Here is a 55,544-nt window from a genome sequence, read left to right as displayed (position 1 = left end):
GATATTGCGCAGCCTCTTCCACCCAAGGCCCCGGTCATACCAACCACCTCCGTCACCCTGCCCCTTTCTGCACCGATTGCCGAACCGCCAACTTCGCGCTTGCCTCTTGGCTCTGACAACTGGCAACCAATTGCTTCAATCGAGCCACCAGTCGCGCCGAGTGATCGACCGCGCCCGGTAAATGAACAACCGGTGCCTCTTCGCTCTGAAAGCAGGCAACCAACCGCATCAATCGAGCCACCAGTCGCGACAATTGACCGACCACTCCCGTCCAATGAACAACGGCCTGCCCGTGGGTCTGACCATCGCGCGCGCGCCATCCCATCAACATTTGGCGTTGAGTCTCGCTTGCAGGCAGACATGTCCCCTGTTGATCCTGGCAACAGCAAACCAACAGCGCCGGTCGATACCCAATTCGTTGACCGCAGATCAGTGCATCAGCCTGTCGCCCCCCACGCCCAACACGCAACAGCGCCACTGCCCACCAAAGCGGCGGCGCACAGCATACCGCTGGTTCCGGCAAGAGAAGACCCTGCCACTCACAGTCCAGCACCGACCGCCAATATCCCTCCCCGCACTGCCCCATCACCGGCAGAACCCGAACCGAAGGTCACGCGATCAGATCAGACGACCGACAGGATGCAAGCACCCGCAGCGGGCCAAACCAGAGGGGAGACAATCCCCATGACCCCGACGCGCGATGGTGCGCCTACCGCGCCTTTGGCACCCCGCGCGTCACCGCCGGACAGGGCCAATGAGCCAACGGTTTTGCCAATCGCCCGGACCGAAAAGATCTCTCGTCCAATTGCCTCGGCGCGCCAGAATGCCCAAGTGCCCCAGATTGACCAGGTTCCCCAAGCCTCAGCGAAATTGCCCCGGCCATCCGTTCCGGACATGCCCCACCCCGCCGAGCCGCCAAGGCGATCCACGACCGAGGCAGCTCAACCGGCGAACACACCCTTCCAATCCCCGCTGGACCCGGCCTTGTCCCGGCCGCAGCCACAGCCGCAAGCTGCCCCTACGATGTCCCAGATAGAACCTGAAACCGGGATTGCCCTGGATTTTGCGTCGCAGGTTCAGCGCGTGGACAGCCCAGGTGCGGTCCCGGCTCCGGCGGATCTGCGATCCTCTGATGCCCTACCAATGGCGCAGTCTTCGCGCCCCGATCCGGTCACAACTCAACTGGTCCATCGCATCGCGTCCCTGCCGACCATGACCGAACGTGACGCCCCGCTGGAACTGACGCTCGATCCGCCAGAGCTTGGGTCGATCAGGGTTTCCGTCAGCAGGGGGCCAGAGGGGATGATCCTGCATCTTCAGGCCGAGCAGCCCGAATCGCTGGAGCTTTTGCGCCGTCATGGCAACGCCCTGATGCAAGAGCTTCAGCGTCAGGGGCTCGACCATGCCGGGTATAGCTTTTCTGGCAGCGCCGGGGGCGGGCAAGACCGTTCGCAAGGCGGCTCCGCGCTCATCCCGCCAGAAGACATCGTTCAAGACCACCCGAACCGCCCCCCGACGACACCCCCCGTGATCACGGGGGCATCGGGTCTAGATATTCGCCTGTAAGGAGGGACCAACATGGACGTCGCTGCCACATCCCAGATCGCGTACGCCAGCACCGGCTCAGCAGGGTCGGAAGATCGTACCATGATCAATTCCGACTTTCAGACATTCCTGACCATGCTGACCACTCAGATGCAGAACCAGGATCCGCTGAACCCGATGGAGTCGACGGAATTCGCGACGCAGCTGGCAACCTTCTCGGGCGTTGAACAGCAGGTGCGCACCAATGAACTGCTCGGCAGCCTTCAGGACAGCATGGCGCTGTCCAGCATGGGCCAGATCGCGGGCTGGATCGGCATGGATGCCCGGGCCGAGATGCCGATGTCTTTCGACGGGCAGCCCCTGACGCTTTATGCGACCGAAAACTTGCTGGCGGACCGGATGGAGCTGGTGGTGACGGATGCGGATGGGCAAACGTTGCAACGGCTTGCGATCCCGGCCACGGAAACCGCTTTTGCATGGGCGGGCGTCACAAGCGATGGGGAACCGCTGCCAAATGGCGTCTATGGCTTCCACGTCGAATATTTCTCGGATGATGAGCCGATCGACACGCGCCCGGCGCAGGGCTATGCCCGGATCGAAGAAGCGCAGATTGTGAACGGGGATATCTGGCTGTCGATGCCCGGCGGCGTGCAGGTCAACGCCTCGCTGGTGCAGGCGGTTCGCGATCCGATCTGAGGGGGGCCGCGGCTAACGGCCCGCCCCGTCTTGTCGCCTTACTTGCCGTCATCCACCGGGGCGGCACCACCAGCGGACCCGGCGCCACCACCGCCAATAATCAGCTGCGCCTCGGGGTAGCCCACCTCATCATAGTGTTGCAGCGTCCCGACATATATGTCGTAGCGGCCCTGTGGCGGAGCCCCCCACACGAGGCTTGGGTTGATGCCACCGGCCCCGTTGTCATCGCAATACCACTGCCCGTCCGGCCCATTGATCAATAGGCTGGTGTCGCTCTGCGAAGTGACAGAGAAGGACAGCGGCGCGCCAACACCTTGGTAATAAACCTGGAAATCAGGTGCCTCTGCCACGTATCCGGCACAGCCCTGACCGGCGCTGGAGGCTTCCAGAAGCCCGCCCGCCAGCAGGTGTTGCAGGTAAGGATCCGGGGCAAAGCCGCTCGACAAGGTCACACTTCCGAAGGTTGGCGGCAGGTTGTAGTTGGGCTCGCTCGGGCGCAGATCGACCTGCGGGGTTTCGCCAGCCATTGTCGCCGCGATCCAGTCACTGAAGGCCGAAACACGGGTATAGGTGCCGTAATGGTCGCCATCCTGGTGGCAGTAGTTGCCGCCCGATACCAGCCCGACCTGCACATAGCCCTGCGGATCATAGCCAAGCAGCGGTCCGCCGCTGTCACCTCGGCAGGCATCGGCCACGGCCTCCTGGAACCCGGCGCAGATCACCCCGCTTCCGGCGTTGGAGGAGCACAGCTGGTTGTGAACAATCGGCACTGCCGCGCCAAGCAGCACCTGCGACGTGTCCCACATCGACGGCGGAGAAGAGGTTGCGCGTTCCGCCTGGGTCAGCGGCCCCCGACCACGTGCGATATGCGGCGGCGGGGTCAGGCCCCAGCCGATGATCACGGTCTGCCCGCCGATCTGTTCGACCACCGGGGCCAGCGCCGCATCCGACAGGCGCACCGGAGTGATCCCCGTCGGGCGCGCAATCTCCAGCAGGGCGATGTCGTTGATCCCAACCCCCTGATAGCCCGCATGTACAAAGACCCGCGAAACATCAAAGGCGGTGCCGCCACCCTGAAGGCTGGAACTGTTGGCATAGATTTCCAGACCGTTCGGATTGTTGGGCGCGACGCTGTCGACGCAATGAGCAGCAGTCAGCACCCACCGGTCGGCAATCACCGTGCCGCCGCAGAAATGGCCGTCAAAGCGGCTTCGGGCGTTGGCCTGGTTCAGCGACACCATCCAGGGGAAATCGCTGATCGACACGGCGCACCCACCCATCACCCGGTCGCCCGAGCAGAATTCCTGTGCCTGCGCGGCCTCTGGCGCCGCAAAAAAACCAGCCGTCAACAGAACGGCCCCTAGGGTCAAAGATCTCATAGCGTTCATCCTTTCCTACCCTGACAGCCCGGCCCATTTCGGAACCGGACAGGAAAAAAGTCTTAGTCCAAGGTCCGTTCAATCGTGGCCTCGGGGTTGACTTGCGCCGGGGCGGTGACCGGCTCCGGCATCGGGGCTGCGGCGTCCTCCGTCTCTGGCGTCGGCAGCGGCGGCGCCTCGGGCTCGGGCAACAGCGCCTCCACAATCAGCTCGGCATCCGGGGCAATCGGCAGCTCTCTCTCGGTGCCAACCCATATGCGGTAGCTGCCCTCGGTCGGGTCGCTCAGGGCGACCACGGGCGCCGATCCGTCAGACGCGGTGCCCCGGCACAACCAGTCTCCGCCCGGCGTGTTCAAAACCAGAACCGTATCCTCACCGCTGATCGTTGTGAGCCGAATGGGGCCGACATCCGCCTGCCAGTCGAGCTGGAAATCCGGGCTGCTGGCCACGAACCCGTGGCAATTGCCGCCAAGCTGCGACGCATCCTCGTACCCGCCGGCCAGCATATCCAGCGCCAGCGCGGTTTCGGGCGGACCCGCGGCCAGCTCGATCACGCCATAAAGCGGCTCGCCCTCGTTCTCGATCCCGCGTCCGGGCTTGCCCTCACTGGGCAGACTGTTGGCCACCTGAACCGGCACCTCGTTGGTATCTTCGCGCCCGTCGCCGATCTGAAACTGTGGCGGAATCTCTCCCGCAAAGGCGAATTCAAGCCATGGCACCTGGCGACCCTGTGTTGCGTTGCGCACCGCGAAGGACACCTCGTACATGATGTCGTCGATCCGCCGTGTGGGCCGCTCCAGTGCCTGTAACAGCGCCCCGGTAAACAGCCCGTTACGCCCCTCACCGTCCGAGGATGTCTGACCGGGCGCGGCGGCATACATGATGAAGGCGGATGCGCCCGCAGGCGTATTCATTGCCGACAGGCCGATCCCAAGGTCACGCCCGCCCCCGCGTTCGGGCAGCGGGTTGTTACGGCAGGCATCAAGGATGATCACCCCGGTGGCCCCGGTCGCCGCCAGCCGTTCAAGCAGGCGCGGAGCGGGATAGGCCCAGTCCGGCACATCCTCGGCAAAGGCAATCTCTTCATCATCGGTGGGGATCAGGTAATTGGTGCCTTTGTATTCCACCCCGTGTCCCGCAAAGTAAAATACCGCGAGATCACCGGGATTCAGGCTGCGGGTAAAATCGCGGATCGCCACCTGCATCCCATGCAGGTCCTGATCCAGCAACGGCCCGTCGCCATGGACCCGAAAGCCGATCTCGGTCAACCGCTCGGCCATGTCGGTGGCGTCGTTGACAGGGTTGATCAGCGGGCTGGAGGCGTATTCGGAATTGCCGATGATCAGCGCAACCCGTTCTGCCCAAGCCAGTCCGGGCAGGCATAGCCCACACAGAACCGTCAGAAAAACCGGCAGAATGTAAGCCATAAAGCCGCGGGGGCGCGCCACGTCCAGTCTCCCAAAAGCACAAACCTAATGCGGCTTAGTATGACCGGAAATTTCCGATCCGCCGACTCTTTTTTGTCGGTTTGGCCAGGCGTTTGGTTCAATTGACCACGAAAATCTGTAGGTCCGCCACGTTGGTGCCGGTGGCCCCGGTCATCAACAGATCGCCCGAGGCCGCTAGTGCCGCATAGCTGTCGCTATTGGCCAGATGTGCACGCGGATCGGCCCCTGCGGCGCGCATACGGGTCAGGCTACCTGCATCCACAATCCCGCCCGCCGCATCGGTTGGCCCGTCGCGCCCGTCTGTACCGCCAGACAGAAACAGCCAACCACCAGACAGGCCGCGTTCCTCAGCCAACAGCGCCACCCGCAGCGCCAGTTCCTGATTGCGTCCACCACGCCCGTCACCATTCAGGATCACCGTGGTTTCGCCCCCAAAAAGCAGCGCAGTGCCGTGGGGCGTATCTGCGGCAATGTCCAGTATTCGGGCGGCCGCATCCGTCACCAACCCGGTCAGCGGATCATCTATGACCCGAACGGGCCGGGCGGCGGCGGCAGCCATCGCCGCAACACTGAGCGCGTTTGAGCCGATCAACTCGGCGTCGGGCCTTGGCAGGGGGTCTTGCGCCTCTTGCCGCTCCATCGCTACCCGCGCCGCCTCAGGCATCCGGTCCCAGATACCAAGCCGCCGCGCCACGTTCCGCGCAGTCGCGAGATCGGCAATCGGCCCCACGGTCGGGCCACTGGCAATCACCCGCAGATCATCGCCAACCACATCCGACAGGATCAGGCTGCGGACATGCGCAGGCGCCGCCAGTCGCAACAGCCCCCCGCCCTTGAACCGCGATAGTGCCTGCCGGATGATGTTCGTTTCCTCGATATCGGCCCCCGAGGCCAGCAACAGCCGGTTTACCTCAGCCTTCTCGGCCAGAGCGAGGCCCTTGACCGGCCCCGGCAACAAGGCGGATCCGCCACCCGAAACAAGCGCCAAGACCACGTCCTGTGGTCCCGCCTCATGCAGCAGCTTTTCCACCGCCAGACCAGCGATCACACCATTGCCATCCGGCACAGGATGCCCCGCCCCGTAACAGGCAACGCCCGCGATATCGCGGTGGTTTTCATAGTTGGTGACGATCAGGCAACGGGTCGCGACGCCCTTTGGCACCGCTGCCCGTGCGGCCTCCATCATTCCGTTGGCCGCCTTGCCGATGGCCAGCAAGATCAGCGTCCCGCCCTCTGGCACCCCCACCGGGCGTGTAGCCAGCGCGGCTTGCACGGCCCCAACCGGGTCGGCGGCTGCCACTCCGGCCATGAACATTTCGGTCAACTCGGATCGGGTCGTATCATGCGTCATCAGGTATCACTCTGGCGGAAAGCTCGCCCGGACCATCCCAAAGCCCCGCCCGCCTGTCCATCCGCTAATCCCGAAACCTGCGAAACCGCGCGGGACCTAGAACAAGAACTCCCAGACCGCGACGGACACGAAGGCAAGCAACACACCCCCCGCCAGATATCCCAGCCGTTCCCCCACGCGCGACCGGCGCGGCGGCGGCAACGTGTTGGCGCGGGCCAGCAACGCGTCCTGCGCCATCTGCGGCAGGCGCGGGCCAAACCGGGACAGCACCATCGCCGTGCGCACAAGGTCCCGCACCATCGCCTTGGGGCCGATATTTTCGGTGATGTATTGTTCCACCACCGGGCGCGCCGTGCTCCAGATATTGATGTTTTCGTCCAATGACCGGGCGACGCCCTCAACCACCACCATGGTGCGTTGAAGCAAGATCAGCTCGGTCCGGGTTTCCATCCCGAATTGTTCCGTTACCTCAAAGAGGTAGGACAGCAGCCGTGCCATGGAAATCCGGCTGGCATCCATTCCGAAAATGGGTTCACCCACGCTGCGCAGCGCCTGCGCAAACTCGTCGATATCGCGGTCAGCAGGCACGTATCCCGCTTCGAAATGCACCTCGGCCACGCGGCGGTAATCGCGGCGGATAAAGCCCATCAGGATCTCGGCATAGACCCGGCGGGTATATTCATCCAGCCGCCCCATGATCCCGAAATCGAGAGCGACGATATCGCCATTGGGCGCGACCTTCAGGTTGCCCTGATGCATGTCGGCATGAAAGAACCCGTCACGCAACGCGTGGCGCAGGAACATCTGCAACACCCGCTCGGCCAGCGCCCTCCGTTCATGGCCGGCAGCGTCTATGGCGTCGATATCGCTGAAGGACACGCCCTCGGCCCAGTCCAGCATCATCACCCGGCGCGAACACAGGAACCAGTTGACCGCCGGAACGGTAAAGCCCTCATCCCCTTCGGTTCGGGCGGCAAATTCCCCGGCGGCAGAGCTTTCGATGCGCAGGTCCAGCTCCCGCATCACGACGCCCTCGAAATGCTCGATCACGTCCTGCGGCCGCAACCGGCGGGATGCAGGCGACAGCGTCTCGATCCAGCTGGCCATCAGGTAGAAAGCGTCAATGTCCTTGCGAAAGGCGCGTTCGATGCCGGGGCGCAGCACCTTTACAGCCACCTCCTGACCGGTGTCACGCAGCCGCGCCCGATGCACTTGCGCGATCGAGGCCGCGGCAACCGGTTCGGAAAACTCGGTGAACAGCTCCTCGACTGAAATCTCAAGCTCATGCGCGATGGTGCGCTTGGCAATGGCGCTGTCAAAGGGCGGCAGCTTGTCCTGCAACACCCGCAATTCCCGCGCCAGATCGGGGCCCACCACGTCGGGGCGGGTGGAAAGGATCTGGCCGAACTTGATATAGGCCGGGCCAAGCGCCGTAAGCGCGCGCACCAAGGGCGGCAGGCTGGTGTCGCCTTTCAGCCCCAGCCATTTGAACGGCCAGGCCAGAATGCGCAAACCCAAACGCACGCTGCGCGGGGCCTCGAAGGCCTCTAGCGCTTCGGCCATGGCGCCCGTGCGCTCGAACGTGGCGCCGGTGCGGACCAGCCGCCAGATGTTGTGGGGGCCGCGCATCTCAGATCTTCCAGCCGGAATGAAGCGCCGCGATGCCCATGGACAGGTTGCGGTACTTGACCATGTCGAAGCCTGCCTCGCGGATCATGCTGGCGAAGATTTCCTGATCGGGGAACTTGCGGATACTTTCCACCAAATACTGATAGCTGTCGGCATCGTTCGCAATCAGCTTGCCCATCTTAGGGATCACGTTGAAGGAATAGAGGTCATAAAGCTTCTGCATCCCCTCGTTCGGCAGCTGGCTGAATTCCAGCACCATCAACCGCCCGCCGGGTTTCAGCACCCGGTATGCCTCTGACAGTGCATCGGCAATCCGGGTCACGTTCCGGATGCCAAAACTGATCGTGTAGACATCAAAGCTGTTATCCTCGAAGGGCAGCGCCATGGCATCGCCAACGATCCAGTCCAGCTTTTCCGCCATCTGCTCGGCTTCCGCCCGCTTCTGACCCTCGATAAGCATCGATTCGGTCATGTCCAGAACCGTGGCATGTGCCCCCGGCGCGCGCTTGAGGAACCGGAAGGAAATATCGCCCGTGCCACCAGCCACATCGAGCAGCTTCACCCCGTCGCGCGGTGCCAGCCAATCCATCATCGCGTCTTTCCAGACCCGGTGGATGCCGACCGACATCACGTCATTCATCACGTCATATTTCGAGGCGACATTGGTAAAGACCCCATGGACCTTCCCGGCCTTCTCGTCCTCGGCCACGGTCTGAAAGCCGAAATGCGTCGTGCGTCCGGTGTCGTCGCTCATCTTTCATCCTTTCCGGGGGCCTTGCCCTCGCCAGAAACTCTCCCTTCTTATAGGGCTTGTCGGTGGCGTTACAATGCGCCGCCCCTCAAGGAAAGGCCCGCCATGCCCGAACTGCCCGAAGTCGAGACAGTCCGTCGCGGGCTGGCCCCCGTGATGGAGGGGGAACGCATCAGAAAAGCCGATATCCGCCGCCCCGACCTGCGATGGCCCTTCCCGCCCGATATGGCCGCGCGGCTGACCGGCGCGCGGGTGGATCGGCTGCGGCGGCGGTCGAAATACATCCTCGCAGACCTGGATACCGGTGAAACCCTGCTGATCCATCTGGGCATGTCGGGTCGGATGCTGGTCTCGGGCGCGCAGGGCCGCGATATGCCTGGCCAGTTCCACCACGACCACCCCGCGCCCGAGAAACACGATCATGTCGTTCTGGATATGGAGGGCGGCGCGCGGATCACCTTCAACGACCCCCGACGCTTCGGTGCGATGGACCTGATGGAAACGGCGCTGCAGGACACCCACCCGCTGCTGTCCGCGATCGGTCCCGAACCGTTCGGCAATGCCTTCGACGGACCTTACCTCGCGGCCCGGCTGAAAGACCGCAAAATGCCGATCAAATCGGCCCTTCTGGATCAGCGAATCGTAGCGGGCCTGGGCAACATCTACGTCTGCGAAGTGCTCTTCCGCGCACAGATTTCGCCCAAACGGCAGGCAGGCCGCATAGCAACGCAACGTTGCGAGGCGCTGGTACCGATCATTCGTGATGTGCTGTCAGAGGCCATTGAGGCAGGCGGCTCCAGCTTGCGTGATCATCGCCAGACCGACGGCGAACTGGGCTATTTTCAACATAATTTTCAGGTCTATGGCCGCGAAGGCGCCCCTTGCGCCACCCCCGGCTGTTCGGCAACCATCCGCCGGATCGTGCAGTCAGGGCGATCCAGCTTCTACTGCCCTTCCTGTCAAAGATAGCTTGAACCGCGCGACGGGGCTGATAACCCTTCGCATCCGAGGGACAACAATACCGGGACGGACCGAATGGCCTACGAGACCCTGATCGTCGAGATCGAAGACCATATCTGCCTTATCAAACTGAACCGGCCTGACGCGCTGAATGCGCTGAACACCAAGCTTCTGGCCGAGCTCTGCGATGCGCTGGAAAGCGCCGACGTGAACGACAAGGTGCGCTGCGTGGTCATCACGGGGTCGGAAAAAGCCTTCGCCGCCGGGGCAGACATCAAGGAGATGTCGGAGAAAAGCTATACCGAGGTCTTCACAGAAGATCTCTTCGCCGATGCATCCGACCGGATGATCCGCATCCGCAAGCCGATCATTGCCGCCGTGTCCGGCTATGCGCTTGGTGGCGGTTGCGAACTGGCGATGGCCTGCGATTTCATCATTGCCAGCGACACTGCCAAGTTCGGCCAGCCCGAGATCAACCTTGGCGTCATCGCCGGCATGGGCGGCAGTCAGCGCCTGACCCGCTTTGTCGGCAAGTCGAAAGCCATGGATATGAACCTGACCGGCCGGTTCATGGATGCGGAAGAAGCCGAACGTTCTGGCCTTGTCAGCCGCGTTGTCCCAGCCAAGAAGCTGATGGACGAAGCCATGGGCGCCGCAGCCAAGATCGCGGAGAAATCGCTGATCTCGTCTATGGCCGCGAAAGAGGCGGTGAACCGCAGCTATGAAACCACGCTGGCCGAAGGGCTGAAATTCGAACGTCGTCTGTTCCACTCGATGTTCGCCAGCGAAGATCAGAAGGAAGGCATGGCCGCCTTCCTCGAAAAGCGCGAAGCCCAGTTCCGCGACCGCTGATCCCTGTTATCCCCGCGCAAGCGGGGGCCTACCCAAGTGTCAATTGCGCCGTCCGGGACAACTTATGCGTGTTTTCGCGGCAAAATCACATTGTGTCATAGGCGAACCCCCATTCCTCGTGTAAGGGGCAAGGGACACAGACAAGAAAATGCAGGCATATGTCCGATCACACTGAACGAACCGGGCATCAGCCTGAACAGCGCGCGGCACGGGACTGGATCAAGATCCTCGCGAAATATCGGGAACCGAACGCGGTACGCAGCTCGTATGAGCTGGCCATCACGATCGGTCCTTTCCTGTTACTTTGGGTGCTGGCCTGGTGGTCGCTCTCCATCAGCTACTGGCTGACCCTTGCGATCTCTTCGGTCAACGCGGCCTTCCTGCTGCGGCTTTTCTGCATCCAGCATGATTGCGGCCACGGCGCGTTTTTCAACAACCGCACGGTCAGCGACTGGCTTGGCCGGGTTCTGGGTGTGCTGACGCTGACACCCTATGACGTGTGGCGGCGCACCCATTCGATCCATCACAGCAATTCCGGCAATCTGGGTCGGCGCGGCATCGGCGATGTTCATACGATGACCGTTGCGGAATATCGCGCGCTGTCGCCCATGGGTCGTCTGATGTACCGGCTCTACCGCAACCCGGTGGTGCTGTTCGGCCTTGGGCCGGGCTATCTGTTCTTCCTGCAAAATCGCCTGCCGCTTGGCCTGATGGCCAGTGCCAAATACTGGATCAGCGCCATGGGCACCAATGCAGCGATTCTGATCGGTCTGGGGCTGATGCTCTATTTTGGCGGGGTGATGCCCATTCTGCTGATCTTCCTGCCCTCGACCCTGCTGGCGGCAACTGCTGGCATGTGGCTGTTCTACGTCCAGCACCAGTTCGAAACGACCCAATGGGACGCCGAGGAAAACTGGCAGGTGCACGACGCTGCCCTGAACGGAAGCTCTCATTACGTGATGCCCGCCGTTCTGCAATGGCTCAGTGCCAATATCGGCATTCACCACGTTCATCACCTATACAGCCGCATTCCGTTCTATCGGCTACCCGAGGTGCTTCGCGATCATGCGGAACTGGCGGGGCGAAATCGCATGACGATCCGCGAAAGTCTGGCCAATGCAAGGCTGCACCTTTGGGATGAGCAAAGCCGTCGCTTGCTGTCCTTCGCACAGGCCCGCGCCCGCTAACACCGCCTTGTGACACGCCGCTTCCGTATGTACGGGTGGGTGCGCAGGGGGTGCAGGCCCGGCTTACGGATGGCACCCCCCAGTTTTTCAGGGGTTTCAGCGCATCAAGCGACCGAACCGTTGCAGCGGGTCCACTCCCGCCAGACGGGCCATATGCCAACCCATAACCTGGTTCGAAGACAGCACCGGCAGGCCCGTCGCGGTCTCGATCCGGTCGATCACATCTAACGTGCGCAGATTGGTGCAGGACAGGAACAGCGCGTCGAAATCGCCTTGTTTCGCAAGGGTTTCCGCAGCATCCGCGATGGAGTCTGGCGCGATCCGCGCAGCAAATTCCTCGCGTTCTTCGTTGAATGTGCCCAAAAGCGCCACCTCGATCCCGGCCCGGCCCAGCGCCGAAATGAGCGAGCTGTTGACCTCTGCCACGTAAGGCGACAGCACCGCTAGGCGTTGAATTCCCAGGTGTTGGCAGGCTGTGATCAGCCCCGTCAATGGATCGGTTACTGCTTTCGTTTCACAGCCTTTTTTGACCATATCCGCAACCACATCCGCACCGATGACTGAGGTGCCGGATGTGCAGCCGTAGCCCACCACATCGAACCGGGTAGGCGCTGGAAACAGGGATGCCGCGCCAGTCAGATTGCCCTCCATCTCGGCCAGCGTGTCATTGGTCACCTCGGTCCCGCTCGGCACACGGGTGACATAGTAAGCCACGCCATCCAAAGGGAAGATCCGCCGCATGTCATGTTCGATAGTCTCATCGGACTGCAAGGTAACCAGTCCGATTGTGGCTTGGGTTCCAAGCTGCGGGGCGAGGTCATAGGTGAACTGCATCACAGGATCCTCAGATCAGGGGCCGCAAAGGGTGAAAGCCGCTCTGGCCCGGTGTCCCGAACGACAATATTCTCTTCATGAACAAGGATTTGCCCATCCGCTATCTCTACCCCCGGTTCCAGCGTCAGCACCATTCCGGGCTGCAGAACCGTATGGTCATCAGGGATGAGTGAGGGCCATTCCGTCAGCTGCATCCCCAGCCCGTGACCATATCGTCCTGCCTCCGACCCGCCCGCGCCTCCGGTCAGAATTCGGTCCATCGCGTGGAACAGCTCCGCCGCAGTCGCACCGGGGCGCGCGATTTCCATTGCGCAATCAACGGCTTCGATCAGCTTCCGGTGCCCTTCAAGACAACGTGCATCCACTGCACCGATCCCGAAATTCCGGTCATAGTCGCAGAAATACCCGTCCCAGACCATTCCGGTATCCAGCATCAAGACATCCCCCGCCGCCAGCGGCGCATCGGATGCAGGCGAGATCACGTCATCATACCCCAATGGCCCCGCGCCACCGGCAAGATAGGGCACCCAATCCGCCCCTTCCTCCAGACACAGCATCTGGAACCGGCGGAAGACCTGCGACAGCGGCACGCCCGGCGCAGCGATTTCCCCCACCCGATCAAAGGCGCGGCCCGCGATGGCGCAGGCGGTGCGGATCTTGTCAATCTCAGCTTCGGACTTGACCAGTCTAAGCGACCGCATAATCCCCTGATCAGAAACGAAATTCATCGAAGTTCCAAGCCAGTCATAATCCGCGAGCGGCATCCGCAAATGGGTTTCATGACCCATCGGCACACCGACCGGACCGTCACCCGCGACCTCGCGCAGCGTATCCGCCAGAAGGGTCACACCGTCATCGTGCAAATCGGGCGCGCGCCATGTGCGGATGTCATCGACCCATGTGCGCGCCATAACCGGGGCACCGATGGCCGGGATCACTGCAATCGGCTTGCCGCTGGCGGGCAGCACCACGAACCAGGGCCGAGTCGGGCTTTCCCAGAAGCGGGTGATGTAGCCGGTGAAATAGCGAACCTCCGGCTCAGTGGTCAGCAACAGCGCCGCAAGACCATGGTCCGCCATCAAACCTTGCGCACGGGCGACGCGGGCTGCGAACTCGGCCTCGGGGAAACCGCGTGTCATGCGGGCCCCTCCGACAGGAAGCACAGCACGCAGGAGTTTGGTCCAAGGCCGAACGCGCCCGGACCCGCAGCCAACAGCGCCGCAACCCCTGCCACGCCGGATTCAGACCCTTCCAGCCCCTCCGCCGCCATCGGGGCCAGCGCATCGGCGGCCTCTTCTTCGGTAATCAGTACAAAATCATCCGCATCCCGCGACAGGCCCGTCAGCGCGATCAGCGACGCTTCCTTGCAGTCGAGCCGCCCCATGGCCGAGACCGGACCGGAGGTTGCTACAAAGCCACCCGCCTTGATCGATTCGTAGATCGCGGGGGCGGCGTCCGGTTCCACAACCACAACACGGGGGGAATCGCCCAAACGCTTGCGCACCAGAGCAGCGACCGCGCCCGCAAGTCCGCCGACGCCTGCCTGGAGAAAGACATGTGTGGGTGGTTCGGGGCAATCGTCCAATGCTTCGGCGGCCATCTGAAGATAGCCTTCCATCAGCCGGTGCGGGCGGTCCATGTAACCTGGCCAGGAACTGTCGGACAGCAAGATATAGTCATTTACCCGAGCGGATTCGGCAGCCAACGCCATGCTGGCCTCGTATTCCGCACCAGCGCGCACAACCTCTGCCCCCTTTTCCCGCAACCGTTCGGCAAAGCTTTCCGGGACAGTTTCAGCGATATGAACGATCGCCTTCGCCCCGAAAACACGGGCGCCTGCCGCTACCGACATGCCGTGATTGCCCGCACTGGCGGTGACATAAGTCCGCCCCGCCAATGCTTTGGACAGATCCTCTGCCCCCGTTGCCACAGCATCGCAGGCAATGACGTAGGCCGCGCCAAGCGCCTTGAAGCTGCCAAGCCCCATCCGACCCCGCTCATCCTTGACCCATAGTGCAGCAACCCCGGCACGATCCGCCAATGCCGGTGCAGACGCGAGCGGCGTGACCGCATGGGCCGGGCATCGCGCCAACAATCTGGCCACAGCCTCGGCATCGGTCGAGGGCGCAGGCGCGTCGGACAGGTTGGACAGGCCCTGTCCTCGGAACGGATTGGAAAGATGCTGCACGGTTTCCCCTCGGTTGATATGTTAAGACCAGACTAGCGGCCTTGACCGCATTAGGTCTTCCCTTTCCGACACGATTGGCCTAATAGCGCCGCCAGACATGCGCGTGAGGCCCGCTTTGGCCGGAGTCGACCGGTTTCGAACCCTTGGTCGTGGGCCTTCAGCGCTAAAAGTTAGACATTGAACCCACGAAGGGAACCGAGACATGGCAAATTCGCCTCAAGCCAAGAAACGCGCTCGTCAGAACGAGCGTCGCGCAGCCATCAACAAAGCCCGCCGTTCGCGCATTCGCACCTACCTGCGGAAAGCCGAAGAGGCCATCGCGTCCGGCGATCAGGAGGCCGCAAAGGCCGCCCTGCGCGACGTTCAGCCCGAGCTGATGCGTGGCGTTACAAAAGGCGTTCTGCATAAGAACACTGTTGCCCGCAAAATGTCTCGTCTGTCCGCACGTGTGAAAGCACTCGGCGCCTGAGGCAAGGCGGCAACACCTTGAAAACAAGGCGTCCCTAGGGGGCGCCTTTTTTTGTTCCTCGAATTTTCCTTGTTCTCAGCGCCCTTAGATCGGGCCCGCGGGATTCGTTTTCAGATAGGTCAGAGTCAAGCGCGAAGTTTCGTTGCGGGGGCCGCTAGAGTCCCGCTAGCTTGGGTCTTAGCGATTCACATAGTCTGGGGGGACATCGGGCGCGGATAGGCTGAGGGGCAACTCTCTTTGGGGACGAATTGACCCTATCACCGCGCCTGAGACCTGACGATCTGGTGCAGTTGGTTCTGTACCACGATTGCAGGGTGCGTCAGTGGCCTGGAGGAGCAAATCCGACACCAATGCGCACGTCCGGAGACCTCCAACCTGGGAATATTCGCACGAATCACCACACGGCCGTCAGAGCCGGGTGATCTCGCGGGTTTGCCGAGTTGAAGGTGTCTGATCGGCCGGTTTCGGTCATCTCCCTTCCGTGCGCATGGCGGGGCAAGGTGCGGTTTCCGCATCAGTCATGCGCAGGGTGACATAGGCTTATCGAGGATCGTGAAGGCAAAGGGTTAGGGCGGCAAACGGATCGCCCGCACAGGTCCGCAAAAGGACCGTGTTCTAAGAATGAAGGGAACAGGATGACACACGACGAATGGGGACACGTTCGGGGCGAACTGCTGAAGTCAGTGGGAAAGAACAACTTCTCGGCTTGGATCGAGCCGATCGCATTTGACGGAATCGAAGATCGCACTGCGCAGCTTGTCGTTCCGACCAGCTTCATCGGCACCTGGGTGTCCCAGCATTTTGGGGACATGATTCTGCGGCACATGATGTCTGCGGGTGCCGAAGTGGACCGGATCGAGTTTTCCGTTGACGCGCAAGGCAAGGTCCCTTCGGCTGAGCGGTCACAGACCCCGGCACGCGCCACCAACTCTGCCAAGGCTTCGTCCACGCCGCGTGCGGCTGCGCCTCGCTCAGCTGGTCATGACCTGCCCGATTCTGCCCTTAACCCCAATTTCACCTTCTCCGATTTCGTCGTCGGCAAGCCCAATGAGCTGGCCCATGCCGCCGCCCGTCGCGTGGCCGAGGGCGGACCGGTCTCGTTCAACCCCCTCTTCCTCTATGGCGGGGTCGGCCTTGGTAAGACGCACCTGATGCACGCCATCGCGTGGGAGTTGCGCAACAACAAACCCGATCTCAAGGTCATCTACCTTTCGGCGGAACAGTTCATGTACCGCTTCATCCGCGCGCTGCGCGATCAGGACACGCTGTCCTTCAAAGAGGTGTTTCGCTCGATCGACGTGCTTATGGTCGATGACGTGCAGTTCATTGCCGGCAAGAATTCGACGCAGGAAGAGTTCTTCCACACGTTCAATGCGCTGGTGGAACTGGGCAAGCAGATCATCATCTCGGGCGACCGCGCCCCGGTTGATATGGAAGAACTCGACAACCGCATCGCCTCACGGCTTCAGTGCGGCCTTGTCGTCGACCTGCACCCCACGGACTACGAGCTGCGGCTTGGGATCCTTCAGCAAAAGGTCGAAGCGCAGCGAGAGCGCACCCCCGATCTCAAGATCGCAGCCGGTGTGCTGGAATTCATCGCGCACCGCATCTCGTCCAATGTCCGCGTTCTGGAAGGTGCGTTGACACGGCTCTTCGCTTTTGCCGATCTCATCGGTTGTGAAATCACCATGGACCTGACGCAGGAATGCCTTTCCGACATCCTGCGCGCCTCTGACCGCAAGGTCACTATGGACGAAATCATCAAGAAGACCTGCGAACATTACCACCTGCGCCAGTCCGATCTGATGAGCCCGAGCCGCGCCCGCAACATCGCGCGGCCGCGTCAGATGGCGATGTATCTGTGCAAGAAACTGACCACCCGCAGCTTGCCCGAAATCGGGCGCAAGTTCGGGGGGCGCGATCACACCACGATCCTGCACGGAGTACGCAAGATCGAGGAGCTGATCTCGATCGACAGCCAGATTGCAGAAGACGCGGAATTGCTGCGGCGGATGCTGGAGGCATGATCTTCCCTTCTTCTTGGTGAAAATACTCCGGGGGGTGCGGGGGGGCAGAGCCCCCCGCGGGTCGTCGCCGTAAGGCGGCGAAACCCTTAAGTTCCCGCGCCGCGCCGCTCTTTATCGGTTTTTTTCCCCACGCCCCATTGACCTTGGCCCGGCATTAGGGACACTCGAAAAAACACTTGTGCTTGCGGGCAGACAGGCTACCCTCGCCGCCCCGCATACCGTCGGAGCCAGGGACATGAAAATCAGTATCGAACGCGCGGCACTGCTTAAGGCCGTATCGCAGGCTCAATCCGTTGTGGAACGCCGCAACACTATCCCGATCCTGGCCAATGTGCTGATCGAAGCGGAAGGCGACACCGCAAGTTTCCGCGCGACGGACCTCGATATCGAGGTGGTGGACAAGACCAATGCCGTGGTCGAGCGCCCCGGTGCGACGACCGTTTCCGCCGTGACCCTGCATGAGATTGTGCGCAAGCTGCCCGACGGGGCCCTTGTACAGCTCTCCGACGACGGCACATCCGGCCGATTGGAAGTGAACGCAGGCCGCTCCTCCTTCCAGCTGGCGACGCTGCCGCGCGAAGACTTCCCCGTCATGACCTCTTCGGAATACAGCGCAAATTTCTCGGCCAAGGCGCCCGATCTGCGCAGGCTTTTCGACAAGTCCAAGTTCGCGATCTCGACAGAGGAAACGCGCTATTACCTCAACGGTGTCTACATGCATGTGGCCCAGGGCGAAGATGGCCCGGCATTGCGTTGCGTGGCGACCGACGGCCACAGATTGGCGCGCGTGGACATGCCACTGCCCAGTGGTGCCGACGGAATGCCCGGCGTGATCGTGCCCCGCAAAACGGTGGGTGAACTGCGCAAGCTTCTGGACGATGACGAGATGACGATTGCCGTTTCAGTGTCGGAAACCAAGGTGCGGTTTGCCACCCCCGATATCACCCTGACCTCCAAGGTCATTGACGGCACCTTCCCCGACTACACGCGCGTGATCCCGATGGGCAACACCCGCCGGATGGAAGTGGACGCCAGCGAATTCGCCAAAGCAGTGGATCGTGTGGCAACCGTGTCATCCGAACGGTCGCGCGCGGTGAAGCTGTCGCTGGACGAAGACCGGCTGATCCTGTCCGTGAATGCGCCCGATAGCGGTGCGGCAGAGGAAGAACTTGCCGTGGCCTATGGCGACGAGAAGCTGGAGATCGGGTTCAACGCGAAATACCTGCTGGAGATTGCCAGCCAGGTGGACCGAGAAAACGCGGTGTTCCTGTTCAACTCCTCCGGCGACCCAACCCTTATGCGGGAAGGCAATGACACAAGCGCCGTGTATGTCGTGATGCCGATGCGGGTGTAACTGCGGTTGCCTCCGGCGGCAGTAATTGACCCAAGAAGAAGGAGAGGCGCATGGCGGGCACTTATGTGCGGGCGCTGAGCCTCTCGCATTTCCGATCGCACAGGCGGGCGGCGATGGAGCTTGATGGGCGCCCGGTCGCGCTCTTCGGGCCCAATGGTGCGGGCAAGACGAATATTCTTGAGGCCGTATCCCTTCTGTCGCCCGGGCGCGGATTGCGCCGAGCAGCGGCTGAGGAAATAGCGCGCAGGCCCGAAGCGCTTGGTTGGAAGATCAAGGCCGAGCTGATCACCGGTGGCCGGTTTCATGAGCTTGAGATGGGGGCCGAGGCGGGGCAGTCCCGCAGCTTGCGCATCGACGGCAAACCCGAGCCGCAGCTTGCGCTGGCGGGGCTTGCGCGGATCGTCTGGCTGATCCCGGCACAGGACCGCCTGTGGATCGAAGGGGCCGAGGGGCGGCGACGGTTTCTCGACCGGATGACCATGAGTTTTTTTCCGGATCACGGCGAAGCGGTCCTGACGCACGAAAAAGCCATGCGCGAACGCAACCGGTTGCTGAAGGATATGGTGCGCGACGCCATGTGGTACGAGGCGATTGAGGCGCAGATGGCCGAAGCGGCGGCGCGCATTGTCAGGCACCGCGTGGACGCGATTGCGCGGCTTGCAGCGGCGCAGGATGGGGCAGAGACCGCCTTTCCGGTGGCCGAGCTGTCCCTGATTGAAAGCGCGGGCAGCGAGGGGCTGACAACCGCAGATGATTTTGCCACTGCGCATATGCAGTCCCGCCCACGCGACTTGGCGGCAGGACGCAGCCTGATCGGCCCGCATCGCAGCGACCTTGGCGCAATCTATGCGGTGAAAGAGACCGAAGCGCGGCTTTGTTCCACCGGCGAACAGAAGGCGCTTCTGATCTCGTTGATCCTTGCCAATGCCCGCGCGCTGAAGGCCGGAACCGGAACCGCACCCTTGGTGCTGTTGGATGAGGTCGCGGCACATCTGGACGCGGGCCGCCGGGCATCGCTGTTCGACGAGATCTGCGCCCTTGGCGGGCAGGCCTGGATGACCGGCACGGGGCCGGAGTTATTTGCCGAACTGGGCGACCGGGCGCAGGCGTTCGAGATTACGGAAACGGACGGGCAATCCGCTGTCCGTGAATCGAAGAGGTCTACATGACACCGCAACGCATCACCCTTGTCACCCTCGGCGTCGCTGACATGGCCCGGTCGCGCGCTTTCTACGCGGCCCTTGGCTGGCAGATGCATCCCGAGAGCCAGGACGCGGTGACCTTCTATCAGGCCAATGGTTTCGTCTTCGGATTGTTCGGGATGGAGGCTTTGGCAAAGGATCAGGGGCGACCCAATGCGGCGCTAGGCACCGGGGCGGCAACACTAGCCCAGAACTTTGCGACCGAGGCAGAGGTTGATACCGCCTATGCAACGGCCCTGTCAGCGGGGGCAACGGCATTGAAAGCCCCGGAAAAGGTGTTTTGGGGCGGGTACTCGGGCTATTTCGCGGACCCTGACGGGCATGTATGGGAACTGGCGATGAACCCTTTCTGGCCGCTGAATGACGATGGCAGCCTGAGACTTCCCGATGCAAATTGAGGTGATCCCAGAACACGCGCTGTCCACGGCGACCGATGCCGCCATCGGGACGCTAATGGACACAGCGTTTGGGGCCGGGGCGCAGTATGAAGGGCGATCCTTTCACAAGATGCGCCATCATGTTCGTGTCGTTGGCTGGCAAGAGGGCCAAGTGATCGGCCATGTTGGCGTGCAATTGCGCGCAATTCGGGCAGGCACCACGCCCCTCACCATCGCCGCGATCGGCGAGGTGGCGGTGCACCCCAACCATCAGGGAAACGGGATGGGCAGCGCCCTGATGCGGCAGGCGATCGAGACCGCCAAAGACACCGTCTCAAGTTTTGCCATGCTCTTTGGCCATCCCGGTCTCTATGCACCGCTTGGCTTTCGCAACCAGCCCAATCGGTTGACTTATGTCTCATGGAAAAACCACGCGCCCTGCGATGTTGTTACCGGTACAATCGAAAGCTTGATGGTGTTGCCGCTCGGATCTACGCAATGGGATGAAACCGCTGAGATCGACCTCTGCGGCCCCTTGTTCTAAGAGGCACCCATGACGCTGACCTTCGCGCAAGCCGCGCTTTATGCCGGGGCGCTTTTCGTGCTGTTCCTGACACCCGGCCCGGTCTGGCTGGCGCTGGCTGCGCGCACGCTGGCGCATGGGGTGACGGCGGCTGTGCCCTTGATCCTGGGCGTCGCGCTAGGTGATGTGGCGTGGAGCCTGCTGGCCATCCTGGGCCTTAGCTGGGTCGTGCAAACCTATACCGGCATCATGGTGGCCCTGCGTTGGCTGGCGGTTGCTGTATTTGCGCTGATGGGGCTGTTGATCATTCGCCACGCGGATCGGGGTATCGAAGCTGACAGCCGCCTGAATCGCAAAGGGGCGTGGGCCGGCTTCGTGGCCGGGCTTGCCGCGATTCTCGCCAATCCCAAGGCGGTTTTGTTTTACATGGGGATGCTACCGGGCTTTTTCGATCTGACCGCCCTAACAAGCTCCGATATCGTGGTGATTGCCGCCATTTCCATGGGAGTACCTGTGGCGGGCAACCTGATGTTTGCCAGTTTCGTGGACCGGGCGCGGCGGCTGATCACGTCGCCTGGCGCGCTGGCGACCACCAACCGGATTGCGGGTAGCCTGCTGATCGGGGTGGCGGTAATTATTGCCCTGACCTAGCCCAATGCCAACACCCATGCGGTGGCAGCAAACGCGATACCCCAGTAGGGCAGCAACGTTGCCCGGAAATAGCTTGCGGATGTTCCCAAACCGCCAAGCAATGCCAGCCCCGCCGCAACGTTCACCCAAAGATGAAAGAGGATCGCCGGTGCAAGCGAGGGGCTAAGATGGGTCATGGCCCCCAAGATTACAGCATAGGCCATCACATGTGCCCCAAAGAGGGGAATTGGGATTTCCGACTGAGGGGAATCCACCAGCCACAGCGGCAGATGCCAGGCAAACCAGATTGCGCCAACCACCAGTGATCCTGCGACCCACCCCACCTGATCGGCAAGTTCGGGCTGCAAGACACCGCGCCAACCAAGTTCTTCTCCAAGAGGACCAAGAACAAGGTTCAGCAGCACCAGTTTGGCGATAACGCCATTCGTCAGAACATGGGCCTGCGGGATACCGCCATGGCGATGAACAACCAGGGCGAGGGCAGCAACCGGAGAGAACGCCATGGCCCAGACAGGGGCAGGCACGCCTGAGAGCATAACCACACGCGCCAGCAAGTCAGCCAATTCACCGGACCGAGCGGTAAGGACAATAGCAGCCAATGACGGCCCCCAGACGGCCAGCAGCCAGACGGGAAGCCCGCGCGGAGACTCTGGCGTTTGTGCGCCGGGGATCTTGTAGATGCCTGCAAAGGCAATAAGCGAGATCAGGAAAGTGAGCGCAAGAAAGGGGGCAGCGACGCTCAATCCCCATCCTCCAGTGCGTCCAGAGCCGGGGCGAAAAGGCCGGGGCGATGCAACATGGCCTCGCACCCCAAGAGGGCACTTCGTGTGAAGGAAAGAGCCTCGCCCCTCGTCCATGCGCCGGTTAAAACCTGTCGGGTGATCCGATGATTGACTGCCAAAAAGATTTGCGCCGCATGGGGTGCTGGCATTGGCAAATCACCGCCCCGTTGCAGGGCCTCTTCGATGAGGGGGGCAAGGTGGCTGTCCTGCGCGCGTTCAAGATAGCCAAGATATAGCGTGACATCTTCTGGCACCGACAGGCTGGCCTCTACTCCCGGCGGAGCGGTCCGGTAGCCAGAACCGATCCGCAGAAGGGCCAGCAGATCGGGGCCCGCAGCCTTGGCCAGCGCGCTTTGCTCCTGGTCGACCAGTGCTTGAAGAACCGCCGCCTTGGACCCGAAGTGGTGATAGAATCCGCCGCGTGAGAGACCCGTTGCGGCCCGGATATGCTCGATCTGAACCTCTGCATAGCCATGCCTTTGAAACAGCCCGAGGGCTGCAACAAGAATATCCCCAGCCCTGTCCTGGGCAGTTTTCCTGACCCGCATGATTACCTCAGTGATTCTACCGACATATGTCGGTATATATCATTCACTGCTTTCCCACAACTTGTCGCTCGCCCCCTAAATATTGTGTCAGACCCGTGACATTCCCCACCGTGGCACGTATAAGAAGTAGACAAGAAAAACAGGGGTCATCCATGGCCGAAAACGCGCAGGCACCCACCGAATACGGTGCGGATTCCATCAAGGTTCTCAAAGGGTTGGAGGCCGTCCGAAAACGCCCCGGTATGTATATCGGGGATACGGACGACGGTTCCGGTCTACACCACATGGTGTATGAAGTCGTGGACAACGGCATTGACGAGGCTTTGGCCGGTCATGCTGATGCCGTTACGGTCACGATTCACGCGGATAGTTCCGTGTCGGTCCGCGACAACGGGCGCGGCATTCCCGTGGGTATCCACGAGGAAGAAGGCGTCAGCGCGGCAGAGGTCATCATGACCCAGCTTCATGCTGGCGGTAAGTTCGACGACAACGCCTACAAGGTCTCGGGCGGCCTGCACGGTGTGGGCGTTTCCGTTGTGAACGCGCTGTCAGACTGGCTCGATTTGCGGATCTGGCGCGATGGCAAGGAACATCACGCCCGGTTTGAACGCGGCGACACCGTAAAACATCTGGAAGTCGTCGGCGACGCGAATGGCGAAAAGGGCACCGAGGTGCGCTTCATGGCCTCGACCAGCACGTTTTCGAACCTCGAATATGTCTTCAAGACGCTCGAAAATCGCCTGCGGGAACTCGCGTTCCTGAACTCCGGGGTGCGCATCATTCTGCAAGATATGCGCCCGGCGGAACCCCTGCGGTCGGAACTTTTCTACGAAGGTGGCGTCAAGGAATTCGTCCGTTACCTGGACAGATCCAAGCATTCCGCGATGGAAGAACCAATTTTCATTACCGGCACTCGCGACGATATCGAAATCGAGGCGGCGCTGTGGTGGAATGACAGCTATCACGAAACGGTTCTGCCCTTTACCAACAACATCCCGCAGCGCGATGGCGGCACCCATCTTGCGGGCTTCCGGGGCGCGCTGACGCGGACGATCAACCTTTATGCCAACTCGACCGGCATCGCTAAGAAAGAGAAGGTCAACTTCACCGGCGACGACGCGCGCGAGGGACTGACCTGTGTGCTGTCCGTGAAGGTGCCCGACCCCAAGTTCAGCAGCCAGACCAAGGACAAGCTGGTCTCGTCAGAGGTTCGGCCCGCCGTTGAAGGCTTGATGAATGAAAAGCTTCAGGAATGGTTCGAAGAACATCCCAACGAAGCCAAAACCATCGTCAGCAAGATCATCGAGGCCGCACTGGCGCGTGAAGCCGCCCGCAAAGCCCGCGAGCTGACCCGGCGCAAGACGGCAATGGATGTGGCGTCACTGCCCGGCAAGCTGGCCGATTGTCAGGAAAAGGATCCCGCAAAGTCCGAAATCTTCCTGGTCGAGGGCGACAGCGCTGGCGGGTCGGCCAAGCAGGGCCGGTCACGCCACAATCAGGCCGTTCTGCCCCTGCGCGGCAAGATCCTGAACGTGGAGCGCGCGCGGTTTGACCGGATGCTTGGCAGCCAGGAAATTGGCACGCTGATTACCGCGCTTGGCACCGGCATTGGCCGGGACGAATTCAACATCGCCAAGCTGCGTTACCACAAGATCGTCATCATGACCGATGCCGATGTGGACGGCGCGCATATCCGCACGCTTCTGCTGACCTTCTTCTTCCGGCAGATGCCGGAAATCATCGAGGGCGGCTATCTCTACATCGCGCAACCGCCGCTTTACAAAGTCGCGCGGGGCCGGTCCGAAGTTTACCTCAAGGATCAGTCCGCGCTTGAGGACTACCTGATCCAGATGGGTATTGATGGCACCGTACTGCGCCTGAAATCGGGCGAAGAGATCGCCGGGCAGGATCTGGCCCGCGTGGTCGAAGGTGCGCGCAGCTTCAAGCGCGTGCTGGAGGCGTTTCCGACCCATTACCCTCGCCGCATTCTGGAACAGGCTGCCATTGCCGGGGCCTTCGATCCGGGCCGTGCCGATGCCGACCTTCAGCGCGTCGCCGATGACGTGGCCGCGCGGCTGGACAAGGTGGCGCTGGAATATGAACGCGGTTGGCAGGGCCGGATCACTCAGGATCACGGCATTCGCCTGTCCCGCGTCCTGCGCGGGGTCGAAGAGATCCGCACGCTTGACGGCGCTGTTCTTCGCTCGGGCGAGGCACGAAAGCTTTCCGAGGTTTCAAAGCAAACCCGCGACGTCTATCGCGACCCGGCCAACCTGTCCCGCAAGGACCGCGAAACCATTGTGCACGGGCCCATGGATCTGCTGGAGGCGATCCTGACCGAAGGCGAAAAGGGTCTGACGCTGCAACGCTACAAGGGCCTTGGCGAAATGAACCCCGATCAGCTGTGGGAAACAACCCTGGACCCCGAGGCGCGGACGCTGTTGCAGGTTAAGGTCGACGATATGGTCGAGGCCGATGATATCTTCACCAAGCTGATGGGCGACGTGGTGGAACCGCGCCGCGAATTCATCCAGCAAAACGCGCTGAGCGTGGAGAACCTCGATTTCTGATCCGGGTTCTCTGCCCCCCACATTCCCCGGCCTTGAATCGCCTTATGAGGCAGCCGGGTTCTATGACAAGGCGCTCGCGGCAGGGCGTCACCGCGATATCGTTGGCGGCCGGTGGGACGAAACCGGCCGGGTGCAAATGGCCGTTCTGCTGGAAGCTGGGCTAAGGCCCAACCATCACCTTCTGGATATCGGAGCAGGGTCGCTAAGGCTTGGCTGCAAGGCGGTCGAATACCTGGAGCCCGGCCACTACTGGGCCACGGATGCCTCGCGCGAGATCATGCTTGCGGGCCACGCGGCAGAACTGGCCGATCCCGCACGGCTGCCGCTTGATCACCTGATCCTCGATAGGGACTTCACCTTCCCCGGCGTTCCTCCGGTCATCACCCATGCCATCGCCTTCGCGGTCTTCCCGCATCTCGGGTTGGCCCGCCTGCAAACCGCCCTGACCAATTTGCGCGACTTTCCAATGTTGGAAAAGCTGCTGTTCACAGTGTTCCTTGCCCCTGATCTGACCTTGGCCGCCCTGCCGTTCCGGCAACGCGACGGGGTTGTGACGCATAGAGCGAAGGCGCCCTATCATCTGCTGGCGGAAGATATCGAGCAAATTGCTCTGGACACCGGCTGGAGCCTGAACCGATCCGAAACCTTGCTGCCACGCGGGCAGGTTATGTTTACCGCCACACCAACAAAGTGACCCCTGAAGGCTTGCGTGCCTTACCGGTTCTGCGCCACGATTCCCGACAGGAGGAATGTCATGTCACCCAGATCTGCCATCGCCGCTGGCGTTCTTTGCCTGTCTCTCTCATCACCAGCCCTCGCGCAACAAGAGGCCGCGATCGAGGCGATGCAGGATTACCTGATGTTCGCGGAAGAAACCGCTGGCATCATCCTTCCGCAGCAGATCGACCAGACCGTGTTCGAAAACGCGCTCTTCGTCGACACCCGCAGTGCCGCGCAACATGCCGAGGCCACCATCCCCGGCGCAATCCATATCGAATGGCGCGAGGTTCTGGACCGGATCGACGAGATCCCCGAGGACCGGATGACCATCCTGTTCTGCAACACCGGCGCGCGGTCCTCGCAGGCGACCTTTGCCCTCCGCGTGGCAGGGCGCACCAATGTGGTTGTCATGCAATCTGGCTTCGACGGCTGGCAACGGGACGCGGCCTATCACCCCTAGCTTTCGGGGTTGATCGGGCGGTTGAGCGTCCAGTCAAACGTACCCATGTCGCGTTCGCGCACCGCCTGTTTCCATCCGACCGCTTCCGACCGGGCCTTGAAGTTCAGCCCCTCGGGCGAATGGCGGGTGATCCCGTCAAACACTGTCGCCAAGCGCTGTGTGCGGGTGATCTGTTCCTCGACCGCCGAATTGATCACCATCTTCTGCATGGCCAGCTGGTTGATCGGCACTGTCGCCATGCGGCCGGCCAATGCCTCTACTTCGTCATCAAGCCGGTCATCGGGGACGGATTTCAGCACCAACCCAATCCGGGCGGCCTCAACCCCGCTGATCTTGTCGCCGGTGAACAGCATCCGCTTGGCCTGTTCCGGCCCCAGCCGATGCACCCACATCGCAGTCGTCGGGCATCCCCAAACCCGCGTCGGCATGTACCCGATCTGCGCCGTGTCCCCCATGATCGTCAAATCCGCACACAGCGCGATGTCCGATCCACCCGCGACGGCAAAGCCATGCACCTTGCAGATCACCGGTTTCATCGCCCGAAAGAGCGACATGAAGGCCTGCGTATTGGCCCACATGAATTGGAAATCCTGAATCGGATCCCAAGGCATCTCTTGCGTGATCTTGTTATCGGGATCTTGCGCGTAGTGGGCCAGATCATAGCCCGCGCAAAACGCCTTGCCCGCACCCGACAGGACCATGACATGCACGTCCCGGTCATGGTCGGCTTCTGCCACGGCAGCCGCCAGCTCGCCGGGCAGATCGTCATCTATGGCATTCATGACCTCGGGCCGGTTCAGGGTGATACGACCGATCCGACCGTCTTTTTCATAAAGCACCTTCGCCATGGCTGACCCCTCCTTGCCGTCCTGCCCCGGCAGCGTTGCGCAGGGGCAGGCAAAGGGCAAGGCCGCGGGTCAGATGACGATATTGAACTTGGCACGGACCGCGGCATCGACCTCGGGCGATATCAGGTTCGGCGCATTGGCAAGGATCGCCTTCTTCTTGGCAGTCGCGGTTTCCAGCAGCATCGGCTTGCCAGCTTCAGCCCATTCCTTGGGGCTCATCCGGTTGCCGAGCTTGGGATAAACGAAATCTGATTCCATCCGCGCCAAGGTCCGATCAGTGCCCAGGTAGTGCCCAGGCCCGCCAAGACAGACCTCTGCCATCTGGTCGAGCGCCAGCGTTTCGTCATCCACCTCGATCCCGCGCACACACCGCATTGCCTGACCGATCAAATCCTCGCTTAGGATAAGCGATTCATGACAGAAGCCGAGCAGTGAGGCATGCATCCCCGCCGCCTCGTAGATCATGTTGACGCCGGACAGCCCCGCCATGACGTTGGAACACATCTGTTCCCAACCGGCCTGCATGTCTGGAAGCTTGCTGTCCGATGCCCCCGCGGCAGAGCCGCCGGGCAGGCCATAGAACTGGTGCATCTGCGCGCAACCCGCCGTCAGCAGCGCCTGCTCGCCAGACCCGATAGACATGGCTCCGGTGCGCAGGTCCAGCCCGAAGGGCCAGGTGCCCATGATCGCCGGATGACCCGGCGCGATGGCATTCACATAGACCAGGCCCGCCAGGCATTCGGCAACGGCCTGAGTAATAGCGCCTGCAATGGTCGAGGGCGCCGTCGCCCCAGCCATCCCGGCAGACAGCAACAGGATCGGCATCCCGCCACGAATACACGCCTCCATCGTCTCGCAGCTTTCGGTTGCGAAGGTCATGGGCGGCACGACGAAGCAATTGGAGTTCGAGATAAAGGGCCGTTCTCGATAGGCCGCTTCACCCCCCGCCAGCATGTAGATCAGCTCAAAGCATTTCTCGACATGCGACGGGTCGGAAAACGAGGTGCCGATATGCTTGGTCGTACCGGCAACCGCACCGTAGATCGTGTTCAGGTCCATATCCAGGTTGTCGGGAATATCCCGGCAGACCATGGGGCGCTGGAAGAAGTGGATATTATCCAGTGCCTGCGTGATCCGGGCCGCGTCATGCAGATCCTGCGCGGTGGATTCGCGGTAGCTATTGGTTTCCACATCGACCAGATGCACGGCCGCCCCTGCCGTTCCGAAATGCGTGTTGGTGCCGGACAGGTTCAGGTCAAACTTCGGATCACGCGCACACAGGGTGATGTCGCGCGCAGCCATGGCCAAGGCATCCTCGACCAAAGCCGCCGGGAACCGCAGCCTGCCGTCATCGCCAAGAATTGCGCCCGCGCCGGTCAGAATCTCGATTCCCGAGGCAGGTGCACCGGACAGACCAATGGTTTCCAGCGCTGTCAGGGCGGCCCTGTGAATCCGCTCGATGCCCTCATCGGTCAGCGGCTTGTACACGCCGCCGGGCATACCAGGCCGAACGGACCGGGCGCTTTCGGCGGGCGGCGCCGAACGAAGGGCCTTGCGGGCCGCACGGCCACCTGAACGGCGACCACGCGATTGCGTTTCACTTGCCTCTTCCATCTTCCACTCCTTCGTTCAGCAGAAAGTCGATATCGTTACCCGAGGCCGCGCGTTTCAGCGGCTCGAAATGTCCATCTGTCAGCATTGCGGTCATGCAATCGCGGATCGCGGCATGGGTCACGCGGGCGATCTGGCTGCCGGTAGAAATCCGGCGCACGCCCATGGCGGCCAGCTCGGCCACGGTCAGGTTCTTAAAGGGCCCGGCGGCAAGCGCATTGACCGGGGCCGTGACCGAGGCCAGCACTTGCGCCAGCTCCGCCTTGCCCGGCGGGCCGGGCAGGTAGAGACAACCGGCCCCCGCGGCCTCGAACGCCTGCAGCCGGCGGATACCCTCGGCCAGGTCGTAGCTTCCGTTAATCACACCATCGGCGCGCGCAACCAGCACGAAGGGCCGGCCAAGACCGCGTGCAGCAGAGGCCGCTGCTCGGATACGCTCTACCGCCAGATCGAACCCGTATGAGGGATTGCCCGCCACCATTTGCGTATCTTCAATGCCGCAGCCCGAAAGGCCCGCCTCTGCCGCCAACCGGATGGTTTCGGCTACGCCGTCTGGGTCATCGGCAAAGCCGTTCTCAAAGTCACCCGATACCGGCAGGCCAGTCGCCGCGACGATATCTTCCGCATGGGCCAGCGCCTCGTCCTGCGTGATTGTGCCCATGTCGGGCCGTCCAAGCGTAAAGGCCTGCGCCGCCGAGGACGTGGCAAGCGCCTGCGCGCCCATGGCCGCCATCATCCGGGCAGACCCGATATCCCATGGGTTCGGGATCACGAAGCAGCCCGAGCCATGCAGCGCCGCAAAGCGGTCGTGGCGGGCGGCCAGTGTCATGCCTTCACCCGTTCGGCCTTGGGGTCATACATCGGTTTCAGGCTGGCAATCGCCTTGTGCCGCTTACCCGCGATCTCGATCTCGTAGGACGATGCCAGCACATCTGCCGCGCTTTCCCCTTCGCAGGGCACATAGCCAAGCCCCACAGCCGCGCCCAGATAGTGGCCGTAATTGCCAGAGGTCAGATAGCTGACCATCTTGCCGTCCCGGATCACCGCCTCGTTGTGGAACAGCATCGGTTCAGGATCTTCCAGCAGGATCTGTACCAGCCGCCGCTGCAATCCCTCTTCACGCTTTTTCAGCACAGCCTCGCGCCCAATGAAGTCACCCTTGTCGGTCTTGACCGCAAAGCCAAGCCCCGCCTCCAGCACATGATCCTCATCTGTGATGTCATGACCAAAGTGGCGGAACGCCTTTTCGGTGCGGCAAGAATCCAGCGTGTGCAGACCGCACAGCTTCAGGCCCATTCCGGCGCCAGCTTCCTCCAGCGCCTCGAATACATGGGCCGCCATGTCGGAGGACACGTAAATCTCCCAGCCAAGCTCGCCCACGTAAGTCACGCGATGCGCGCGTGCCAGGCCCATACCGATCTCGATCTCTCGCGCCATACCGAAGGGATGCGCCTCGTTCGAGAAATCATCGGGGCTGACGGCCTGCATCAGATCACGCGATTTCGGGCCCATGACGCACAGCACCGCCTCTGCCGCCGTCACATCGGTGATAACAACGAACTCATCCCCCAGATGCCGTCGCATCCAGGCGAGATCGCGTTGAAGCGTCGCCCCCGGCACGATGAGGAAGAAGGCCGTGTCAGACAGCCGGGTTACGGTCAGATCGCATTCGATGCCACCGCGTTTGTTCAGCATCTGAGTGTAGACGATCTTGCCGGGCGCGACATCCATATCGGCGCCGCACAGCCGTTGCAGATAGGCCAGCGCGTCGCGCCCCTCGACCCGGATCTTGCCGAAGCTGGTCATGTCGAAAAGGCCCACGCCCTCGCGCACCGCCATGTGTTCGGCCTTGTGGTTCGCAAACCAGTTCTGGCCTTTCCAGTCGTAGCGGTATTCGCGTTCCTGACCGTCAAAGGCGAACCAGTTGGCCCGTTCCCACCCGGCCATTTCCCCGAATACGGCACCGCGCGCCTTCAGGTGCTCATGCAGCGGCGACCGGCGCACCCCGCGCGAGGTGACAACTTGCCGATAGGGGTAGTGATCGGCATAGAGCAGACCGAGTGTCTCGCTGACCCGTTCCTTCAGATACCTGCGGTTCTTCTGGAACGGCTGCGCCCGGCGAATATCGGACTCCCAAAGGTCGAAGGGCGGCTCGCCATCTTCCATCCACTGCGCCAGCGCCATCCCGGCACCACCCGATGACACGATCCCGATAGAGTTATACCCCGCCGCGACCCAGTAACCCTTCAGCTCGGGCGCTTCACCCAGATAGTAGCGGTCATCGGGGGTAAAGCTTTCCGGCCCGTTGAAGAAGGTATGGATTCCCGCCGTCTCGAACATCGGCATACGGTTCATTGCCATGCCAAGGATAGGCTCAAAGTGGTCAAAATCCTCGGGCAGGCTGTCAAAACAGAAATCCTCAGAGATACCGTCCATGCCCCATGGCTTCGCCTTCGGTTCAAACGCGCCGAGCATCATTTTGCCCGCGTCTTCCTTGTAGTAGGCACATTCATCCGGCACCCGCAGCACTGGCAGACGGTTCAAACCCTCGATCGCCTCGGTCACAAGATAGAAGTGCTCGCACGCATGAAGCGGCAGGGTCACGCCAGAAGCCGCCGCAAGGTTTCGGCCCCACATACCGCCGCAGTTCACCACCAGATCGGCAGCGATATGCCCGGCATCGCCACCGCTTTCCCAATCGACGCCGGTGACTGCGCCATTTGCCTGCGTCACACCGGTTACCTTCACGCCCTCGATCACCTGCGCACCGCGCATCCGGGCGCCCTTGGCCAGCGCCATGGCAATGTTGGCCGGGTCGCATTGGCCATCAAGTGGCAGATGTACCGCGCCCACAACGTCCGAGACATTGAGATGCGGATACATCTCCTTCACTTGCTCGGGCGAGATTTCAGCCACATCCACGTCAAAGGCCCGCGCGAGTGTCGCCTGACGAAGGATTTCCTCGTGCCTGTGCTCGGTCAGGGCAACCGTGATCGACCCGTTCTGCCGCATACCCGTCGCGACGCCCGTCTCTTCCTCCAGCTTCACGTAGAGATCGGCGGAATACTTTGCCAGCCGGGTGGCATTCTGGCTCCCGCGCAACTGACCGATAAGGCCCGCCGCGTGCCAAGTGGTGCCGCAGGTCAGGACCTTGCGTTCCAGCAGGACGATGTCTTTCCAGCCCAGTTTTGCCAGGTGATAGGCAACCGAACAACCGGACACACCACCACCGATAATGACGACACGGGCATGGGATGGGATCTTGGACATCTGACTTTCCTTAGATGATCGTGTGGCCAGCGGCGGTCAGCCGCCGGGCAAGTTCGGCAATATGGGCGGGGCCAACTTCGCAGCAGCCCCCGACAATCGTGGCCCCGGCATCAACCCAACCCATGGCGAAATCAGCGTATTCAACAGGGCCGAGATCCTTGCGTGCGGTCAGCGCATCCACAGTCGGGCGATCCTCTAAAAAGCCATCCGATATCCGGGTGAACCCATTGGCGTAGGCCCCCGTCGGCAGGCCGAGCGGTGTAAGGATGTCCAGGGCTGCGGCGATCGCCTCGGGGCGGGAACAGTTGACCAGCAGGGAGTCTGGCTGGAATTCCTTCACCACCGGCGCCAGGTCGCTAAGCGCTTCGCCCGACCGCAATCGCGTGCCGTCCTCGTCGTCGACCGAAACCGACAACCAGACCGGTAGTTTGGTTCCGGCGCAGCCTGCCAGCGCCCCGCGCGCCTGAAGGATCGAGGACACCGTTTCGATGAGAAAGAGATCAACCCGCCGCTCCATCATCTGCACATGTTCTGCATAGGCTGCGGCGGCTTCCTCCTCAGGCGGGCAGAGGTCAGGCCGGTATGATGCGCGCAGCGGCCCAAGCGACCCGGCAATCTGGCCGCCGCCATGCGCATCGCGCGCCGCTTCCGCCTCGGCCAGAGCCGTTTCGATGAGATCGGCAAAGTGATCTTCCAACCCCTCTGGGCGCAACCGGTCGCGCAAAACGCAATATGTGTTGGTGGTGGCGATGGTCGCCCCCACGTCGAAGTAGTCGCCATGCACGGCGCGCACCAGCTCCGGCCGATCCAGCATCACCGATGTGGACCAAAGCGGCGTCGGACGGGCCCCGGCGCGATGCACCAGCTCCTGCCCGATGGACCCGTCCAGAAGGGTGATCTGCGTCAAGTACGCAACCTTTCGTTTTCCGGATCCCACAGCGGGCGATCTTCCTGCACCACGGCGCGGCATTTCTCGCCGTAGATCTCCACTTCCAGTTCGGTGCCCGGCACCGCCAGATCAGCCCGCACCATGCCAAGCGCAACCGAGGCATTCACCCGATAACCCCACGCGCCAGAGGTGGTTTCCCCCACGATCTCATCGCCATGCCACAGGCAGGACATGTAGGGCGCGTCGCAATCTCCGGCATCAACCAGCAGCGTCACGAAGCGCTTCTTCGAGCCTTGCTGTTTTTCGGCCATCAGGGCGGCCTTGCCGATAAAGTCCTGAGGCTTATCCAGCTTTACGAAACGATCCAGCCCACCTTCGAACAGGCTGTAATCGGTGGATAGATCGCCCTTCCACGCGCGATAGCCTTTCTCGATCCGCAGGCTGTTCAGCGCCCACATGCCGAAGGGCTTGGCGCCTGCATCAATGATCGCCTGGTAGATCGCGGGCATATCCTCGTTCTGGGCATGGACTTCCCATCCCAGTTCACCGGTAAAGGACACGCGGATCAGGAACGCGGGCTTGCCGGCAACCGTCGCGTGCTGATGGGTTAGCCAGCCTTGGCTTAGGTCCGCATCGGTCAGCCCCGCCAACACATCGCGTGACGTCGGCCCCGCAACGATCAGGCAGTCCCGGTCGCGGGTGGTTTCCGTGACGGTGACACCCTCGGGGACGGAATTCTTCACAAGCTCGCCATCATGCCATTGCGCCGTGGCAGCGGTGATCAGGACGAAGCTATTTTCCTCCAGCCGGACACAGCTCATCTCCGTCAGGATGCGGCCGCGGTGGTCAGAGACATAGATCAGGCCGATCCGACCGATCTTGGGAATACCCCCCGTACAGAAGCCGCGCAGCCATTCGTCTGCGCCGTCGCCCTTGACCCAGAAGCGCGAGAAGCCCGGCAGGTCCAGCACGCCACAGGCATCGCGCACGGCTTCGCATTCTTCCTTGATCCGTTGTTCCCACGGACCAGACCGGCCCCAGGTGTGGGTGCTTTCCTCGCTGGTGTCATCGCCGGGCTGCGCGAACCAGTTGGCCCGTTCCCACCCGTTATAGTCGCCCATCACACCGCCAAGCGCGGTCACCTTGTCATGGACGGGCGACAGCTTGCGATCCGGCGCGGCGGGCCAGCGATGCCAGGGGAAATGCATGGCATATTCGTTGCCATAAACCTCCATCCCTTTGGCCACGCAGTATTCGTGGTCGGTGTAGTCTGTATAGCGGCGCGGATCGACGGCCCACATGTCCCATTCGGTTGCGCCATCGACGATCCATTCGGCCAGCACCTTGCCAGCCCCGCCCCCTTGGGCGATGCCGAAGGTAAACACGCACGCCTCGAACGCGTTTTTAACGCCGGGCATCGGACCGATCAGCGGCAAGCCATCAGGCGCGTAGGGAATGGGGCCGTTGATGATGCGGCTGATCCCGGCAGTGGCAGCCAGCGGAACGCGCTCCATCGAATCCGCAACGATGTCCTCGATCCTTTCCAGATCATCCGTCCAAAGCTGGAAGCTGAAATCATTTGGCACCTCATCAGGCGACCCTGCCCATTCCGCCTTACAGTTCGGCTCATAAGGGCCGATGTTGAAGCCATGCTTTTCCTGCCGGAAGTAGTAGGAGACATCGACATCCCGCAGAAGCGGCAGCTTGCGGCCGTTCTCGTTGCTCCAGGCTTCGACCTCGGGCACCTCATCGGTCAGCACATACTGATGGCTCATGACCATCATCGGAACAGTGCGCCCACCATAGGGCTTGAACCATTCCCCGACTTGCTGCGCGTAGTACCCCACCGCGTTCACGACGTATTCACAGGCGATGTCACCCTTGTCGGTGTGGACGATCCAACTGCCATCCTCTTTCTGGGTCACGCCGGTCGCGGGGCAGAAGCGGATAATTTTCGCGCCCATCTCGCGCGCGCCCTTTGCCAGGGCCTGCGTCAGCTGCGCGGGGTCAATATCGCCGTCGGAAGGATCGAACAGCGCGCCTTCCAGATCGTGAATTTCAAGGAAGGGGTAGCGTTCCTTCGCCTGTTCGGGCGTCAGCATCTCCATCCCGATGCCCTGATAGCGGCCCATGGCGCAGGCGCGCTCGAATTCCTGCATCCGTTCCTTCGTATGCGCCAGACGGATAGACCCGGTCTGGTGGTAGTTCATCGGGTAGTCCACCTCTTCGCCCAAGCGCGCATAAAGCTCGGTCGAATAACGCTGCATGTTCATGATCGCCCATGAGGTCGAGAAGGTCGGCACGTTCCCCGCCGCGTGCCATGTCGATCCCGCCGTCAATTCGTTCTTTTCCAGCAGCACGCAGTCGGTCCAGCCCTTCTTGGCCAGATGATAGAGGCTCGACGCACCAACGGCACCGCCCCCGATGATGACGACCTTTGCGGATGTGGGAAAATCGGCCATGGCGGATCCTTCTTAGTAGACGGGGGGTGAGATCACCCAGATTGCAACGGCGGGCTCGTCATACGGATTGGCCCAACGGTAAGACTGATCGCGCACGCGAAAACTGTCGCCGGCGCGGATGGTGAAAGCGTCGTCATCGAGCCAGATGTCCAGCTTGCCCGACATGACGAAAGCAAGTTCCTGTGTGGGGCGCGATGTCCGTTCCATCCGGCTTGAACCCGGCTGAAAGGTCGAATGCACCACTTCGAAGGAGTCGGTCAGATCAGGGGACAGCAGCGTTTCGATCAGTCCGCCATCCTGTTCGCCCACGGTCCGGCGATTGGCAGCGCGCACCACGCGGCCCATTTCGTTTTCCGGACCCGTGGCCTTTCCAAAGAACAACGACAACGGCACTTCATAGATCTTGGCGATGTCACGCAGATCGCTGACGCGTGGGGTGGAAATGTCGCGTTCCACCTGGCTGATCCAGCCAACCGATTTGCCCAACCGCAGGGCCATATCCTCCAGCGTCATCCCACGCAGCTTGCGCAGGGATCTGAGGTCAGCTCCGAGGGAAGGGTGTTGCATCAGTGAGTCGGGCCCGTGAAATTCTGTGGAAAACCTTCACAATGGCCGCGTGAAATTGTCAAAGGTTTTTTCATTCGCTCTAAAAATAAGGGAGAATGCGACACAGTCGGCGTCGTTTTTGGAAAACTTTAAAGGTTCAGGATTGCTTAGCCGCTTCGCCCAAACCAGCGAAACACCAGCGGTGCCGAGAATATCACCAGCACGATCCGCACGATATGCGTGAGCGAGACATAGGCGATGTCGCCGCCCATGGCGAAGGCCAGCAGGCTCATTTCCGTCAGCCCTCCGGGGGAATACGCAAGAAAGGCCTGGCTTAGATCTGTGTCCGTCAGCGCCGCCACCACGGCGGCAAAGCCCACCCCGGTGATCAGCATTCCGATGGTCGAGAAAACCCCAAGGAACAAGTCTTGCCCCACTTCGCGCGCGGTCGCACCGATGAAGCGGCACCCAATGACAGTTCCCATCACGACCTGCGCCGCGATGACCAGAACCGTGGGCGGGGGCACATCTACGATATGAAAGAAATGCGCAATGCCGGACAAAAGCATGGGCCCCAGCACCGCCGCCGCAGGCAGGCGCAGCAGCTTGCCCACATAGACGCCCGCTACCGCGCAGATTGCCAGTACGGCGTAATCCTTCAACCCCAACTCCCAAAGCCCGACCCAAACGGCACTTCCCTGCCCGCCAGAGGTCACGCCCAGTATCAATCCGAAGAACAGCGCCACAAAGCCAATGACCAACAGGATACGGCTGGCATGGGCAAGCGCGATGCGTTTCTCATCCCCGCCCTGTTCGGCTCCTAGGATCAGCATCTCGTTCAGACCGCCAGGCATGGCGCTGAAATAGGCGGTGACCGGGTCGTATTTGCCAATGAAGCGATAGAACAGGAACGACGCCCCGGCAGCCACGATCAGGAAGGGCGGCAGAACAAGGAAACTTATGGCCCAATCGCCAAGCGCATCGACAATCTCAGGCGTGACGCCAGACCCCAGCATCACCCCGATGACCGGAATCACGATGGGGCGCAGCTTGGCTGGTGGGGCTGTGGGTGCGTGCAGGATGGCCGCGATGGTGTTGCCGATCATCGGCCCCAGCATCCAAGGCAGGGGCATTCCGATCAGAAAGGCGAAGATACCCGATGCGATGCCGATCAGCAGGGCGAGCGCCGTGCGCGCAGATGTCGATTGAAGGATGGTGCCGGAACTCAAACCGGACCGCCGGCCAAATGCCGCTCGCCCCGAGCCTTCGCAAGCTCGATCTGTTTCTGGCGCTCGCGGAAACGCGCCCGATCGGCATCCGTATGCTCGCTCAGGCAGTGATGGCAGGAGACCCCATGTTCATAATCAGGCCGTTTCGTATCTTCGGGCAGCAGCGGACGACGGCAAGCCCGGCACAGCAGATGCGGCCCCTCTTTCAGCCCATGCCCCACGGAAACCCGTTGATCGAACACGAAACACTCACCATGCCAGAGGCTGTCCTCTTCCGGCACATCCTCCAGATACTGAAGGATACCGCCCTTGAGGTGATAGACCTCCTCAACCCCCTGCTCGATCAGGTAGTTGGTGGATTTCTCGCAGCGAATGCCGCCGGTGCAGAACATCGCAATCCGCTTGTTGTGGAAGCGGTCCTTATTCTCGGCCCACCAGGCGGGAAATTCACGGAAAGTGGTGGTTTCCGGATCAACCGCGCCTTCGAAGGTGCCGATGGCAATCTCGTAGTCATTGCGCGTATCGATCACTGCCACATCGGGGGAGGAAATCAGCGCATTCCAATCGGCGGGGCGCACGTAATGCCCAACCTTCGCCTTGGGGTCCACGTCGGGCACGCCCATTGTCACGATCTCTTTCTTGAGCCGCACTTTCATACGGGCGAAAGGCGCATCAGTCGCCGTGCTCTCTTTCCATTCCAGATCTGCACAACCGGGCAGCGCACGGATATGCGCGAGCACGGCATCAATCCCCGCACGCGGCCCTGCGATGGTGCCGTTGATCCCCTCATGCGCGATCAGCAGTGACCCGCGTACATCGCTCGCCTCGCACAGGTCGCGCAACGGCGCGCGCAGGGCGTCGGGATCTTCGAACCGGGTGAAATGATAGAGCGCTGCAATGGTAAACATGTCCATCTCTTACACCCGGCCCAACACCGCCTTCAAGTCGCCACGCTTGATCGGACAGGGCCAAGAGGTCACACTGATCTGATCAATCAGGGGGCATGACATGAAGTCCGAAACGGCACTCGACGCGATTGGTAAAACACCCATGGTTCGGCTCGCAGGGTTCGAGCCGCCAGGCGGGGCCGAGATCTGGATCAAGCTGGAAGGCGGCAATCCGACCGGATCCTACAAGGACCGGATGGCCGTTTCCGTCCTGACCCGAGCGATGGAACGGGGCGATCTGAAGCCTGGTGACCGTGTGGTGGAATATACTGGCGGCAGCACCGGCACGGCGCTTGCCTTCGTCTCGGCAGTTCTGGGCCTACGCTTTACGGCGGTGTTTTCAGATGCGTTTTCCGACAGCAAGCGCCAGGCAATGGCGGCCTTCGGGGCCGAAGTCCTTGTCGAGCCCTCGGATGGCACAATCACACCAGAGCTGATCCAGCGCATGAAGACCCGCGCCTATGGGCTGGCCGGCGAACCCGGCAGTTACTACGCCGACCAATTCGGGTCCCCTGACGTGCGCGCGGGCTATGTGCCGATGGGGCATGAAATTGCCGCCGATCTGGGGCACGTGGATATGCTTGTCGCTGCCGTTGGCACCGGGGCGGCCATGATGGGTACGGTGGACGGGCTGGCCGCGGCGGGACAAACCCCTGATGTGATCGCGTTGGAACCGCTGCAATCTCCGCTCCTGACGACCGGCACCGGTGGCCCGCACAAGGTGGAAGGCATCGGTGTTGGGTTTGAGCCACCTTTCCTCGATCGGTCGCGCCTGTGCGATATCCGAACCGTCGATCAGGACGCAGCCTTTGACATGTGCCGCAGGCTGGCGGCTGAGGCGGGTGTGCTCGGCGGCGGGTCGACCGGGCTCAACGTCGTTGCAGCAATAGAGCTGGCAAAAGAGCTTGGCCCCGGCAAGCGCGTCGTCACCATCGCCTGTGACACAGGTGCGAAATACCTGGGTGGCCATATCTACGGCTAAGGCGGGCTATTCGCGGGCGAGGAACTCCAGAATAGCCTCCATCTGCTCGGCCCAGGTGGGATCCGGTGCAAGGCAGATCGTATTCGCGCTTTCGACGACGTGAAATTCAGCCCCCGGTATGCCTGCCGCGATCATGCGCGCCTCGGCCAGCGGGTGAAGGCTGTCATTGCGCGGATGGACGACCAGAGTTGGCGTCCTGACCGCCGCAAGCCAGTCACGCGCGTCGAACCTGTCAATTGCCACCCGGCTGTGCAGCGCATCCTCGCCCGAACAAGCCCCCGCGACCAGCTCGATGAACCGTGTGGCATCCTCGTAGCTCAGCGTCGGAAGGGCCATTGTCGCCCAGGCTCTCATGAACCCATTTTGCGGATCACCCCACCCACTGCCGTGAAGCAGCAAAATGAACGGATCCTCGCCCGGCTTGCTCTGCTTGTCGCCGCGCACCGCGCGCCCGCGCGCGTAACCGCCCTGAATAACCAAACGGCTGACCCGATCCGGGTTTTCAGCAGCAAAGCGGATCGAGACCGGTGCGCTATTGAGATTGGCGAGGATTGCGAACCGCTCTAACCCGGCAGAGTCGGCCACGGCGACAAGATCTTCCACATGGCGTTGCATATCATGATCATCGCCTGCGCCATCAGATAGACCCGCACCCCGGATATCGTAGCGGATGAGCTTGTGCCGCGCCCCGAGCGCATCGAAGCTGGGCCGGTAGAACGGGCTGTTCCATTCAAGTTCCAGATGCGACACGTGATGCGTGGCCCGCAAAAGCGGTGTGCCATCTGGCGACCCCGAGATCGCATAGGCAAGCTGCGTACCATCGGCAGAGGTTGTGTATCGGATCGTCTGGTTTGCCGGTGGGTCTGGTGTAAATGACGGCGCCGGCGCAGCGGCTGGCTCGGCAGGCTTCACCGGCACGACCAGTTCAATCCCCCTGCGTGGCACGGTGCGGATCACTGCCTGCGCCTTGCCATCATCGCCAACAGCCGTCCTTGCGGCATTGATGCGGGCGCTGATCGTCGCCTCTGACACAATGCGCCCGCCCCAGACCTGTTCGATCAGCTGATCGCGCGACACAAGCTTTCCTGCGTTCTCGGCCAGCACCCGCAACAAGTCGAAAACCTGCGGTTCAACCGGCTGCGGAGCACCGCCGCGATACAGCTTGAAGCTGTCGGTATCCAGCAGGCAATCGGCAAATTCATAACGCATCGGCGGGGCAATCTCCTTTTCTTGAAAGGATTGAAGGTTTCCCGCCATTTAGCAAGGGATTTGCCCCGCAGATCCTTACAGCCCCAAAGCATCCAGCATTCGGTATTTTGCCACGGTTGCAGCAACGCCCAACCGGCGCAGTCTGTGAAACGGGATCGGCCTTGGGTCGGTCACGGGGAAGTCCAACTCTGCCTCTGGCCGTCCCGCCGCCCATTCCGCCATCAGCTTGCCCATGGCTGTGGCCTGCGCCACGCCGCGGCCGTTATAGCCAAGCCCCGCCATCATCCCGGACCCCATGCGCACCAGGCGCGGGTAGTGATCTGGCGTCACCGCAATGAACCCGCCCCAGGCGTGCCGCCAGCCAAAGGGGGCCAGTTGCGGATACATCTTCACGCTGACTTGTCGCAGAGCCTCCATCCGTGCCAGCGTTGCCCGGTCGCCATAGGCCCCGCGCCCACCCATGATGAACCGCCCCGCGGCATCCATGCGGAAATAGAGCAACAGCCGCCGCAGATCCGATGGCGCTTGCCGCCCCGGCAGGATGCTGGCCGCGATCTCTGGCGGCAGCGGGTCGGTCGCCACCTGCACGGACCGGACCGGCACCACCTCTTGCGCCAAAGGCGGGGCCAAGCCGTCCGTATAGCCATTGGTGCAGAGAAGGACTTTGCGCGACCGGACAGAGCCACGCTCCGTCCTCAAAAGGTGGCGATCCCCCTCCTGCCCGGCGCTGATCACACGTGATCCACCGTGCACGGAGGCCCCCGCCCGCAACGCGGCATCTGCCAGTCCCAGCGCATAGTTCAGCGGGTTCAGATTGCCGCCCCGCATGTCGATCAACCCACCGGCATAAACGCCTGTCCCCAGCATGGACGCCAGCGCGTCCCGTTCCAGAAAGCGCAGATCCGCACCGCGCCTTTGCCATTGCGCAACCTTGCCGTGAATATCCCTGAGCGTCGCGTCATTGTGGGCAGCCCTGATCCACCCCACGGGCCGCGCGTCGCACTCAATTCCGTGGCGAGCGATCAGATCGAAGACCATCTGCCCCGACAGCCCCATATAATCCACCATCCGCGCGCCTATGTCGGCGCCGAACCGCGCCTCGACCTCATCCGGATCGACATAGAGCCCAGGATCGACCTGCCCGCCATTACGCCCCGACGCGCCCCATCCGGGGCTTTCGGCCTCCAGCACCACGGCGCGAAGGCCCGCCTCAGCGGCATGGAGCGCAGCCGACAGCCCCGTGAACCCGCCCCCGACGATGGCCACATCCGCCTCCACCTCTCGCACCAGCGGCGGGCAGTCGGGCGCGGGGTTTGCCTTGGCGCTCCACAGGCTGTCAGCGATGACGGGGCGTTCGTTGGCGATCATGTTGGGCACCTCTCTGCCCGACACCGAACACGCGCACGGCCCGCCGGTCAATCGCCGTTACACGCCCACGCCCGCAAAGCGCACGCCGCTCAGGTCCGCCATGTCCTTTTTCCAACTGGTCAGATCATCCTCGCGCAATCCCGAAAGGCTGTCATGCCCGCAAGCCCGCGCCAGCACCTGCATCAGCTCCACCGAGGCCCCGAAGAACCGCGCCAGCCTCTCGGCGCTGACCTGCACGTCGATCCGCCGGCGCAGCTCCGGCTTTTGCGTAGCGATCCCGGCGGGGCAATTGTTGGTGTTGCACATGCGCGCTGCCACACAGCCCACTGCCTGAATGGCCGAGTTTGACACCGCCACCGCATCCGCGCCAAGCGCCATCGCTTTGGCGAAATCCTCGGCCACCCGCAGCCCGCCGGTGATGACCAGCGTCACCTCGCGCCCTGTGCTCGCATCCAGATGCCGCCTTGCGCGGGCCAGCGCCGGAATGGTCGGCACCGAGATATGGTCGCGGAAAATCAGCGGCGCGGCCCCCGTTCCCCCACCCCGCCCGTCGAGAATGATGTAGTCTGCGCCGGCCTCCAGCGCGAAGTCGATATCGGCCTCGATATGATTGGCCGACAGTTTGAACCCAATCGGAATGCCGCCGGACCTCTCCCGCACCTCATCGGCCAGCTTTGCGAAATCGGCAGGCGTGGTCAGATCGGGAAAGGTCGAGGGCGAAATAGCGTCCTGACCCTTCTCCAGCCCGCGCACCTCGGCGATCTTGTCCGTCACCTTGTTGCCGGGCAGATGCCCGCCAGTGCCGGTCTTGGCGCCCTGCCCACCCTTGAAGTGAAAGGCTTGCACCCGTTCCACCAGTTCCGGCCGCCAGCCGAACCGGGCGGAAGCGAGTTCATAGAAATAGCGTGAATTCTCCGCCTGCTCCTCTGGCAACATGCCACCCTCGCCCGAACATATCCCTGTGCCTGCCAGTTCCGCCCCACGCGACAGGGCAACCTTGGCCTCCAACGACAATGCGCCAAAGCTCATGTCGGACACGAATAGCGGGATATCCAGCTCCAGCGGTTTCGCCGCGCGTGGCCCAATCACCACCTTCGTCGATACAGGCGCATTGTCCAGCAACGGCTTGCGCGCCATCTGCGCAGGCAGGATTTGCAGGTCATCCCAATGCGGCAGATCCTTTCGCGGAACGCCCATAGCCCCCATCTCACCGTGATGACCAAGCTTGCTCAGCCCGTCGCGCGCCAGCGCGTGAATGCGGGCGACCGTGGGCTCCTCGGGCGTGGGTTCCGCCGTGGGCGCATCGCTCTTAGGCGGGGGCGAAGCATCGCCGGGTTCCAGCCCCTCCAGCTTGGTATGGGTTCCGTCGCAGAATGGCACGTTTCCCGTCGCCTTGCAGCGGCACAGGAACGCTGTCCCCGTTTCCTCGGCCTTGAACGAGACGGGAGTGATCCCGGTCCCCCGATGCGATCCGTCGCAGAAGGGCTGGTTCTTGGACCGCCCGCAGCGGCACCAAGTATAGCTCTCGCCTTCGGTCAGCTCGACCTTGGCAGGGCTTTTTGCGGCGATGATGGGTGTCTCGGACATTGGGGATCTCCTGCTTGCGGCTTGCATCAGCCTAGAGCGCGCGTCCTTTGCGTCAAAGCCTCAGCCGCGCACAGCCGCTGTTCACCCCGGTTCGCGCCCCACCCGCATTGACGGGCAGCGCCTGCCTGACTACCCCTTGAGGGACCCCAGATAGGAGCCCGCCATGCACGCCCTCATCGTCATCGACGTCCAGAACGATTTCTGCCCCGGAGGCGCCTTGGCGGTGCCAGAGGGCGACGTGATTGTTCCCGGCATCAACGCGCTGATGGGCGATTTCGACGCCGTGATCCTGACGCAGGACTGGCACCCGTCGGGCCATTCCTCTTTCGCCTCGTATCACGGGGCCGAGCCAATGACCCTGACCGAGATGCCTTACGGCCCTCAGGTTCTGTGGCCAGATCACTGTGTGCAAGGCACCCCCGGCGCGGAATTCCACAGCGATCTGCTGACCGCCCGGGCTGACCTGATCATCCGCAAGGGCTACAACCCCGCGATCGACAGCTACTCGGCGTTTTTCGAGAACGACAAGACCACGCCCACAGGGCTGGAAGGCTACCTGCGCACACGGGGTATCGACACGCTCACCATGGTGGGCCTCGCCACCGATTTCTGCGTCAACTACTCCGCCGTCGATGCCGCCCGGTTGGGGTTCACCGTGACCGTCCGCCAGGACCTCTGCCGTGCAATTGATTTCGACGGCTCGCTGGAGGCCGCGCTGGAGGGGATGGCGCAGGCGGGCGTCGCCCTAGCATGAGCGTGCGTTTCCGCACCGCCCGCGCAGACGAGATGCCACTTGTCCTGTCCTGGGCCGCAGCCGAGGGGTGGAACCCCGGGCCTGATGATGCGGCGGCTTTCTACGCCAGCGACCCCCAAGGTTTCTTCGTGGCCGATCCGGGCAACGGCCCCATCGCCGCGATCTCGGTTGTAAACCATTCCGACGATTTCGCGTTCCTGGGCCTCTATCTCTGCCTGCCCGAGCATCGCGGCAAGGGGATCGGCTTCGGCCTCTGGCAGCACGCACTTACCCATGCCGGGGCACGCAGTGTCGGCCTCGACGGGGTGCCCGCGCAGCAGGACAACTACCGCAAATCGGGATTTGTGCTCGCCGGGCAGACCTTTCGCTTCGAAGGGCAGATTCCGGCGGATCATGGGGTGGGGCTGCGCCCTGCATCCGCAGGCGACAGGGACCGGCTCTGCCAGGCCGAGGCCCGTGCCAACGGCTATGCCAAGCCTGCCTTCATGAAGGCTTGGACGCAAGACAGCGACAGCCGCCGGACCCTATTGCACGGCACTTCCTTCGCCACCATCCGCCGTTGCGAACGCGGCGCCAAGATAGGGCCGCTGGTCGCAGACAACCTCGATGACGCGCGGGCGCTGTTGATGGCAATCGCAGCGGCATATCCCGCAGGTCCATTCATCATTGACGTTCCTGACGACCAGTCCGGGCTAACCTCGCTTTGCAGGGAATGGGGGATGGAGGCAAGCTTCAACACCGCCCGCATGTATCGCGGCCCCGCACCCAAACCCGGCCCTGGCATCCGCTCCATCGCCACGCTGGAGCTGGGCTAACCCCGCACGCGTCGGCACCGATCCGAGCAATAGCGCACTTCGTCCCAGACCTTCGCCCATTTCTTTCGCCACGCAAACGGACGGCCACAGGTGGCACAAATCTTGGTCGGCAGATGGAGTTTCTTGTGGGCCATTGCAGTGAAGCTAGCGCGGAGCGCATACGCGGCAATGACGAGGGCTCGGTTTGGCCTCCATCCCCGAACGTCATTGCCGACGCGCGCGGTGGCGATGCTGACATTCGACCAATGCGCTCTATGCCTGCCACATCCGCAAGACCTCAACCGTCTCGCAAACATCCCCCAGATCGCCTCTGCGTCGGGGCGCGTCGGCGATGGCGCAGCGCCTGCGGCTTGATTCCGCGCGGACCACGGTCACGAGAGGTCAGAGAGGTTCTTCTTCAAACCCGGTCCCTGCTTCAGCCCAAAACCCCCGTTCGCCACAGCGTCACCTTTAGCCCACCATGCGCCACCGGCGGTTCTGTCGGCAGCCAAGGCAGCCCGGTCGCCTTGGCCAGCCCGCCATCGCTTGTCACCAGCCCCACACGCCAGCCGCTGAACCGCTCCAGCAATGTCTTGCCAAGCGCGCCGTAGACCGAGAACAGCAGTTTGCGGTTGCCGATGCGCTCGCCATAGGGCGGGTTGACGATGACCAGGCCGGGCGGCCCCTCTGGCGGTTCCAGATCGCTGACTGCCTGCCGGGCAAACTGGCAATAGCCTCCGACACCCGCCCGCTCCGCATTCTCGGTGGCGTTCTTCACCGCGCCCGCATCCCGGTCAAACCCGTAGAACCGGGCCTGTGGTGCCACCAACCTTGCCCCTGCCTTCATCGCTGCAAAGGCATCGGCATCGAACCCGGCCAGCCCCTCGAACGCGAAGCCCCGCGACCGGCCCGGATAAAGCCCTGCCGCGATCTCGGCCGCCTCAATCGGGAACGTCCCCGACCCACACATCGGATCGACCACCGGTTCCGTCCCGTCAAACCCGCATTGCCGCAAAAACAGCGCCGCCAGGTTTTCGCGCATCGGGGCCTTGCCCACGGCGGGCTTGTGCCCGCGTTTGTGCAGCGCTTCGCCGGTGGCATCCAGGCTGATCGTGCACAGGTCATCGTCGATGCGCACCTTCACCACCACTTCGGCCGTATCGCTGATCTCGGCCCCTAGCGTTTCCTTGATCGCGGTGCTGACCCGCTGTGTCGCGGCCCCCGCGTGATAGATCTTCGACTTTCGGCAGGTCGCCTCCACCTTTACGGGACTGTCCGCCCGCAGCACCGACGCCCAATCGACCTTGCGCGCCCGCTTGTCCAGCTGCGCCAGATGCATCGCCCGAAACTCTGCCACCCGGACCAGCACCCGCGCTGGTCCTCTCAGCACTAGGTTCGCGCGCCAGACCTCGGGCCAACCGCCCTTGATCTCGACACCCCCTTGCACCGCGCGGGGATCGGCAAAGCCCTTGTCCCGCGCCTCCTCGGCCAGAACAGGTTCCAGCCCCGGCGGGGCCACAAGGAAGATGTCAAACATGTCGCTCATGCCGGCCTGCCTAGCTCCTTTCCCGCAGACAGGCGAGGGATTTCCGCCAATCTGCGCCAGGCACCTCACATTTCTGTGAACCATTTTGCTTCATCGTTCGACAGACCCCTACACGCCAACAGAATGCGTGATTTTTTGAGAGAAGAGGATTTTGATATGACCCGTTACTTCGCCATTGCCGCCGCCGCCCTAAGCCTAACGGCTTCGACCACCGCCCCCGCTTCAGCAGACCCGATCACTTCGCTCGAAGGCTGCTACGAGGCTGTTATCAACTGGTGCAACGAAAACTTCCCAGAGCATGACTGCTCCAATTCAAGCGGTCTCGATGACTGCGACGAGGAATTCGGCAACCTCGCCGGCACCCCTGGTTTTGATCGCCCCGGCCCGTCCATGCCCGGCGAGACGTTGCAGCGCCTGATCGTGGCAGGCCGCGCGGTGATGATCCTGAACCCCGATGGCCGCGAAGGCGAGGGCCGGGATGGGGGTTCGCAAGCCTCCAGCGCCGCCCGCGGCTGATCCCACGCAACTCCTCCAACGCCCCGTCCCACCCGGCGGGGCGTTTTCTTTGCGGATACGCTTGCCCTCCCCCTGCCCGCTTTGCTCTAACAGACGTTGCGTACAGGAGTATCCCAATGGTCGACATCGCCACCCGCGTCTATAACCACAAGTGGAAGATCGACCCGATCGTCCGGTCCCTGATCGACACCGATTTCTACAAGCTGCTGATGTGCCAGTCGGTGTTCCGCAACAAGCCCGACACGCAAGTCACCTTCAGCCTCATAAACCGCACCACCCGCATCCCGCTGGCCGAACTGATCGACGAGGGCGAGCTGCGCGAACAGCTGGACCACATCCGCTCCCTTTCCCTCGCGCGCGGCGAAAGCACCTGGATGCGGGGCAACATGTTCTACGGCAAGCGCCAGATGTTCACGCCCGAATTCATGGACTGGTTTGAAAACCTGCGCCTGCCCGCCTACCACCTCGAAAAACGCGACGGGCAGTATGAGCTGACCTTCGAAGGCAACTGGCCCGAGGTCATGCTGTGGGAAATCCCCGCGCTCGCCGTGCTGATGGAGCTTCGGGGCCGCGCCGTCCTGCAACATATGGGCAAGTTCGAGCTGCAGGTGCTCTACGCCCGCGCCATGACGCATCTGTGGCAGAAGGTCGAACGCCTGCGCCACCTGCCCGACCTGCGCATCGCCGATTTCGGCACCCGCCGCCGCCATTCCTACCTGTGGCAGGACTGGTGCGTGCAGGCGATGATGGAGGGGCTGGGGGACAAGTTCATCGGAACCTCCAACTGCCTCATCGCCATGAAGCGCGATATCGAGGCGATCGGGACGAACGCCCATGAACTGCCCATGGTCTACGCCGCGCTAACCGAGACCGACGCCGACCTCGCCCGCGCGCCCTATGACGTGCTGGCCGACTGGCATGAGGAGCATTCGGGCAACCTGCGCATCATCCTGCCCGACACCTACGGGACGGAAGGCTTCCTGAAAAACGCCCCCGACTGGCTGGCAGGCTGGACCGGCATCCGCATCGATTCAGGCGACCCCGCGACGGGGGCCGAGATCGCCATCGACTGGTGGACGTCGCGCGGCGAGGACCCGCGCCAGAAACTCGTCATCTTCTCCGACGGGCTGGACGTGGAAAAGATAGAGGAGCTTCAGGCCCAATTCGCAGGCCGCGTGCGGGTGTCCTTTGGCTGGGGGACGCTGCTGACCAATGATTTCCGGGGTCTGGTCCCCGACGACGCGCTGGCGCCGTTTTCACTGGTGTGCAAGGCGGTGGCCGCCAACGGGCGGCCCACGGTGAAGCTCTCGGACAACCCCGAGAAGGCCATGGGGCCAGCGGACGAGATCGCTCGGTATAAACGGGTGTTCGGGGTGGGCGAGCAGGAACGGGTGGAGGTTGTGGTATGAAGAACTACCCAACGAAAGGAAAGTTCTCGATTGCCTTGTAGATCGCCTGCGCGATTGTTGTTGCATTCTTAGCGTTCTTTGCTCCTCTCTCTACTAGCTTTTCAAGCTCTTCTGTCTTTGCCTTGGCTTGGTCGACGGCAGCCCTCGCTACTGGTTCGCTCTGTGACTTTGACGCCGCCTCTAAAGATTGAAGGACCTCGGACACTTCATCACCGTCAAATCCAACTTCGCTTGAGAGTGCTAGAAAAAGCTTCTCAAGTTCTTTTATCTTATCGGAGTCCACCAACTGAGTACTCAGATCGGCAAAAAGTTCGCACTCGCAATTCTCGTTATTTCCACAAACTGGGCAACCCGCCAAGTAGTATTCTATAAAAGAGTCATCCACATTGCCCTCAGGAAAACTTAATCCCCAAGCAGAAAGTAACCATGCGAAAAGGTCCGCGAACTCCTCTGCAACCGCATCAATCGACTTTCTTCCAGAAAGGTATCTGGTTGCTGCCTCGTGGACCTCCGCGAGTTCCTCTTGCATTTTAGAGGTAAGTTGCCATGGGCCAATTGCATCCCATTTGTAGGCGTTGCCAGGGTAAATGATGGCAAGTCGCTCGCAGTGCGATTGGAAGTCTGCTTTCTTTTCGCGTTTAATCTGTTCTGCGCGATAAAACAATTCTTCAGGTATCTTGTAGGCCTTTATTCCGATGGCTGGTTTTTTTCCAGTCCATCTGCATTTGCATGGGGCAACAACGCAATATGGGCAGATATCGGGATGTCGCTTTATTAAGGAAACTTCAACATCAACCTCAAGCTTGTTGGCCAACGCAAGTAGCCATGAAATTGAGCGAATGAATTCCTCGACAGACGGCGAATTTTTACATAGAGATTTACACAGGTATCCTAAGTGCCTTGTAGCATAGCCAAAAACATAAGAAAAATCTCTATTATCATTTGGATAGAGATCTAGAATAAACTTCTGAGCATCGGAAATTGAAGCTATATCTGAAATCTTCACTGTTTAGCCCTCGAAACGATAAGTCTACCATGACGAAGCATCGCAAATCACCTTCGCTTGCACAAGACCGGCCTTCGGTTTAACTGCCTGAAGCTACTCCCCCGTCTCCCCCCGCAACCGCTTCACCTCCCCCCGCGCCTTCTTGGCCTTGAGGCGCCGCTCTATGCTGCCCTTGGTGGGTCGGGTCGGGCGGCGTTTCTTGGGCGCCACCGTTGCCCGCCCGATCAGCTCCGCCAGCCGGTCCCGCGCGATCTCTCGGTTCCGCGCCTGGCTCCGCGTCTCCTGCACGAAGATCACCACCGCGCCGTCCTTGGTCCAGCGCTGACCGGCCAGTCGCCTGAGCCGCCGTTTGACCGGGTCGGGCAGGTTCGGGGACCGCTCCGCCTCGAACCGCAGTTCCACCGCCGTGGACACCTTGTTCACGTTCTGCCCGCCGGGGCCGGAGGCGCGGGTGAACTGTTCCGTCAGCTCCCAATCGGCGATGGTGATCTGGTCGGTGATCCTCAGCATGTCGTCTTTCCGTATGCACGGGGGGTGTACAGGGGGTGCACGGGGGGGTGTACGCATGGCACCCCCCCTTATTTGTTAACAGAAAAGGGCCGCCCGAGGGCGACCCTTTCCGAGAAATTAAGGAGGTGGGGTCGGTTAGACCAAGGCCCACCTGGGATGGTTTGCGCAGCTAAGGCTGCCTAGCCGCGTTCCTCCCAGCCTGTCCCGACGCACTTCTCCAATATCTCTCTCGACATGGGCACCTCCTTTCTGATTGTGAACTCGTACTAGGAGGGTGCCATAGATTTTGTGTTTGTCAAAAGTTTTTATGCAACTTGTGCTGTCAGTTTCGCCGTGAGCACCCGGAAAGGCACAAGTGCCACCAAAGCGAGCGAAAGTTTAACGAGCCAGTCTGCAACCGCCAGAGACACCCAAAGCGGGGCCTCGGGACCGGTGCCAAGCAGCGGCAGAACCTCACCGGCCCAGGACACATCGTTGCCCGGTTCGAGGAAGGTCAGCGTGCCCGAGAAGGCAATCGTAAAGAAGATCGCCGTATCCACCGAAGACCCAACCAAAGTAGACCCCAAAGGCGCCCGCCACCACGCGCCCTCGCGCAGGCGGTTAAAGACAGCGACATCAAGCAGTTGCGCAGTGAGGAAGGCGAGGCCCGAGCCCAAAGCGATGCGCAGCGTGACCAGCGGGCCGAACTCGCCCATGATCTGGGTTCCGATGAGCGAACAGATGACGCCCACGACGAAACCGGCAACAACAACTTTCCGAGCGGCGGCAACACCATAGACGCGGTTCATCACGTCGGTGACAAGGAACGCGATCGGGTAGGTGAAGGCCCCCCAGGTCAGCCATTGGCCGAAGAGAAATTGGACGAGGATGTTCGAGGCGACGACAACGGCCGCCATGGCAAGAATGCCGGGCAGATAAGAGCGGGTCATGTATATGGTCCGTTTTGACAAGGTAGCGGAGACTTGGCCCTGATCACCAGGGACGGCGCGCTTTAGCGCAGGCGGGGGGCGGAAGGCAAGCCCCGCGCCGTGGTAGAATTTTCTAGCTCATGACCTCTGCCACTGCTTTCGCGACCAGCGGAATGGTTTCCGGGGTCAGGCCCGCTACGTTCATCCGGCTGTCGAAAACAAGGTAGATGCCATGATCTTCCCGAAGGCGCTCCACCTCTTGCAAACTCGCGCCAAGTAGCGAGAACATTCCGCGATGCGCGGCAAGGAACGCAAAACGGTCGGACCCGGTGATGCGCTGCAATTCAGCGGCAAGCGCCTCACGGTTGGCCTGCATACCTTCGCGCATCTCGCGCAGCTCTGTCCGCCAGACGTCTGTCAGACCGGCATCCCCGAGGATCGTCTGCACAGCGCGCGCGCCGTGATCGGGGGGAAAGGCAAAGTTCTGGCGGTTGAGCCAAGCCAGCATACCACCGGTTGCCGTCGCGGCCTTGTCGTCACCGCAGAGCGCCATGGCGATCCCCACGCGGTCTCGATAGAGGCCAAAATTCTTGGAACAGGAGGCGGCAATCAGCATCTCGGGCACCATGCCGGCCAGCAGGCGCATCCCGGCGGCATCTTCCTCAATGCCCTGACCAAACCCCAGATAAGCCATATCCACGAAAGGAATTGCGCCGGTCGCAAGGCACAGATCGCCCATGTCACGCCAATCTTCCAGCGTCAGGTCCACGCCGGTAGGGTTGTGACAGCAGCCATGCAGCAGAATAAGGTCGCCCGCCTTTACAGCCGCAAGATCCTCCATCATGCCCGCCCGGTCCAGCCCGCCGGTTGCCGCGTCGTAGTAGCGGTATTCGCGCATGTTGAGGCCAAGATAGGTTATGATCGCCGGATGGTTGGGCCAGGTTGGCGCGCTGATCCAGACCGTGGCATCGGGCGTCAGGCGCTTGACCATTTCCAGCACCTGACGAACAGCACCGGTGCCACCTGGGGTGCCTGCCGCAGCCAGCCTGGTATGGGGCATTGAATCGTCAAAGAGCAGCCCCTTCATCGCGGCAAGATACCCGGCATCCCCTGCCAGCGCGACATAGCCCTTGCTGTCCTGCGTCTGCCAGACCAGTTCTTCCGCCGCCTTCACCGCCTTCATCACCGGCGTCTTGCCCTGGGGCGTCTTATAGACGCCAACACCGAGATCGACCTTTCCCTCCCGCGTATCCTCGCGGAACATCTGCATCAGCTGAATGATCTTGTCGGGTTGCGGGGCGGTCAGGGTCTCGAACATCTGTGCCTCTCCTCAGGCAGGGAATTGCGACGGGTCGCGGTCGCGGGTCAGGATGCGGGTGTGATCCTCGGTGCGGACAGGTGCAAACCCCATTCGCTTATAAAGGTCCAAGGCACGCGGGTGGTCCAGCGTACAGGTGTTGACCGTCATTTTCTTTACGCCATCGCGTGACCATCCGGTGGCGATTGCGGTGCGCAAAAGGGTGCCGCCGAAGCCGCCGCCGATGGCCTCGGGCACCAGCCCGAAATAGGCAAGATCACAGATGCCGGCCTTGCGCCAGTCAAGCTGGAAGAACCCGGCGGGCCAGCCATGTCGGTAAGCGACGTAAAGCGACACATCGGGGTGCTGAACGAAGGCCTTAACCGCCTCGGTGGTCTCGTTGAACTTGTCGACCCATTCATACATCCGCCCGACGGCATCGTAGAGGGACAGGAAGAACCAGACGGGCGGCTGTTCGCAACGCTCAAGCCGAACGTCATCCGGCAGCGCGGGCGCCGCGGCGGGGGCATCGGTCATTTCCAGGTACGTGATCGTATAGGCAATCTCGGTACCAGCAGGGATCTTGGTCATCCCACCTCGACTTTTAGCTGTTCGAACTGGCCCCATTCTGCCCAGGAACCATCATAGAGCGACCAATCCTTATGGCCGAGTATCTCGAGTCCAAGCGACAGGATGGCCGCCGTTACGCCTGACCCGCAGGTGGTGATGATACGCTTGTCCAGATCGACACCGCCGGCCTCAAACGCAGCGCGCAGGGCCTCGCCGCGTTTCATCGTACCGTCGGCATTCAGTAGGCTGGCGTAGTGAACGTTTTTCGATCCCGGAATGCGACCAGACCGCAGCCCGGCGCGCGGTTCGGCCTCTTCTCCCCGGAAACGGGCGGCGCTGCGGGCATCTACGATCTGCCAATCGCCGAGTTTGGCAGCAGCGGCAACCTGCGTGACGTCCTTGACCAGATGCGCCTGACGCTGCGCGGTCATGTGACGGTCGCGCATGATGGGGGGCATATCCTCGATCTCACGGCCTTCGGCCTGCCATTTGCGGATACCGCCATCCAGTACCGCGATATCGGTCTTGCCCATCAGCCGGAACAACCACCAGACACGGGCCGCAGAAAACAGCCCGTTGCCGTCGTAGACCACCACCTGATGCCCGTCGCCCACGCCCATAGCACGAAGGCGGCTCATGAATTTTTCAGGCGGCGGGGCCATGTGGGGCAGGTCACTGACGGAATCACTGACATCGTCGATATCGAAAAACCGAGCGCCGGGAATATGGGCGGCGTCATATTCGGCCTTCGCGTCCCGGCCCATATCGGGCAGGTAATAGGACGCATCAATGATCCGCAGATCCGGATCTTTCATGTGATCGGCAAGCCACTGGGTGGATACGAGGGTTTTGGGGTCATCGGCGGACATCGGCAGTCTCCGTCAGGCACGGGGTTTTGCTAGCCCTACGCGGGCCGGGGCCTGCTTTCAAGTGGGCGGGTTGTCAGCCCCGTTCGCGCAACAGCCGCGATTTCTGGCGTTGCCAGTCGCGCTTGGCCTCATCAGCGCGCTTGTCCTGGTTCTTCTTGCCCTTGGCGATGCCGATCTTGAGCTTCACGATGCCCTTATGGTTGAAATACATCACGAGCGGCACCAGGGTCATGCCCTGCCGCTGCGTGGCGTTCCACAGCTTGGACATCTCTTTCTTGCTGACCAGCAGCTTGCGGCGACGGCGTTCTTCGTGGCCCCAGGTCTTGGCTTGCGCGTAAGGGGCAACGTAGCTGTTGACCAGCCACAGCTCGCCCTCGTCCACAGCGGCATAGCTTTCGGCGATGTTCGACCCGCCCTGGCGCATCGACTTTACCTCTGACCCCTGCAGGATAATCCCGCACTCGAGGTCATCCTCGATGGCATAATCGTAGCGCGCCCGCCGGTTCTCGGCGATCACCTTGTAGTTGGGATCTGATTTCGTCTGTGCCATGACGCTGCGATATAGTCACTCAGGCGTCCGGGCACCAGCCCGGCGGTATGTCGATTGAAGCTTTCCACGGCTTTATGTCCAGCAGCGGCGTGTTGTCGTAGCAATCTATGGCATCAATGGTCAGCAGGCCGGTGTCGCGGTCGATCCCCTGCAGGATCACCACCGCCATCGCAATCGGGTTGGGTCGCGCCGGGGATCGCAGGGCGAAGGTGCCGCGCGTGCCATCTGTGTGGTGCGGGTTCTGCACGGCGATGTTCCGCGCCGCCTTGTCCATCCAGTAGAGCAGGACGACCGGTGTGCCGTCCTCCAACCCTTCAAGACAGGGGATGTAGGCAGGGGCGAGCTCGATTGTCGCCCCCTGCCCGGTTTCCCGCGCCTGGATCAGGTTCTTCGGCCCATGTCCCTTGGACCAGGGTGTGCGGATCCGCCCGATGAAGGTGACTCCCGCCTCGACCCGGTCAGCCGGATCAAAGGCCAGTGTCACCTCACCGTCGCGGATCCCACCCATCTCAGTTGATCAGGCCAGCGTGTTGCATCGCCGCCTTGATCGCGTCCTTGGTCCCGTCCGATACACCGACCAGCGGCAGGCGCACCTCGTCCGAGCAAAGCCCCAGAACCGACATGGCGTACTTTGCGCCACACAGGCCGGGTTCCATGAAGATCGCCTTGTGCAACGGCATCAGCCGGTCAGCGACCTGCAGCGCGGTGGCGTAGTCGCCCGCCAGCGTCGCGTTCTGCAAATCGGCGCAAAGGCGCGGTGCCACGTTGGCCGTAACCGAGATGCAGCCCACACCGCCCTGAGCGTTGAAGCCATGCGCGGTGGCATCCTCGCCCGAGAGCTGGCAGAAATCCGGCCCGCAAGTCATGCGGGTCCAGCTGACGCGCGCCAGGTCGCCGGTTGCGTCTTTCACACCTACGATGGATGGCAGCTTGGCCAGTTCGCCCATGGTGGCAGGCGTCATGTCGATGACGGACCGTCCAGGAATATTGTAGATGACGATCGGCAGATCACAGGCTTCGGTCAGCGCGGTATAGTGCGCGATCAGACCCGCCTGTGTCGGCTTGTTGTAGTAGGGTGTGACCACAAGGCCAGCATCCGCGCCAACGGCCTTGGCGTGCTGCAGGAAGCGGATCGCCTCGACCGTGTTGTTGGACCCGGCCCCGGCAATGACCGGAACACGACCCGCGGCGGCCTCGACAACGGCCTCGATGACCTGTTCATGTTCCTCATGCGTCAGGGTCGGGCTTTCGCCGGTCGTTCCAACGGGCACCAGACCGCTGCTGCCCTCGGCGACATGCCAGTCGACAAGTTTTTTCAGCGTGTCAAAATCCACCGCGCCGTCCTTGAACGGCGTGACCAATGC

Annotated in this window: 54 protein-coding genes (1 of these 54 cut by a window edge); 20 read left to right on the top strand and 34 right to left on the bottom strand. The window is 62.0% G+C overall.

Annotation, left to right across the window (positions count from 1 at the left end; all coding sequences use genetic code 11):
• Positions 1–623: 623 nt before the first annotated feature.
• The gene (locus ACROHD_RS06870; protein WP_432676663.1) at positions 624–896 is read right to left on the bottom strand and encodes a hypothetical protein; all 273 of its coding nucleotides are present in this window, start codon (positions 894–896) and stop codon (positions 624–626) included.
• Between ACROHD_RS06870 and ACROHD_RS06865 the strand changes: the two genes are divergently transcribed.
• Both ACROHD_RS06865 and ACROHD_RS06860 read left to right on the top strand, forming a co-directional pair.
• Positions 895–1,566: a flagellar hook-length control protein FliK gene (locus ACROHD_RS06865; RefSeq protein ID WP_432676661.1), complete on the top strand. Its 672-nt coding sequence runs from the start codon at positions 895–897 to the stop codon at positions 1,564–1,566. The two genes, ACROHD_RS06870 and ACROHD_RS06865, sit on opposite strands and share 2 nt — an antisense overlap.
• A gap of 12 nt (positions 1,567–1,578) precedes the next feature.
• Positions 1,579–2,241 (top strand): flagellar hook capping FlgD N-terminal domain-containing protein, encoded by a 663-nt coding sequence (locus ACROHD_RS06860; protein ID WP_432676659.1) that lies wholly within the window; start codon positions 1,579–1,581, stop codon positions 2,239–2,241.
• A 38-nt stretch (positions 2,242–2,279) separates the two neighbouring features.
• On the opposite strand, the gene ACROHD_RS06855 is transcribed toward ACROHD_RS06860, so the two are convergent.
• From ACROHD_RS06855 to ubiE, 5 genes are all read right to left on the bottom strand, one after another.
• Complete coding sequence (locus ACROHD_RS06855; protein ID WP_432676657.1) at positions 2,280–3,620, bottom strand: S1 family peptidase; 1,341 nt, start codon at positions 3,618–3,620, stop codon at positions 2,280–2,282.
• Between the two features lie 62 nt (positions 3,621–3,682).
• Positions 3,683–5,047 carry a caspase family protein gene (locus ACROHD_RS06850; RefSeq protein ID WP_432676655.1) on the bottom strand — a complete coding sequence of 455 codons (1,365 nt, stop codon included), beginning with the start codon at positions 5,045–5,047 and terminating at the stop codon, positions 3,683–3,685.
• Between the two features lie 118 nt (positions 5,048–5,165).
• Complete coding sequence (locus ACROHD_RS06845; protein WP_432676654.1) at positions 5,166–6,419, bottom strand: glycerate kinase type-2 family protein; 1,254 nt, start codon at positions 6,417–6,419, stop codon at positions 5,166–5,168.
• 96 nt (positions 6,420–6,515) lie between these two features.
• Entirely contained in the window at positions 6,516–8,048 is a 1,533-nt protein-coding gene (gene ubiB, locus ACROHD_RS06840) for a 2-polyprenylphenol 6-hydroxylase (RefSeq protein WP_432676653.1), read from the bottom strand.
• A gap of 1 nt (position 8,049) precedes the next feature.
• Positions 8,050–8,802, bottom strand: coding sequence for a bifunctional demethylmenaquinone methyltransferase/2-methoxy-6-polyprenyl-1,4-benzoquinol methylase UbiE (gene ubiE / locus ACROHD_RS06835; RefSeq protein WP_432676651.1), 753 nt, complete (start codon positions 8,800–8,802; stop codon positions 8,050–8,052).
• A 102-nt stretch (positions 8,803–8,904) separates the two neighbouring features.
• On the opposite strand from ubiE, the gene mutM reads away from it, so the two are divergent.
• From mutM to ACROHD_RS06820, 3 genes are all read left to right on the top strand, one after another.
• Complete coding sequence (mutM, locus tag ACROHD_RS06830; protein ID WP_432676649.1) at positions 8,905–9,768, top strand: bifunctional DNA-formamidopyrimidine glycosylase/DNA-(apurinic or apyrimidinic site) lyase; 864 nt, start codon at positions 8,905–8,907, stop codon at positions 9,766–9,768.
• 66 nt (positions 9,769–9,834) lie between these two features.
• On the top strand, positions 9,835–10,611 hold the full coding sequence (acuK, locus tag ACROHD_RS06825; protein ID WP_432676647.1) for an acryloyl-CoA hydratase: 777 nt from the start codon (positions 9,835–9,837) through the stop codon (positions 10,609–10,611).
• A 158-nt stretch (positions 10,612–10,769) separates the two neighbouring features.
• Positions 10,770–11,798 carry a fatty acid desaturase gene (locus tag ACROHD_RS06820; protein ID WP_432676646.1) on the top strand — a complete coding sequence of 343 codons (1,029 nt, stop codon included), beginning with the start codon at positions 10,770–10,772 and terminating at the stop codon, positions 11,796–11,798.
• Between the two features lie 96 nt (positions 11,799–11,894).
• Here the strand turns inward: ACROHD_RS06820 and ACROHD_RS06815 are convergent, their stop codons facing one another.
• From ACROHD_RS06815 to ACROHD_RS06805, 3 genes are read right to left on the bottom strand one after another with little or no spacing between them, the layout of a single operon-like run.
• Positions 11,895–12,632 (bottom strand): maleate cis-trans isomerase family protein, encoded by a 738-nt coding sequence (locus ACROHD_RS06815; RefSeq protein ID WP_432676645.1) that lies wholly within the window; start codon positions 12,630–12,632, stop codon positions 11,895–11,897.
• Positions 12,632–13,771: a M24 family metallopeptidase gene (locus ACROHD_RS06810; RefSeq protein ID WP_432676644.1), complete on the bottom strand. Its 1,140-nt coding sequence runs from the start codon at positions 13,769–13,771 to the stop codon at positions 12,632–12,634. Before ACROHD_RS06810 ends, ACROHD_RS06815 begins: the two co-directional genes overlap by 1 nt.
• Positions 13,768–14,820, bottom strand: coding sequence for a pyridoxal-phosphate dependent enzyme (locus ACROHD_RS06805; protein ID WP_432676642.1), 1,053 nt, complete (start codon positions 14,818–14,820; stop codon positions 13,768–13,770). The genes ACROHD_RS06810 and ACROHD_RS06805 overlap by 4 nt, the downstream gene beginning before the upstream one ends.
• Positions 14,821–15,022: 202 nt before the next feature.
• On the opposite strand from ACROHD_RS06805, the gene rpsT reads away from it, so the two are divergent.
• The 7 genes from rpsT (at position 15,023) to ACROHD_RS06770 (ending at position 21,423) form a co-directional block, all read left to right on the top strand.
• Entirely contained in the window at positions 15,023–15,289 is a 267-nt protein-coding gene (rpsT, locus tag ACROHD_RS06800; protein ID WP_432676641.1) for a 30S ribosomal protein S20, read from the top strand.
• A gap of 635 nt (positions 15,290–15,924) precedes the next feature.
• Positions 15,925–17,316 (top strand): chromosomal replication initiator protein DnaA, encoded by a 1,392-nt coding sequence (gene dnaA / locus ACROHD_RS06795; protein WP_432676640.1) that lies wholly within the window; start codon positions 15,925–15,927, stop codon positions 17,314–17,316.
• Positions 17,317–17,551: 235 nt separating this feature from the next.
• Positions 17,552–18,670, top strand: coding sequence for a DNA polymerase III subunit beta (gene dnaN, locus ACROHD_RS06790; RefSeq protein ID WP_432676638.1), 1,119 nt, complete (start codon positions 17,552–17,554; stop codon positions 18,668–18,670).
• 50 nt (positions 18,671–18,720) lie between these two features.
• Positions 18,721–19,839, top strand: coding sequence for a DNA replication/repair protein RecF (gene recF, locus ACROHD_RS06785; protein WP_432676636.1), 1,119 nt, complete (start codon positions 18,721–18,723; stop codon positions 19,837–19,839).
• Entirely contained in the window at positions 19,836–20,270 is a 435-nt protein-coding gene (locus ACROHD_RS06780) for a VOC family protein (protein ID WP_432676634.1), read from the top strand. Before recF ends, ACROHD_RS06780 begins: the two co-directional genes overlap by 4 nt.
• Positions 20,260–20,793, top strand: a complete 534-nt coding sequence (locus ACROHD_RS06775) for a GNAT family N-acetyltransferase (RefSeq protein WP_432676633.1) — start codon at positions 20,260–20,262, stop codon at positions 20,791–20,793. Before ACROHD_RS06780 ends, ACROHD_RS06775 begins: the two co-directional genes overlap by 11 nt.
• Before the next feature lie 9 nt (positions 20,794–20,802).
• Positions 20,803–21,423 carry a LysE family translocator gene (locus ACROHD_RS06770; protein ID WP_432676632.1) on the top strand — a complete coding sequence of 207 codons (621 nt, stop codon included), beginning with the start codon at positions 20,803–20,805 and terminating at the stop codon, positions 21,421–21,423.
• Here the strand turns inward: ACROHD_RS06770 and ACROHD_RS06765 are convergent.
• Positions 21,420–22,166 (bottom strand): CPBP family intramembrane glutamic endopeptidase, encoded by a 747-nt coding sequence (locus ACROHD_RS06765; protein WP_432676631.1) that lies wholly within the window; start codon positions 22,164–22,166, stop codon positions 21,420–21,422. The two genes, ACROHD_RS06770 and ACROHD_RS06765, sit on opposite strands and share 4 nt — an antisense overlap.
• Positions 22,163–22,753 (bottom strand): TetR/AcrR family transcriptional regulator, encoded by a 591-nt coding sequence (locus ACROHD_RS06760; protein ID WP_432676630.1) that lies wholly within the window; start codon positions 22,751–22,753, stop codon positions 22,163–22,165. The genes ACROHD_RS06765 and ACROHD_RS06760 overlap by 4 nt, the downstream gene beginning before the upstream one ends.
• A gap of 152 nt (positions 22,754–22,905) precedes the next feature.
• On the opposite strand from ACROHD_RS06760, the gene gyrB reads away from it, so the two are divergent.
• From gyrB to ACROHD_RS06745, 3 genes are all read left to right on the top strand, one after another.
• Positions 22,906–25,323, top strand: a complete 2,418-nt coding sequence (gene gyrB / locus ACROHD_RS06755) for a DNA topoisomerase (ATP-hydrolyzing) subunit B (RefSeq protein ID WP_432676629.1) — start codon at positions 22,906–22,908, stop codon at positions 25,321–25,323.
• Between the two features lie 136 nt (positions 25,324–25,459).
• Positions 25,460–26,017, top strand: coding sequence for a class I SAM-dependent methyltransferase (locus ACROHD_RS06750; RefSeq protein ID WP_432676627.1), 558 nt, complete (start codon positions 25,460–25,462; stop codon positions 26,015–26,017).
• A 60-nt stretch (positions 26,018–26,077) separates the two neighbouring features.
• Positions 26,078–26,503, top strand: a complete 426-nt coding sequence (locus ACROHD_RS06745) for a rhodanese-like domain-containing protein (protein WP_432676626.1) — start codon at positions 26,078–26,080, stop codon at positions 26,501–26,503.
• Here ACROHD_RS06745 and ACROHD_RS06740 read toward each other — a convergent pair.
• From ACROHD_RS06740 to trhO, 9 genes are all read right to left on the bottom strand, one after another.
• Positions 26,500–27,351, bottom strand: coding sequence for a crotonase/enoyl-CoA hydratase family protein (locus ACROHD_RS06740; protein ID WP_432676625.1), 852 nt, complete (start codon positions 27,349–27,351; stop codon positions 26,500–26,502). The genes ACROHD_RS06745 and ACROHD_RS06740 overlap by 4 nt on opposite strands.
• A 69-nt stretch (positions 27,352–27,420) precedes the next feature.
• Positions 27,421–28,965 carry a trimethylamine methyltransferase family protein gene (locus ACROHD_RS06735; protein ID WP_432676624.1) on the bottom strand — a complete coding sequence of 515 codons (1,545 nt, stop codon included), beginning with the start codon at positions 28,963–28,965 and terminating at the stop codon, positions 27,421–27,423.
• The gene (locus ACROHD_RS06730; RefSeq protein ID WP_432676623.1) at positions 28,949–29,791 is read right to left on the bottom strand and encodes an isocitrate lyase/PEP mutase family protein; all 843 of its coding nucleotides are present in this window, start codon (positions 29,789–29,791) and stop codon (positions 28,949–28,951) included. Before ACROHD_RS06730 ends, ACROHD_RS06735 begins: the two co-directional genes overlap by 17 nt.
• Positions 29,788–32,232: a GcvT family protein gene (locus ACROHD_RS06725; RefSeq protein WP_432676622.1), complete on the bottom strand. Its 2,445-nt coding sequence runs from the start codon at positions 32,230–32,232 to the stop codon at positions 29,788–29,790. Before ACROHD_RS06725 ends, ACROHD_RS06730 begins: the two co-directional genes overlap by 4 nt.
• Before the next feature lie 10 nt (positions 32,233–32,242).
• Positions 32,243–33,139: a homocysteine S-methyltransferase family protein gene (locus tag ACROHD_RS06720; RefSeq protein ID WP_432676621.1), complete on the bottom strand. Its 897-nt coding sequence runs from the start codon at positions 33,137–33,139 to the stop codon at positions 32,243–32,245.
• Positions 33,136–35,583 carry a GcvT family protein gene (locus tag ACROHD_RS06715; protein ID WP_432676619.1) on the bottom strand — a complete coding sequence of 816 codons (2,448 nt, stop codon included), beginning with the start codon at positions 35,581–35,583 and terminating at the stop codon, positions 33,136–33,138. The genes ACROHD_RS06720 and ACROHD_RS06715 overlap by 4 nt, the downstream gene beginning before the upstream one ends.
• A 12-nt stretch (positions 35,584–35,595) precedes the next feature.
• Positions 35,596–36,150 carry a helix-turn-helix domain-containing protein gene (locus ACROHD_RS06710; RefSeq protein WP_432676618.1) on the bottom strand — a complete coding sequence of 185 codons (555 nt, stop codon included), beginning with the start codon at positions 36,148–36,150 and terminating at the stop codon, positions 35,596–35,598.
• Between the two features lie 146 nt (positions 36,151–36,296).
• A complete protein-coding gene (locus ACROHD_RS06705) occupies positions 36,297–37,358 on the bottom strand; it encodes an AbrB family transcriptional regulator (RefSeq protein WP_432676616.1) in 1,062 nt (353 codons plus the stop codon).
• Positions 37,355–38,266 (bottom strand): oxygen-dependent tRNA uridine(34) hydroxylase TrhO, encoded by a 912-nt coding sequence (trhO, locus tag ACROHD_RS06700; protein ID WP_432676615.1) that lies wholly within the window; start codon positions 38,264–38,266, stop codon positions 37,355–37,357. The genes ACROHD_RS06705 and trhO overlap by 4 nt, the downstream gene beginning before the upstream one ends.
• Before the next feature lie 100 nt (positions 38,267–38,366).
• Between trhO and ACROHD_RS06695 the strand changes: the two genes are divergently transcribed.
• Positions 38,367–39,287, top strand: a complete 921-nt coding sequence (locus ACROHD_RS06695; RefSeq protein ID WP_432676613.1) for a PLP-dependent cysteine synthase family protein — start codon at positions 38,367–38,369, stop codon at positions 39,285–39,287.
• Between the two features lie 6 nt (positions 39,288–39,293).
• Here the strand turns inward: ACROHD_RS06695 and ACROHD_RS06690 are convergent, their stop codons facing one another.
• The 3 genes from ACROHD_RS06690 to ACROHD_RS06680 form a co-directional block, all read right to left on the bottom strand.
• Entirely contained in the window at positions 39,294–40,496 is a 1,203-nt protein-coding gene (locus ACROHD_RS06690) for an alpha/beta hydrolase (RefSeq protein WP_432676612.1), read from the bottom strand.
• A gap of 75 nt (positions 40,497–40,571) precedes the next feature.
• A complete protein-coding gene (locus tag ACROHD_RS06685; RefSeq protein WP_432676611.1) occupies positions 40,572–41,864 on the bottom strand; it encodes an NAD(P)/FAD-dependent oxidoreductase in 1,293 nt (430 codons plus the stop codon).
• Positions 41,865–41,921: 57 nt separating this feature from the next.
• Complete coding sequence (locus tag ACROHD_RS06680; RefSeq protein WP_432676609.1) at positions 41,922–43,451, bottom strand: glutamate synthase-related protein; 1,530 nt, start codon at positions 43,449–43,451, stop codon at positions 41,922–41,924.
• A 163-nt stretch (positions 43,452–43,614) separates the two neighbouring features.
• Here ACROHD_RS06680 and pncA point away from each other — a divergent pair, with 163 nt between their 5' ends.
• Both pncA and ACROHD_RS06670 read left to right on the top strand, forming a co-directional pair.
• A complete protein-coding gene (gene pncA, locus ACROHD_RS06675; RefSeq protein ID WP_432676608.1) occupies positions 43,615–44,205 on the top strand; it encodes a bifunctional nicotinamidase/pyrazinamidase in 591 nt (196 codons plus the stop codon).
• Entirely contained in the window at positions 44,202–45,020 is an 819-nt protein-coding gene (locus tag ACROHD_RS06670) for a GNAT family N-acetyltransferase (protein ID WP_432676607.1), read from the top strand. Before pncA ends, ACROHD_RS06670 begins: the two co-directional genes overlap by 4 nt.
• Here the strand turns inward: ACROHD_RS06670 and ACROHD_RS06665 are convergent.
• Entirely contained in the window at positions 45,017–45,154 is a 138-nt protein-coding gene (locus tag ACROHD_RS06665) for a DUF2256 domain-containing protein (protein ID WP_432676605.1), read from the bottom strand. The two genes, ACROHD_RS06670 and ACROHD_RS06665, sit on opposite strands and share 4 nt — an antisense overlap.
• A 281-nt stretch (positions 45,155–45,435) precedes the next feature.
• Positions 45,436–46,545: a THUMP domain-containing class I SAM-dependent RNA methyltransferase gene (locus ACROHD_RS06660; RefSeq protein WP_432676603.1), complete on the bottom strand. Its 1,110-nt coding sequence runs from the start codon at positions 46,543–46,545 to the stop codon at positions 45,436–45,438.
• Between the two features lie 156 nt (positions 46,546–46,701).
• Between ACROHD_RS06660 and ACROHD_RS06655 the strand changes: the two genes are divergently transcribed.
• Both ACROHD_RS06655 and pncB read left to right on the top strand, forming a co-directional pair.
• The gene (locus ACROHD_RS06655) at positions 46,702–47,061 is read left to right on the top strand and encodes a hypothetical protein (protein ID WP_432676602.1); all 360 of its coding nucleotides are present in this window, start codon (positions 46,702–46,704) and stop codon (positions 47,059–47,061) included.
• Between the two features lie 116 nt (positions 47,062–47,177).
• Complete coding sequence (gene pncB / locus ACROHD_RS06650; protein ID WP_432676600.1) at positions 47,178–48,470, top strand: nicotinate phosphoribosyltransferase; 1,293 nt, start codon at positions 47,178–47,180, stop codon at positions 48,468–48,470.
• Between the two features lie 4 nt (positions 48,471–48,474).
• On the opposite strand, the gene ACROHD_RS06645 is transcribed toward pncB, so the two are convergent.
• The 9 genes from ACROHD_RS06645 to dapA all read right to left on the bottom strand — a co-directional run.
• The gene (locus ACROHD_RS06645; protein ID WP_432676599.1) at positions 48,475–49,476 is read right to left on the bottom strand and encodes a nucleoside triphosphate pyrophosphohydrolase family protein; all 1,002 of its coding nucleotides are present in this window, start codon (positions 49,474–49,476) and stop codon (positions 48,475–48,477) included.
• Between the two features lie 93 nt (positions 49,477–49,569).
• The gene (arfB, locus tag ACROHD_RS06640; RefSeq protein ID WP_432676597.1) at positions 49,570–49,986 is read right to left on the bottom strand and encodes an alternative ribosome rescue aminoacyl-tRNA hydrolase ArfB; all 417 of its coding nucleotides are present in this window, start codon (positions 49,984–49,986) and stop codon (positions 49,570–49,572) included.
• Between the two features lie 305 nt (positions 49,987–50,291).
• Complete coding sequence (locus ACROHD_RS06635) at positions 50,292–50,915, bottom strand: queuosine precursor transporter (protein ID WP_432676596.1); 624 nt, start codon at positions 50,913–50,915, stop codon at positions 50,292–50,294.
• 112 nt (positions 50,916–51,027) lie between these two features.
• Complete coding sequence (locus ACROHD_RS06630; protein WP_432676594.1) at positions 51,028–52,212, bottom strand: amino acid aminotransferase; 1,185 nt, start codon at positions 52,210–52,212, stop codon at positions 51,028–51,030.
• Between the two features lie 12 nt (positions 52,213–52,224).
• The gene (locus ACROHD_RS06625; protein ID WP_432676593.1) at positions 52,225–52,782 is read right to left on the bottom strand and encodes a GNAT family N-acetyltransferase; all 558 of its coding nucleotides are present in this window, start codon (positions 52,780–52,782) and stop codon (positions 52,225–52,227) included.
• Entirely contained in the window at positions 52,779–53,630 is an 852-nt protein-coding gene (sseA, locus tag ACROHD_RS06620) for a 3-mercaptopyruvate sulfurtransferase (protein WP_432676592.1), read from the bottom strand. Before sseA ends, ACROHD_RS06625 begins: the two co-directional genes overlap by 4 nt.
• A gap of 73 nt (positions 53,631–53,703) precedes the next feature.
• Complete coding sequence (gene smpB / locus ACROHD_RS06615) at positions 53,704–54,180, bottom strand: SsrA-binding protein SmpB (protein WP_432676591.1); 477 nt, start codon at positions 54,178–54,180, stop codon at positions 53,704–53,706.
• Between the two features lie 19 nt (positions 54,181–54,199).
• On the bottom strand, positions 54,200–54,688 hold the full coding sequence (locus tag ACROHD_RS06610) for an SAM-dependent methyltransferase (RefSeq protein ID WP_432676590.1): 489 nt from the start codon (positions 54,686–54,688) through the stop codon (positions 54,200–54,202).
• A 1-nt stretch (position 54,689) separates the two neighbouring features.
• A protein-coding gene (dapA, locus tag ACROHD_RS06605; RefSeq protein ID WP_432676589.1) for a 4-hydroxy-tetrahydrodipicolinate synthase crosses the window boundary here: on the bottom strand, positions 54,690–55,544 show its 3' portion. It continues 21 nt past the right edge of the window; only the last 855 of its 876 coding nucleotides appear in the window; its start codon lies beyond the right edge, outside the window; the stop codon is at positions 54,690–54,692.

It is taken from the genome of Nioella aestuarii, from assembly GCF_050896395.1.
GTDB classification, from domain to species: domain Bacteria; phylum Pseudomonadota; class Alphaproteobacteria; order Rhodobacterales; family Rhodobacteraceae; genus Nioella; species Nioella aestuarii.
The sequence above is the reverse complement of the archived record's forward strand: the minus strand, read 5'-3'. Positions and strand labels throughout refer to the sequence as shown.

What these genes read in the sequence shown, in the direction of transcription:
- ACROHD_RS06865 (WP_432676661.1), top strand. Translation starts at nt 895, where the DNA reads ATGCCCCACCCCGCCGAGCCGCCAAGGCGATCCACGACCGAGGCAGCT.
- ACROHD_RS06870 (WP_432676663.1), bottom strand. Translation starts at nt 896, where the DNA reads ATGTCCGGAACGGATGGCCGGGGCAATTTCGCTGAGGCTTGGGGAACC.
- ACROHD_RS06860 (WP_432676659.1), top strand. Translation starts at nt 1,579, where the DNA reads ATGGACGTCGCTGCCACATCCCAGATCGCGTACGCCAGCACCGGCTCA.
- ACROHD_RS06855 (WP_432676657.1), bottom strand. Translation starts at nt 3,620, where the DNA reads ATGAGATCTTTGACCCTAGGGGCCGTTCTGTTGACGGCTGGTTTTTTT.
- ACROHD_RS06850 (WP_432676655.1), bottom strand. Translation starts at nt 5,047, where the DNA reads ATGGCTTACATTCTGCCGGTTTTTCTGACGGTTCTGTGTGGGCTATGC.
- ACROHD_RS06845 (WP_432676654.1), bottom strand. Translation starts at nt 6,419, where the DNA reads ATGACGCATGATACGACCCGATCCGAGTTGACCGAAATGTTCATGGCC.
- ubiB (WP_432676653.1), bottom strand. Translation starts at nt 8,048, where the DNA reads ATGCGCGGCCCCCACAACATCTGGCGGCTGGTCCGCACCGGCGCCACG.
- ubiE (WP_432676651.1), bottom strand. Translation starts at nt 8,802, where the DNA reads ATGAGCGACGACACCGGACGCACGACGCATTTCGGCTTTCAGACCGTG.
- mutM (WP_432676649.1), top strand. Translation starts at nt 8,905, where the DNA reads ATGCCCGAACTGCCCGAAGTCGAGACAGTCCGTCGCGGGCTGGCCCCC.
- acuK (WP_432676647.1), top strand. Translation starts at nt 9,835, where the DNA reads ATGGCCTACGAGACCCTGATCGTCGAGATCGAAGACCATATCTGCCTT.
- ACROHD_RS06820 (WP_432676646.1), top strand. Translation starts at nt 10,770, where the DNA reads ATGTCCGATCACACTGAACGAACCGGGCATCAGCCTGAACAGCGCGCG.
- ACROHD_RS06815 (WP_432676645.1), bottom strand. Translation starts at nt 12,632, where the DNA reads ATGCAGTTCACCTATGACCTCGCCCCGCAGCTTGGAACCCAAGCCACA.
- ACROHD_RS06810 (WP_432676644.1), bottom strand. Translation starts at nt 13,771, where the DNA reads ATGACACGCGGTTTCCCCGAGGCCGAGTTCGCAGCCCGCGTCGCCCGT.
- rpsT (WP_432676641.1), top strand. Translation starts at nt 15,023, where the DNA reads ATGGCAAATTCGCCTCAAGCCAAGAAACGCGCTCGTCAGAACGAGCGT.
- dnaA (WP_432676640.1), top strand. Translation starts at nt 15,925, where the DNA reads ATGACACACGACGAATGGGGACACGTTCGGGGCGAACTGCTGAAGTCA.
- dnaN (WP_432676638.1), top strand. Translation starts at nt 17,552, where the DNA reads ATGAAAATCAGTATCGAACGCGCGGCACTGCTTAAGGCCGTATCGCAG.
- recF (WP_432676636.1), top strand. Translation starts at nt 18,721, where the DNA reads ATGGCGGGCACTTATGTGCGGGCGCTGAGCCTCTCGCATTTCCGATCG.
- ACROHD_RS06780 (WP_432676634.1), top strand. Translation starts at nt 19,836, where the DNA reads ATGACACCGCAACGCATCACCCTTGTCACCCTCGGCGTCGCTGACATG.
- ACROHD_RS06775 (WP_432676633.1), top strand. Translation starts at nt 20,260, where the DNA reads ATGCAAATTGAGGTGATCCCAGAACACGCGCTGTCCACGGCGACCGAT.
- ACROHD_RS06770 (WP_432676632.1), top strand. Translation starts at nt 20,803, where the DNA reads ATGACGCTGACCTTCGCGCAAGCCGCGCTTTATGCCGGGGCGCTTTTC.
- ACROHD_RS06760 (WP_432676630.1), bottom strand. Translation starts at nt 22,753, where the DNA reads ATGCGGGTCAGGAAAACTGCCCAGGACAGGGCTGGGGATATTCTTGTT.
- gyrB (WP_432676629.1), top strand. Translation starts at nt 22,906, where the DNA reads ATGGCCGAAAACGCGCAGGCACCCACCGAATACGGTGCGGATTCCATC.
- ACROHD_RS06750 (WP_432676627.1), top strand. Translation starts at nt 25,460, where the DNA reads ATGGCCGTTCTGCTGGAAGCTGGGCTAAGGCCCAACCATCACCTTCTG.
- ACROHD_RS06745 (WP_432676626.1), top strand. Translation starts at nt 26,078, where the DNA reads ATGTCACCCAGATCTGCCATCGCCGCTGGCGTTCTTTGCCTGTCTCTC.
- ACROHD_RS06740 (WP_432676625.1), bottom strand. Translation starts at nt 27,351, where the DNA reads ATGGCGAAGGTGCTTTATGAAAAAGACGGTCGGATCGGTCGTATCACC.
- ACROHD_RS06735 (WP_432676624.1), bottom strand. Translation starts at nt 28,965, where the DNA reads ATGGAAGAGGCAAGTGAAACGCAATCGCGTGGTCGCCGTTCAGGTGGC.
- ACROHD_RS06730 (WP_432676623.1), bottom strand. Translation starts at nt 29,791, where the DNA reads ATGACACTGGCCGCCCGCCACGACCGCTTTGCGGCGCTGCATGGCTCG.
- ACROHD_RS06725 (WP_432676622.1), bottom strand. Translation starts at nt 32,232, where the DNA reads ATGTCCAAGATCCCATCCCATGCCCGTGTCGTCATTATCGGTGGTGGT.
- ACROHD_RS06715 (WP_432676619.1), bottom strand. Translation starts at nt 35,583, where the DNA reads ATGGCCGATTTTCCCACATCCGCAAAGGTCGTCATCATCGGGGGCGGT.
- ACROHD_RS06710 (WP_432676618.1), bottom strand. Translation starts at nt 36,150, where the DNA reads ATGCAACACCCTTCCCTCGGAGCTGACCTCAGATCCCTGCGCAAGCTG.
- trhO (WP_432676615.1), bottom strand. Translation starts at nt 38,266, where the DNA reads ATGTTTACCATTGCAGCGCTCTATCATTTCACCCGGTTCGAAGATCCC.
- ACROHD_RS06695 (WP_432676613.1), top strand. Translation starts at nt 38,367, where the DNA reads ATGAAGTCCGAAACGGCACTCGACGCGATTGGTAAAACACCCATGGTT.
- ACROHD_RS06690 (WP_432676612.1), bottom strand. Translation starts at nt 40,496, where the DNA reads ATGCGTTATGAATTTGCCGATTGCCTGCTGGATACCGACAGCTTCAAG.
- ACROHD_RS06685 (WP_432676611.1), bottom strand. Translation starts at nt 41,864, where the DNA reads ATGATCGCCAACGAACGCCCCGTCATCGCTGACAGCCTGTGGAGCGCC.
- ACROHD_RS06680 (WP_432676609.1), bottom strand. Translation starts at nt 43,451, where the DNA reads ATGTCCGAGACACCCATCATCGCCGCAAAAAGCCCTGCCAAGGTCGAG.
- pncA (WP_432676608.1), top strand. Translation starts at nt 43,615, where the DNA reads ATGCACGCCCTCATCGTCATCGACGTCCAGAACGATTTCTGCCCCGGA.
- ACROHD_RS06670 (WP_432676607.1), top strand. Translation starts at nt 44,202, where the DNA reads ATGAGCGTGCGTTTCCGCACCGCCCGCGCAGACGAGATGCCACTTGTC.
- ACROHD_RS06665 (WP_432676605.1), bottom strand. Translation starts at nt 45,154, where the DNA reads ATGGCCCACAAGAAACTCCATCTGCCGACCAAGATTTGTGCCACCTGT.
- ACROHD_RS06660 (WP_432676603.1), bottom strand. Translation starts at nt 46,545, where the DNA reads ATGAGCGACATGTTTGACATCTTCCTTGTGGCCCCGCCGGGGCTGGAA.
- ACROHD_RS06655 (WP_432676602.1), top strand. Translation starts at nt 46,702, where the DNA reads ATGACCCGTTACTTCGCCATTGCCGCCGCCGCCCTAAGCCTAACGGCT.
- pncB (WP_432676600.1), top strand. Translation starts at nt 47,178, where the DNA reads ATGGTCGACATCGCCACCCGCGTCTATAACCACAAGTGGAAGATCGAC.
- arfB (WP_432676597.1), bottom strand. Translation starts at nt 49,986, where the DNA reads ATGCTGAGGATCACCGACCAGATCACCATCGCCGATTGGGAGCTGACG.
- ACROHD_RS06635 (WP_432676596.1), bottom strand. Translation starts at nt 50,915, where the DNA reads ATGACCCGCTCTTATCTGCCCGGCATTCTTGCCATGGCGGCCGTTGTC.
- ACROHD_RS06630 (WP_432676594.1), bottom strand. Translation starts at nt 52,212, where the DNA reads ATGTTCGAGACCCTGACCGCCCCGCAACCCGACAAGATCATTCAGCTG.
- ACROHD_RS06625 (WP_432676593.1), bottom strand. Translation starts at nt 52,782, where the DNA reads ATGACCAAGATCCCTGCTGGTACCGAGATTGCCTATACGATCACGTAC.
- sseA (WP_432676592.1), bottom strand. Translation starts at nt 53,630, where the DNA reads ATGTCCGCCGATGACCCCAAAACCCTCGTATCCACCCAGTGGCTTGCC.
- smpB (WP_432676591.1), bottom strand. Translation starts at nt 54,180, where the DNA reads ATGGCACAGACGAAATCAGATCCCAACTACAAGGTGATCGCCGAGAAC.
- ACROHD_RS06610 (WP_432676590.1), bottom strand. Translation starts at nt 54,688, where the DNA reads ATGGGTGGGATCCGCGACGGTGAGGTGACACTGGCCTTTGATCCGGCT.